Source organism: Halobiforma nitratireducens JCM 10879 (assembly GCF_000337895.1).
GTDB classification, from domain to species: domain Archaea; phylum Halobacteriota; class Halobacteria; order Halobacteriales; family Natrialbaceae; genus Natronobacterium; species Natronobacterium nitratireducens.
Genome location: NZ_AOMA01000102.1, coordinates 1 through 57,671 on the forward strand (window position 1 = coordinate 1; position 57,671 = coordinate 57,671).

50 protein-coding genes (1 of these 50 running past the window's edge) are annotated in these 57,671 nt (G+C 64.4%); 22 read left to right on the forward strand and 28 right to left on the reverse strand.

Annotated elements, in window-relative coordinates; genetic code table 11:
• From C446_RS10025 to C446_RS10040, 4 genes are all read right to left on the reverse strand, one after another.
• A partial coding sequence (locus C446_RS10025) for a hypothetical protein (RefSeq protein ID WP_006672980.1) occupies positions 1-700 on the reverse strand: 700 nt, incomplete at its 3' end.
• Complete coding sequence (locus C446_RS10030; protein WP_006672981.1) at positions 697-2,064, reverse strand: carboxypeptidase-like regulatory domain-containing protein; 1,368 nt, start codon at positions 2,062-2,064, stop codon at positions 697-699. The genes C446_RS10025 and C446_RS10030, both read right to left, overlap by 4 nt.
• Positions 2,065-2,107: 43 nt before the next feature.
• Positions 2,108-5,365, reverse strand: a complete 3,258-nt coding sequence (locus C446_RS10035) for a S8 family serine peptidase (protein ID WP_083861106.1) — start codon at positions 5,363-5,365, stop codon at positions 2,108-2,110.
• Between the two features lie 335 nt (positions 5,366-5,700).
• Positions 5,701-6,444 carry a DNA polymerase sliding clamp gene (locus C446_RS10040; RefSeq protein ID WP_006672983.1) on the reverse strand — a complete coding sequence of 248 codons (744 nt, stop codon included), beginning with the start codon at positions 6,442-6,444 and terminating at the stop codon, positions 5,701-5,703.
• A gap of 309 nt (positions 6,445-6,753) precedes the next feature.
• Here C446_RS10040 and C446_RS10045 point away from each other — a divergent pair, with 309 nt between their 5' ends.
• Both C446_RS10045 and glmS read left to right on the forward strand, forming a co-directional pair.
• Positions 6,754-7,923, forward strand: a complete 1,170-nt coding sequence (locus tag C446_RS10045; protein WP_006672984.1) for a sugar phosphate nucleotidyltransferase — start codon at positions 6,754-6,756, stop codon at positions 7,921-7,923.
• Complete coding sequence (gene glmS / locus C446_RS10050; RefSeq protein ID WP_006672985.1) at positions 7,923-9,716, forward strand: glutamine--fructose-6-phosphate transaminase (isomerizing); 1,794 nt, start codon at positions 7,923-7,925, stop codon at positions 9,714-9,716. Before C446_RS10045 ends, glmS begins: the two co-directional genes overlap by 1 nt.
• 57 nt (positions 9,717-9,773) lie before the next feature.
• On the opposite strand, the gene C446_RS10055 is transcribed toward glmS, so the two are convergent.
• The 4 genes from C446_RS10055 to C446_RS10070 form a co-directional block, all read right to left on the reverse strand.
• The gene (locus tag C446_RS10055) at positions 9,774-10,874 is read right to left on the reverse strand and encodes a hybrid sensor histidine kinase/response regulator (RefSeq protein WP_006672986.1); all 1,101 of its coding nucleotides are present in this window, start codon (positions 10,872-10,874) and stop codon (positions 9,774-9,776) included.
• Positions 10,875-10,924: 50 nt separating this feature from the next.
• Positions 10,925-11,401 (reverse strand): response regulator, encoded by a 477-nt coding sequence (locus C446_RS19545; protein ID WP_006672987.1) that lies wholly within the window; start codon positions 11,399-11,401, stop codon positions 10,925-10,927.
• On the reverse strand, positions 11,388-12,272 hold the full coding sequence (locus C446_RS19550) for a winged helix-turn-helix transcriptional regulator (protein ID WP_006672988.1): 885 nt from the start codon (positions 12,270-12,272) through the stop codon (positions 11,388-11,390). Before C446_RS19550 ends, C446_RS19545 begins: the two co-directional genes overlap by 14 nt.
• A 78-nt stretch (positions 12,273-12,350) precedes the next feature.
• A complete protein-coding gene (locus C446_RS10070; protein WP_006672989.1) occupies positions 12,351-15,743 on the reverse strand; it encodes a PAS domain-containing protein in 3,393 nt (1,130 codons plus the stop codon).
• 215 nt (positions 15,744-15,958) lie between these two features.
• Here C446_RS10070 and C446_RS10075 point away from each other — a divergent pair, with 215 nt between their 5' ends.
• Both C446_RS10075 and C446_RS20015 read left to right on the forward strand, forming a co-directional pair.
• A complete protein-coding gene (locus C446_RS10075) occupies positions 15,959-17,386 on the forward strand; it encodes a DUF2334 domain-containing protein (protein ID WP_006672990.1) in 1,428 nt (475 codons plus the stop codon).
• Entirely contained in the window at positions 17,383-19,860 is a 2,478-nt protein-coding gene (locus tag C446_RS20015) for a glycosyltransferase (protein ID WP_006672991.1), read from the forward strand. The genes C446_RS10075 and C446_RS20015 overlap by 4 nt, the downstream gene beginning before the upstream one ends.
• A 198-nt stretch (positions 19,861-20,058) precedes the next feature.
• On the opposite strand, the gene C446_RS10085 is transcribed toward C446_RS20015, so the two are convergent.
• Positions 20,059-20,310: a hypothetical protein gene (locus C446_RS10085; protein WP_006672992.1), complete on the reverse strand. Its 252-nt coding sequence runs from the start codon at positions 20,308-20,310 to the stop codon at positions 20,059-20,061.
• 399 nt (positions 20,311-20,709) lie between these two features.
• Here C446_RS10085 and C446_RS10090 point away from each other — a divergent pair, with 399 nt between their 5' ends.
• Entirely contained in the window at positions 20,710-21,486 is a 777-nt protein-coding gene (locus C446_RS10090; protein WP_006672993.1) for a 23S rRNA (uridine(2552)-2'-O)-methyltransferase, read from the forward strand.
• Here the strand turns inward: C446_RS10090 and C446_RS10095 are convergent, their stop codons facing one another.
• Positions 21,487-21,681 (reverse strand): ribbon-helix-helix domain-containing protein, encoded by a 195-nt coding sequence (locus C446_RS10095; protein ID WP_006672994.1) that lies wholly within the window; start codon positions 21,679-21,681, stop codon positions 21,487-21,489. It abuts the gene before it with no gap.
• Positions 21,682-21,839: 158 nt separating this feature from the next.
• Complete coding sequence (locus C446_RS10100) at positions 21,840-24,179, reverse strand: twin-arginine translocase subunit TatC (protein ID WP_006672995.1); 2,340 nt, start codon at positions 24,177-24,179, stop codon at positions 21,840-21,842.
• A 157-nt stretch (positions 24,180-24,336) separates the two neighbouring features.
• Between C446_RS10100 and C446_RS10105 the strand changes: the two genes are divergently transcribed.
• Positions 24,337-25,374 carry a twin-arginine translocase subunit TatC gene (locus tag C446_RS10105; RefSeq protein ID WP_006672996.1) on the forward strand — a complete coding sequence of 346 codons (1,038 nt, stop codon included), beginning with the start codon at positions 24,337-24,339 and terminating at the stop codon, positions 25,372-25,374.
• Between the two features lie 137 nt (positions 25,375-25,511).
• A complete protein-coding gene (locus tag C446_RS10110) occupies positions 25,512-25,949 on the forward strand; it encodes an SRPBCC family protein (protein WP_006672997.1) in 438 nt (145 codons plus the stop codon).
• Positions 25,950-26,037: 88 nt separating this feature from the next.
• On the opposite strand, the gene C446_RS10115 is transcribed toward C446_RS10110, so the two are convergent.
• The 3 genes from C446_RS10115 to larE form a co-directional block, all read right to left on the reverse strand.
• Positions 26,038-26,394 carry a hypothetical protein gene (locus tag C446_RS10115; RefSeq protein WP_006672998.1) on the reverse strand — a complete coding sequence of 119 codons (357 nt, stop codon included), beginning with the start codon at positions 26,392-26,394 and terminating at the stop codon, positions 26,038-26,040.
• A 121-nt stretch (positions 26,395-26,515) separates the two neighbouring features.
• Positions 26,516-26,878, reverse strand: coding sequence for a hypothetical protein (locus tag C446_RS10120; RefSeq protein ID WP_006672999.1), 363 nt, complete (start codon positions 26,876-26,878; stop codon positions 26,516-26,518).
• Between the two features lie 267 nt (positions 26,879-27,145).
• Entirely contained in the window at positions 27,146-28,033 is an 888-nt protein-coding gene (gene larE / locus C446_RS10130; protein WP_006673001.1) for an ATP-dependent sacrificial sulfur transferase LarE, read from the reverse strand.
• Between the two features lie 181 nt (positions 28,034-28,214).
• Between larE and C446_RS10135 the strand changes: the two genes are divergently transcribed.
• Together C446_RS10135 and C446_RS10140 are read left to right on the forward strand one after the other, a co-directional pair.
• Positions 28,215-28,802 (forward strand): DUF6789 family protein, encoded by a 588-nt coding sequence (locus tag C446_RS10135; RefSeq protein WP_006673002.1) that lies wholly within the window; start codon positions 28,215-28,217, stop codon positions 28,800-28,802.
• 128 nt (positions 28,803-28,930) lie between these two features.
• A complete protein-coding gene (locus C446_RS10140; protein WP_006673003.1) occupies positions 28,931-29,725 on the forward strand; it encodes a hypothetical protein in 795 nt (264 codons plus the stop codon).
• Position 29,726: 1 nt separating this feature from the next.
• Here the strand turns inward: C446_RS10140 and C446_RS19635 are convergent, their stop codons facing one another.
• The gene (locus C446_RS19635; RefSeq protein WP_204365913.1) at positions 29,727-29,894 is read right to left on the reverse strand and encodes a hypothetical protein; all 168 of its coding nucleotides are present in this window, start codon (positions 29,892-29,894) and stop codon (positions 29,727-29,729) included.
• A 163-nt stretch (positions 29,895-30,057) separates the two neighbouring features.
• Here C446_RS19635 and C446_RS10145 point away from each other — a divergent pair, with 163 nt between their 5' ends.
• A complete protein-coding gene (locus C446_RS10145) occupies positions 30,058-31,566 on the forward strand; it encodes an amidase (RefSeq protein ID WP_006673004.1) in 1,509 nt (502 codons plus the stop codon).
• A gap of 200 nt (positions 31,567-31,766) precedes the next feature.
• Here the strand turns inward: C446_RS10145 and C446_RS10150 are convergent, their stop codons facing one another.
• The 4 genes from C446_RS10150 to nirK form a co-directional block, all read right to left on the reverse strand.
• Positions 31,767-32,489, reverse strand: coding sequence for a YIP1 family protein (locus C446_RS10150; protein ID WP_006673005.1), 723 nt, complete (start codon positions 32,487-32,489; stop codon positions 31,767-31,769).
• A 132-nt stretch (positions 32,490-32,621) separates the two neighbouring features.
• On the reverse strand, positions 32,622-32,849 hold the full coding sequence (locus C446_RS10155) for a hypothetical protein (protein ID WP_006673006.1): 228 nt from the start codon (positions 32,847-32,849) through the stop codon (positions 32,622-32,624).
• A 172-nt stretch (positions 32,850-33,021) separates the two neighbouring features.
• Complete coding sequence (locus tag C446_RS10160; RefSeq protein WP_006673007.1) at positions 33,022-33,627, reverse strand: cupredoxin domain-containing protein; 606 nt, start codon at positions 33,625-33,627, stop codon at positions 33,022-33,024.
• A gap of 60 nt (positions 33,628-33,687) precedes the next feature.
• Positions 33,688-34,803: a copper-containing nitrite reductase gene (gene nirK, locus C446_RS10165; RefSeq protein ID WP_006673008.1), complete on the reverse strand. Its 1,116-nt coding sequence runs from the start codon at positions 34,801-34,803 to the stop codon at positions 33,688-33,690.
• A gap of 313 nt (positions 34,804-35,116) precedes the next feature.
• Between nirK and C446_RS10170 the strand changes: the two genes are divergently transcribed.
• Positions 35,117-37,162 carry a MutS-related protein gene (locus tag C446_RS10170; RefSeq protein WP_006673009.1) on the forward strand — a complete coding sequence of 682 codons (2,046 nt, stop codon included), beginning with the start codon at positions 35,117-35,119 and terminating at the stop codon, positions 37,160-37,162.
• Positions 37,163-37,442: 280 nt separating this feature from the next.
• Positions 37,443-38,687 carry a sensor histidine kinase gene (locus C446_RS10175; RefSeq protein WP_049920149.1) on the forward strand — a complete coding sequence of 415 codons (1,245 nt, stop codon included), beginning with the start codon at positions 37,443-37,445 and terminating at the stop codon, positions 38,685-38,687.
• A 28-nt stretch (positions 38,688-38,715) separates the two neighbouring features.
• Here C446_RS10175 and C446_RS10180 read toward each other — a convergent pair whose 3' ends face one another.
• Positions 38,716-39,027 carry an ASCH domain-containing protein gene (locus tag C446_RS10180; RefSeq protein WP_006673011.1) on the reverse strand — a complete coding sequence of 104 codons (312 nt, stop codon included), beginning with the start codon at positions 39,025-39,027 and terminating at the stop codon, positions 38,716-38,718.
• A 102-nt stretch (positions 39,028-39,129) separates the two neighbouring features.
• On the opposite strand from C446_RS10180, the gene C446_RS10185 reads away from it, so the two are divergent.
• The 3 genes from C446_RS10185 (at position 39,130) to C446_RS10190 (ending at position 42,049) form a co-directional block, all read left to right on the forward strand.
• Entirely contained in the window at positions 39,130-40,554 is a 1,425-nt protein-coding gene (locus C446_RS10185; protein WP_049920150.1) for an amidohydrolase family protein, read from the forward strand.
• A 148-nt stretch (positions 40,555-40,702) separates the two neighbouring features.
• Positions 40,703-40,870, forward strand: coding sequence for a DUF1059 domain-containing protein (locus C446_RS18030; protein WP_006673013.1), 168 nt, complete (start codon positions 40,703-40,705; stop codon positions 40,868-40,870).
• A 48-nt stretch (positions 40,871-40,918) separates the two neighbouring features.
• A complete protein-coding gene (locus C446_RS10190; RefSeq protein ID WP_006673014.1) occupies positions 40,919-42,049 on the forward strand; it encodes an ORC1-type DNA replication protein in 1,131 nt (376 codons plus the stop codon).
• A gap of 56 nt (positions 42,050-42,105) precedes the next feature.
• Here the strand turns inward: C446_RS10190 and C446_RS10195 are convergent, their stop codons facing one another.
• Both C446_RS10195 and C446_RS10200 read right to left on the reverse strand, forming a co-directional pair.
• Positions 42,106-42,345, reverse strand: a complete 240-nt coding sequence (locus C446_RS10195) for a hypothetical protein (protein ID WP_006673015.1) — start codon at positions 42,343-42,345, stop codon at positions 42,106-42,108.
• A gap of 173 nt (positions 42,346-42,518) precedes the next feature.
• Positions 42,519-42,785 (reverse strand): DUF7553 family protein, encoded by a 267-nt coding sequence (locus tag C446_RS10200; RefSeq protein WP_006673016.1) that lies wholly within the window; start codon positions 42,783-42,785, stop codon positions 42,519-42,521.
• 446 nt (positions 42,786-43,231) lie between these two features.
• Here C446_RS10200 and C446_RS10205 point away from each other — a divergent pair, with 446 nt between their 5' ends.
• The gene (locus C446_RS10205) at positions 43,232-44,197 is read left to right on the forward strand and encodes a DUF4397 domain-containing protein (RefSeq protein WP_006673017.1); all 966 of its coding nucleotides are present in this window, start codon (positions 43,232-43,234) and stop codon (positions 44,195-44,197) included.
• Between the two features lie 147 nt (positions 44,198-44,344).
• Complete coding sequence (gene uvrB, locus C446_RS10210; RefSeq protein WP_006673018.1) at positions 44,345-46,408, forward strand: excinuclease ABC subunit UvrB; 2,064 nt, start codon at positions 44,345-44,347, stop codon at positions 46,406-46,408.
• Positions 46,409-46,445: 37 nt separating this feature from the next.
• Here the strand turns inward: uvrB and C446_RS10215 are convergent, their stop codons facing one another.
• Positions 46,446-48,719 (reverse strand): PKD domain-containing protein, encoded by a 2,274-nt coding sequence (locus C446_RS10215; RefSeq protein WP_006673019.1) that lies wholly within the window; start codon positions 48,717-48,719, stop codon positions 46,446-46,448.
• A 134-nt stretch (positions 48,720-48,853) separates the two neighbouring features.
• Between C446_RS10215 and C446_RS10220 the strand changes: the two genes are divergently transcribed.
• Positions 48,854-49,735 carry a hypothetical protein gene (locus C446_RS10220; RefSeq protein WP_152419423.1) on the forward strand — a complete coding sequence of 294 codons (882 nt, stop codon included), beginning with the start codon at positions 48,854-48,856 and terminating at the stop codon, positions 49,733-49,735.
• Between the two features lie 81 nt (positions 49,736-49,816).
• Here the strand turns inward: C446_RS10220 and C446_RS10225 are convergent, their stop codons facing one another.
• From C446_RS10225 to C446_RS10235, 3 genes are all read right to left on the reverse strand, one after another.
• Positions 49,817-50,491, reverse strand: a complete 675-nt coding sequence (locus tag C446_RS10225; RefSeq protein WP_006673021.1) for a PH domain-containing protein — start codon at positions 50,489-50,491, stop codon at positions 49,817-49,819.
• Entirely contained in the window at positions 50,488-51,270 is a 783-nt protein-coding gene (locus tag C446_RS10230) for a hypothetical protein (RefSeq protein ID WP_006673022.1), read from the reverse strand. The genes C446_RS10225 and C446_RS10230 overlap by 4 nt, the downstream gene beginning before the upstream one ends.
• 118 nt (positions 51,271-51,388) lie before the next feature.
• Complete coding sequence (locus C446_RS10235; protein ID WP_006673023.1) at positions 51,389-51,871, reverse strand: GNAT family N-acetyltransferase; 483 nt, start codon at positions 51,869-51,871, stop codon at positions 51,389-51,391.
• A 352-nt stretch (positions 51,872-52,223) separates the two neighbouring features.
• On the opposite strand from C446_RS10235, the gene C446_RS18750 reads away from it, so the two are divergent.
• Positions 52,224-52,640 carry a hypothetical protein gene (locus C446_RS18750; protein WP_152419424.1) on the forward strand — a complete coding sequence of 139 codons (417 nt, stop codon included), beginning with the start codon at positions 52,224-52,226 and terminating at the stop codon, positions 52,638-52,640.
• On the opposite strand, the gene C446_RS10245 is transcribed toward C446_RS18750, so the two are convergent.
• On the reverse strand, positions 52,637-54,412 hold the full coding sequence (locus tag C446_RS10245) for an excinuclease ABC subunit C (RefSeq protein WP_006673025.1): 1,776 nt from the start codon (positions 54,410-54,412) through the stop codon (positions 52,637-52,639). The two genes, C446_RS18750 and C446_RS10245, sit on opposite strands and share 4 nt — an antisense overlap.
• 100 nt (positions 54,413-54,512) lie before the next feature.
• Here C446_RS10245 and C446_RS10250 point away from each other — a divergent pair, with 100 nt between their 5' ends.
• The 3 genes from C446_RS10250 to C446_RS10260 all read left to right on the forward strand — a co-directional run bounded on the left by C446_RS10250 (position 54,513) and on the right by C446_RS10260 (position 56,804).
• Positions 54,513-54,794: a hypothetical protein gene (locus C446_RS10250; protein ID WP_006673026.1), complete on the forward strand. Its 282-nt coding sequence runs from the start codon at positions 54,513-54,515 to the stop codon at positions 54,792-54,794.
• 88 nt (positions 54,795-54,882) lie between these two features.
• Positions 54,883-55,812 (forward strand): ATP-binding cassette domain-containing protein, encoded by a 930-nt coding sequence (locus C446_RS10255; RefSeq protein ID WP_006673027.1) that lies wholly within the window; start codon positions 54,883-54,885, stop codon positions 55,810-55,812.
• Entirely contained in the window at positions 55,809-56,804 is a 996-nt protein-coding gene (locus tag C446_RS10260; RefSeq protein WP_006673028.1) for an ABC transporter permease, read from the forward strand. The genes C446_RS10255 and C446_RS10260 overlap by 4 nt, the downstream gene beginning before the upstream one ends.
• Before the next feature lie 12 nt (positions 56,805-56,816).
• Here C446_RS10260 and C446_RS10265 read toward each other — a convergent pair whose 3' ends face one another.
• Positions 56,817-57,671, reverse strand: the 3' portion of a protein-coding gene (locus tag C446_RS10265) for a saccharopine dehydrogenase family protein (protein WP_006673029.1). Its footprint extends 411 nt past the window's final position; only the last 855 of its 1,266 coding nucleotides appear in the window; the start codon falls outside the window, past its right edge — the gene reads right to left on this strand; the stop codon is at positions 56,817-56,819.

The window sequence follows — 57,671 nt, forward strand, 5'->3', positions numbered from 1 at the left end:
GCGCAGTGTCATCTTCTTCGACAGTGACGTAGACTTCGCCGTCACTGACTTCACCGGAGAACTCGGCAGTTGCAGTCACTTCTTCGTCGTTGGCGTTAATCTCCTCGACGTTCGTGATCGTCGCGTCAGGTTCTCCAACAACCTCTTCGGTCGCACTATCGAGTTCGGATTCGTTATCCAGGGTGTCGCTCGCGTAGAGGGTGACCGTCAGGTCCTCACCAGCGGTCGCAGCCTCGTCGATGCTGATCGTCTCGGTGCCGGTCTCGGTCACTTCGGCCGATTCCTCGCCTTCGACGATGTTGTCTCCAGCCTGGTTTTCAACGACGAGGAAGCCGTCTTCAGTGTTTTCGAGTTCCGTAACGTCCGCGGTCACGTCCTCGTCACCGTCAACGGGAGTCTCGCCGAAGGTCACCGTACCATCAGGTGAGTCCTCGACGGTAATCTCAGCAGTTTCCGAGACCGTTTCCAGGCCGGAGTCAGTGGCGAACAGGATCGGCTCGCCAGGTTCGACTTCCTCGCCTTCGTCGTCGACACCGTGGAGCGTTGCCGTGTAATCGCCAGTCTCCTCGATGGCGTCGACGTCGATCTCGATGTCCGACTCGTCTCCGGTCAGCAGGTCGGAGACACCGACAAGGTTGTCTTCGTCGTCTGTGATACCGACGAAGTACTCCGCCGGTTCGAGTGCTCCGTCGAAGTTCACATCGACGAAGCCTTCTGCGGATTCGACTTCGACAGTCTCGACCTGGTCGACTCCTTCGTCACCGTCGAAGACGATGNCTCCGCCGGTTCGAGTGCTCCGTCGAAGTTCACATCGACGAAGCCTTCTGCGGATTCGACTTCGACAGTCTCGACCTGGTCGACTCCTTCGTCACCGTCGAAGACGATGTCGGCTTCAGCCATGCTGACGGCTGCGATATCTTCGGCACCGATCCAGGCGTCAGTGTTCGGACCGGCATCACCGTCTTCGTACAGTCTGACTTCGTAGATACCGCTGGAGTCAGCCGGACTGGTCAGATCGACGGTCACTTCTTCGGCCGACGTTCCGTCGAACTGCGTCGCACCAACCTGTTCTGGTTCGTCTTCGGTCACGTCGTACACAGCAACCCAGTCATCGTCGTTGACGGTCTGGATATCGTCCACGACGATCGTCTGACCATCTTCGGTAGCCTGGTCACTGAATTCGACGCTCGCTTCGTCGAGTTCGAAGTCCTCTACTTCCTCCGTGTCGGAGCCGACGTCGATCTCGCGCTCTTCGAGCGCGTAGCCGTCGGCGTTGACGACCAGGACGTAGCCCTCGTCGTCCTCGACGTTCACTTCGAGGTTTTCGATCTCGTAGTTACCGTCCGCGTCGGTAGTCGTGTTGTCGACTTCCTCGATATCGCTCCACTGGAAGTACGTGTCGAGCTGTTCGACTTCGTACAGCTCGACAGTAGCGTCCTCGATTCCGGTCTCACCGTCCGAGGTTACCTGCCCTTCGAGGTCGTTGGCTTCGCTGTAGTCCAGTTCGAAGTGCAGGGACTCCGTCTCGTCGGAGTAGACGGTGACGTTCTCTTCGTGGGCGTTCGCGTACTCTGTGCCGCCATCGACCTCGACGATGTAACCCTCGTCGACATCGACGTCGACATCAGTAGCGAACTCACCGTTTTCGTCAGTGTGTCCAGTCGTGACTTCGGTCTCATCACCGTCGGACTCGTACACCGTCACGTCGAGGCCCTCGATGGGCTCGTCGGTCGCGACAGTTTCCGTACCGAACCCGTCGGTGTCACCGCTTGCAGTTACCGCAACCTCGATGGTACCCTGCTCGGCGTAGTCGAGTGCGAAGTCCTGCTCGGTCTGTTCACCGTCAGTGATCTCGACATCGACCGAATCGTCCGTCGCGAAGTCGTCAGCAGTCACTTCGACATCGTGGGTCCCGACCGGGACGTTGTCGAAGTGGTAGTTGCCGTTTTCGTCAGTCGTTGCTTCGATACCGTCGTCGATATCGACCAGTTCGACCGTTGCGCCTTCGATCGGCTCGTCGGAGCCGAACGTCTGGGCGTCGACGGTGTCACCGCTTGCCGTCACCGTACCGGTCAGTTCGCCGTTCTCGGCGAGTTCGAAGTTGACGCTAGTGCCCTGCTCGGCGTCGACCTCGACTCCGGTCTCGTCGTCGGCAGTGTAGTAANGCCGTCACCGTACCGGTCAGTTCGCCGTTCTCGGCGAGTTCGAAGTTGACGCTAGTGCCCTGCTCGGCGTCGACCTCGACTCCGGTCTCGTCGTCGGCAGTGTAGTAATCGTGGTCGGCTTCGACCGAGTAGACGTCGTCCGCGACAACGTCTTCGATCTCGTAGGAGCCGGTTGCATCAGTTTCTACCTCGTACGGTCCTGCAGTGTCACCTTCCGCGGTGACGGTGACGTCGTCGATTCCGTCACCCGCAGTGTCGGTGATGTCTCCGTAGATCGAGCCGGTTTCGGCTGCCTCTACGTAGGCACCCGCAGTGTCACGGGCCTCTTGACCGTCGATCTGGTTGTCGGTGGTAAGCCCTTCGTCGAGCTCGGCACCGGCTTCGACGGTGATCGGCACGATGCCTGCGTCACCGATGTCGGTGCCCATCGTAGTCTCGTGCTCCTCGTCATCATCAGGTACAAGCGGCTCGCTGTCGGTGTAGTTCACCGCGTTCCGCTCGGTCGCCTTCTCGACGACGCCACCCTCGAAGTCGAGGTCGCCCTCGTTACTCACTTCGTAGGTGAACTCGAACTCCTCACCTTCGGTGATGGGCGAAGTTTCGGAGGCGTCGACGTTGGTGATCTCGACGCTCGGAATCGCCTCCGCGTGGAGGGTGATCTCCTCGCCGGAGTCACCACCGCTCGCTTCGATCGCTTCGGTTTCCTGCAGTTCGTACCCCTCCGCGTCGGCGTGGAGCTCGATGCTCTCGCCTTCGAGCGCGTACGGGATGGTGAAGCTACCGTCTTCAGCAGTCGTCGCGCTGAAGCCGGTGTCGGAGTAGACCGTCGCGCCTTCGACAGCGTCACCGGTCTCGGAGCCAGCGCCGCTCGGCCGCTCGACGGTACCCTCGATCGTGCCCACGTCGTAGCCGAGCATCTCGCTTGCCTCAGCGAACGTGGTATCCGTAGTTACCTGCGTGCCAACCGATCCGTCGTCAGCGGCGTAGACGAAGTACCCCTTGAACGGGTTCAGCTCGCCGCTGTGTCCTTCGATCGATGCCGGAGCGCCACCGATGGCACTCTCTTCAGTGACCAGTGCACCTTCCGGTCCTTCCTGCATCGAGAAGATCTGGACCGGGTCGGCGGTACTCGCCTCGAACGCGTCTTCGGGCGAGTCAGCCGCCGGGCCGCTCACGAAGTTCCAGCCGTCGTCGACCGATCCTTCGGCGGGAACGCCGGTCGCACTGCTGCCGGGTTCGCCCGTGAATTCGACGGTCGCGCTGGCGTCGCTTTCCGCAACGACGGCGTACGCATCGAGCGGATCGACTTCCTGATCGAAGTCGCTGATCAGCTCCCAGCTGTTGTCGTCGGTGTCGAACTCGTAGACGACTCCCTCGGGCGTCTCGTCGAAGACATCATCGAGCGTCTGGTCGGTTGGACCGGGGACACCGAGCGCGTAAATCTCGTCAGCCGGCATTTCGAGGTCGAACGCGGGCGTCGCGTACAGGTCGAGCGTACCGACGTCGTACTCACTGTCGGAGTGATCCACCGCGGCGGTCGTCGATTCGTAGCCGTCGGCGGTGACGGTGAGTTCGTCGATCTTCTCGTTGACCTCGAACTCGAACTCGCCGTCAACGTCGGTCAGCGTCTCACTGCCGCTCGCTTCGACGACTGCACCGGGAACACCGTTACCAGTGTGGGGGTCGACGATCTCACCCTCGACAGTGGTCGTTCCGACCTCCTCGGTCACTGCTTCGTAGGCGTTGACGATCCCGTTACCGTGACGAACGTCTTCGTCTTCGGAATCGACAGGGTTCTGTGCGGTGTCGTCGATGGTCTCGTGAATATCCTCGGCACCCAGGTCCTCTTCGGTCGAGGACTGGACGAGTGCTGCCGTACCGGCCACGTGCGGTGCGGCCATGCTGGTACCCGAGATCGATGCGAGACGTGGGTCGTCGTGGACCTGTGCGTCCTCGTAGGCACCTTCAGCAGCAGCGCTCGCGACGAGGTGACCGGGCGCGCTCACGTCGGGCGCGACGTATTCGTCGGGCCACTCTTCGGGAGCCTCTTCACCCCAGTAGGTTTCGGTGTGGATGTAATCTCCACTGGAGAAGTCGACCACGTCCTCGGTGTCATCGGTCGCACCGACAGTGATCGAACCGGGGTTGTCGCCGGGGGTCGTCGCAATGCCGTGACCGGAGTTCCCGGCGGAGCCGACGACGACCACGTCGTGGTCGTTGTACGCTGTGTAGATTTCCTCAGCGAAGTCGGCGAAGGTTCCGCTTCCGACACCGATACTGTAGTTGATCACGTCGATGTCGTTTGCGATGGCGTAGTCGACGGACGCCAGAATGCCTGCCAGGCTGCCGCCACCATCAGCGCCGAGGATTTTGACGCCGTGCAGCGTTGCGTCGGGAGCAACGCCGATGTTCGCACCGCTCGCGTCACCTCCTGCAATGGTTCCGGCGACGTGCGTGCCGTGACCATGGTCGTCGTGTGGTTCCTGCTCGCTATCGACGTAATTCACCCAGTTGTCCTCGTCGAGGTCAATGTCCGGGTGATCCGGATCGATCCCCGTGTCGGCGACGGCGACGTCGACCCCTTCACCGGTTGTGATGTCCCAGGCCTCGGGCGCGTCGATCTGATCGAGGCCGAACGTCGTGGTCGGGTCCTCACCGCCACCAACGAAGGTCTCGGCATCGACGTCGTCAGCGTCGCCCTCAGCGTTTGGCTCCGGAATCTGAATTTCGGCGTTCTCGTACAGTCCGATCACGCCGTCGACGGACGCGATCTGTTCGAGCGACACTTCGGTAGTGTCGACCTCGAGCAGAACCGCGTTCGTGGCCCAGAAGTCGTCTTCGACCGTCACGCCGTCGGTATCTTCGGCGTAGGCCTTTAGCGGAGCCTGGGTGGTTTCTGCCTCGTGCATGGTCGCTTCGACGGAGTCTTCGCTGAGTGTTTCAGCGTACAGAGACTCCGACGAATCCATGTTGACGATGACTTCGAGACGATCCTGCTCCGAGGCGTCGTCTGCAAGCTCGGATTGTATCTCTACGTCATCTGCCGTCTGTGTTGTGACTTCGTCGACATTGACCTCGTCGACGGAGTGTGCTGTTCCCCCGCTTGTTGCTGGTCCCGCGGCCATCGCCACTGGTGATGTCACCATCATCAGCGCCATGAACACCGCGAGTACAGCGACAAGACTGCGTGAGTCTGTCATTGATACAGCTCATCATGGCCCACACACTGGATGTACTTATAATTAATCTAACTAGAATATTTCGTATCGAATGATAGTAGAATAATCATATAGATCGAGTATCTAAAAAGATCATTCAAAAAACTACTGGCCGAACCGGCGCTCGAGCTGCTCTCGGGGCGAAACTAGAATTCCAACGCGCGCGTCACCACCCGCAGTACGTTCCGAGATGTTCTTATCTATTACTGATACTTCGCCTCGACTAAAATAGATGAACGGCTGAAAAGAACAGGAAGACGTAACTATCCGGTTTCGGATAGATGGCTCGAGAACGAGATGGGGGATGAGCCGAGAAGTTAGTCGCTCTGGATTCGCGGCGCGAGCATGTAGGTGACCTGGCCCTGTCCCTCGGCGAAGCCGAAGTAGATCTTGACCGGGAACTCCTCGCCGAGATGCAGCGTGACCTCGGTGTCGGCGGGGATCGCCTTGTTCATGTCCTTGAGGTAGTCGAGCGAGAACAGCGAGTGTGCGGGGCCGACCTGCAGGTCGATCAGGTCTTCCTGGGTGAGCTCGAGGTGGACGTCGTCGGTGTCGCCCTCCGCGTCGACGTAGAAGAACTCCTCGCCTTCGTCGACGCCCAGCGCGATGTGATCGGAGACCATGTCGGCGGCGGTCACCGACCGGTTGACATCTTTGCCCTCGAGGATAACTTCGGCGGGCAGGTCCAGGTCCGGGATGTCGGGTTCCTGGCGGATCGAGTCGGGGTCGATCAGCGCGAGCGTGTACTCGAGCCCGTCGATCTGGATCTGGAGTTTGCGCGTTTCCTCGTCGAGTTCGAGCTGGATGAGCTGGCCGGAGTCGGCCATGCCCGCGATGTCCTCGAGCCGGGAGAGGTCGACGCCGATCAGCCCGCCGTCGGCCTCGTAGGATTCGAACGCGGCCGCGTCGAGCGAGAGGTCGACCATCCCGACGTTAGCGGGGTCGACGGCCCGGATTTCGAGCCCGTCTTCCTCGAGGTGGATTTTACACTCGTCGACCAGCACGCTCACCGAGTCGAGCGCGCTGGTGAGCGTTTCCGCGCTCACGATGGCCTTGAACATATACGCCGTGGTACGAACGGTCGACATAAAAAGCCACCCTTTACGCGCGGGCGGGCGTCGATCGGCCCGATCGACCGGGGTAAGCGACGCTTTCGTACTCGAGACCTGCTTTGATCCCCTGAAGAGCCGAATATCGCGGTCGAACGGGACACGACGCCCGCGAGGCAGTTCTGGGTCGGACGGTCGGGGCCGGAGCCGACGGCGGAAACATGTCGTTTCTCCCCAGCGATCGCGTTCGTCGGCGCTCCCACTGCGGGAGAATCGCTGTAGGACTGCCGAAACAAAGCGTAGCGACGACGTACCGCCCCCATGAGCGTCTCGTCCGCGGTCGTGCTCGCCGCCGGGGAGGGCGTTCGACTGCGTCCGCTCACCCGAAACCGTCCGAAACCGATGCTCCCGGCAGGAACGAGACCGGTCCTCGAGCACGTTTTCGACCAGTTGATCGATGCCGGTCTCGGCTCGATCACGGTCGTCGTCGGCTATCGCGGGGATCGGATTCGATCGCACTTCGGCTCGACGTACCGTGATGCCGAGTTGACCTACGTCGAACAGCACCACCAGCTGGGGACCGCTCACGCACTTGCGGTCGCCGCTCCGGTCGTCGACGGGCCGACGGTGGTCGTCAACGGCGACCAACTCGTCGATCGACGGATCGTCGAGGCCGTCGTCGCTGGCCACGACGCGTCCCCCGTGACACTCGGTGTCCTCGAGCGACAGGCGATCGGCGAGTACGGCGGGGTACTCCTCGAGAACGGGGCCGTTTCGGAGCTCGTCGAGAACCCGACCGACGAACGGCCGTACCGACTCAATGCCGGCGTCTACGTCGTCGAACCGTCGCTCTTCGAGACGATCGAACGGCTGGAGCCCGTCGACGGGGAGCTATCGCTCGTGGACGCGATCAACGCCCTGCTTGCGGCCGGCGAGTCGGTTCGTGGCGTCCGGTCCGACGGGTACTGGCTCGACGCGACGTACCCGTGGGACCTGCTCGACGTCTCTCGATCGCTGTTCGACGCGGGGATCGTCCAGGATGCGGTTGCCGAGTCGGCGACGGTTCACGAGTCGGCGGTGGTGCTGTCGCCGACCGTCGTCGACCGAGGCTGTGAGATCGGACCCGGAGCGGTCGTCGGTCCGGACACCTGCCTCGGTGAGAACGTGACGATCGGCTCGAACGCAGTCGTCAAGCGAAGCGTGATCGACGCCGAAACCCGGATCGGTCCGAACGCGACCGTCGACGACTGCGTCACCGGCGTCGGCGTCGATGTCGGCCACGGTTCGATCGTCCCTGGCGGGCCGAGCGACGTTCGGGTCGGCGACCGGTTCTTCGAGGGCGAACCGATCGGGGCGCTGCTCGCGGACCGGGTCACCGATCGCGGCGGCGTGACCTACGTCCCGGGAACGATCGTCGGTGCCGCCGCCGAGATCGACGCTGGTGCGGTCGTCCACGGAACGATCCCTGCCGACGCCGAGGTGCGATCCTGATGTGTGGGATCATCGGCTGTGCCGACACCGACGACGTCCTCGGGATGCTCGTCGACGGCCTCTCGCGGCTCGAGTATCGGGGGTACGACTCCGCGGGCGTCGCGGTGACGAACGGGTCCCTCGCCGTCGAAAAACGCGAGGGCGACCTCTCGGCGCTCGAGGACGCGCTGGACGGGACGGGCGACGAGCTCCGGGGGACCGTCGGGATCGGACACACGCGCTGGAGCACACACGGACCGCCGACGGACGTGAACGCCCACCCGCACACGGACGAGGACGGCTCCGTCGCGGTCGTCCACAACGGCATCATCGAGAACTACCGGCCGCTGCGGGACGAGCTGTCCGGGGCGGGCTGTCGGTTCGTGAGCGAGACCGATACGGAGGTCGTCCCGCACCTGATCGAGCGCGAACGGGCGGCCGGTGCCGACCGGGAGACTGCGTTTCGGCGGGCGATCGACCGGCTCGAGGGGAGTTACGCGATCGCTGCCGTCTTCGCCGGGTGTGAGACGATCTACGCCGCACGTCACGAGTCGCCACTCGTTCTCGGGGTCGGCGAGGGGGCGAACTACCTCGCGAGCGACGTGCCCGCGTTCGTCCCGTACACGGACCGCGTGATCTACCTCGACGACGGCGAGTTCGCGTCCGTTTCCCCCGAATCGGTGACCGTCGCTGACGTGGAGGGGACGCCCCTCGACAAGCCGATCGAAACGATCGAGTGGGACCCCGAAGCCGTCGGCAAGAGCGGCTACGACCACTACATGCGAAAGGAGATCGCCGAACAGCCCCGTGCGATCCGTGACTGTCTCCGGGGTCGCGTCGAAGAGCTGGCGGCTTCCGTCTCGCTGCCCGAACTCGAGGGGCTCGAGGAACCGTCGTCGGTCCAACTCGTTGCCTGTGGCACTTCCTACCATGCCGGACTGTTCGGCGAGCGGCTGTTCCAGCGGCGGGGTATCCCGGCACAGACGTTCGTCGCCAGCGAGTACGACGCCGGCTCGGTACCCGTCGACGAGGACACGCTCGTCGTCGCTGTCACCCAGAGCGGGGAGACGGCGGATACGATGCAGGCGCTTCGCGGCGCGAACCGTGCGGGAGCGACGACGCTCGCGGTGACCAACGTCGTCGCGAGTTCGGCGGCCCGCGAGGCCGAGTACGCCTGTTACGTTCGTGCCGGACCGGAGATCAGCGTCGCCGCGACCAAGTCCTTTGCCTCTCAGCAAGTCACCCTTTCGTTGCTCGCGAGCGCTCTCGCCGGCCCGCAGTCTCACGAGTTCCTTCGCGAGCTCCGACGCCTGCCGGACTACATCCAGGCCGTCCTCGACCGCTCGAGTGTCCGCGACCTCGTCGGGGAACTCCTCGATGCGGACGCCTATTTTTTCGTCGGCCGCGGCTACAACGCTCCCGTCGCACTCGAGGGAGCGTTGAAGCTCAAAGAAATCTCGTACCGACACGCCGAGGGGTTCCCGGCGGGCGAGCTGAAACACGGTCCGCTCGCACTCGTCACGGCCGAGACCCCGGTGTTCGCGCTCGTTTCGGGGCGCGAACACACCGCCGAGACGATCGGGAACGTCAAGGAAGTCCAGGCTCGTCGAGCACCCGTCGTCGCCGTCACCGACGTGCCCGAAACCGTCGAACGCCACGCCGAGTTCGTCCTCGAGGTTCCCGAGACTCACCCTGCCGTGATGCCGATCGTCGCGAACGTCCAGCTCCAGTTGCTCGCCTACTGGCTCGCCAACGCGCTCGGCCGTCCGATCGACAAACCCAGAAACCTCGCGAAAAGCGTGACCGTCCGGTGAGACGGTCGTGGATCGTTGCTGATACGATACGGGACAGCGGGTAGGCAGTGACGCCGCTCACTCGGCCGGCTCGAGCAGAATTCGGACGATCGTACCCCGCGGCTCGTTGTCGTCGATCTCGAGGCGGCCCCCGTAGCGGTCGACGAACGTCCGGACGAGGTACAACCCGATCCCGGTTCGCTCGTCGACGCCCGACCAGCCACGGTCGACGACGCGACGGCGGTTGGCTGTCGGCAGTCCCGGTCCGCTGTCGGCGACCTGAAAGCCGACCAGTTCGTCGTTGTTCTGCCCTGTGACAACCGTGACCGTCGGTTCCGGCGTTCCGGTGTCGTCGTGTACGACCGCGTTCGTCAACACGTTTCGGACGACGACGTTGAGAAAGCGGTCCGCACGCACCCGGGTCGTTCCGTCCGCGCCGTCCAAGGCGACGTCGAGGTCCTCGTAGCGTGTCTCGAGTCGCGCAATCTCTTCCTGGAGGACCGCTTCGAGGACGACCGTATCGAGCGTTGCCGCCGGCTCCTCGAGTGCCTCGACCATCGCACCGACGGATTCGGTCAACTCGACGACGTGCTCGCCGGCCTCGACGATCCGCGAGACGATCCGCTCTTCGGTGGGGTCGTCCGGATCGAGTGCCTCGATCCAGCCGAGAATCACCGCAGCGTCGTCTCTGATCTCGTGTCGGATGAGCCAGTTCAACACGGCGAGTTCGCGGCGCTGGCGCTCGAGTTCGAGCGTCCGTCGCTTCCGTTCGATCGCGTAGTTGATCGTCCGCGTCAGGACTCGCGGGGTGACGTGGTCTTTCACGAGGAAGTCCTCCGCCCCGCGCTCGACGGCCTCGAGGCCGATCGCGCCGTCGTCGATACCCGTCAGGACGACCACGGCGGTCCCGTCGCTTTGCTCGAGGACGGACTCGAGCGTCTCCAGCCCACTCGAGTCGGGGAGGTTCAGATCGAGCAGGACGACGTCGATCGCCGACGCGTCCTCCTGGAGCTGATCGACGGTGGCTGACAGGTTCTCGACGCGGTCGACGGCGATCGACGGAAGCGACGCCGCCTCGAGTGCGTCGGCCTGAAGCTGCTGGAGCATCGTTCGGTACAGGCGTGCGTCGTCGTCTTCGTCTTCGACGAGCAGTACCGACCGCGTCTCGAGGGGGTCCATGTGCTAACGAACGCACTACAGCGACAAATTCCTCCGGGGTGGGGCGATCCTCACGCCGATTCGTCGGTCGGCTCGGTTGCGGCGACGAACCGACAGAGACCGGCCAGCCGTTGTCGAAACTCGACGAACGACAACGGTTTGACGACGTAGACGTTCGCTCCCGCGGCGTATGCCGTCCGCACGTCGTCGGGCGACGCCGAGCCGGTGACGACGGCGATCGGGAGCACGGAGCGAGGATGGGTGTCCCGGGCCCGTTCGACGACGTCGAAGCCCGATCCGTCGGGGAGGTTCACGTCGACGAGAAGCAGCGTCGGTCGGCGTCGGTCGCCGGCTTCGACCGCCTCGAGGAGCGCCAGTGCGTCGGCAGCGCGGTCGACACGCGTCAGGTCGGCGACACACCGGGTCTGAGAAACGACGGTTTCGATCATCGTCGCGTCGTCGTCGCTGTCTTCGACGTACACCACGTCCTCGACGGCGTCGTGAGTCCCTGTATCGTCCGCTCTCGTTCGAGCACTACTGTTTCTCATCCGTGGTGTGTTCGTCGTCGGCCGACTCGACGTACCGCCGCCACGGCTCCCGTTCCTCGAGTGCCGCCTTCCTGTCGGCTTCGACCCGTTCGAGCTCCGCACGCGCTCGTTCGTAGGCGTCGGTCCCGGTGACGCCCGAGCCCAGGTGCCGTTCGACGAACGTCAGTCGGTGTTTTCGTGCCTCGACGTCGCGAGCGAGTGCGGACCGCTCGTCGAGTCCGAGCAGGTCTTCGATCGCCTCGTGGAGTTTCGCTTTCGAGACGGGTTTACACAACAGCCGGTCGGCCGGCAGTGAGGCGTCCGCCGGCGAGACCTGCATCGAGGTCAGGAAGCCGATCGGCGTCGGCTGGCCGATGCTCTTGAGTGCCGCGGCGACCTCGTCGCCGGTCAACCCTGGCATACCGCGGTCGAGCATCGCGGCATCGACCGACTCGTCGAGCGCCCGAAGCGCGTCACGCCCGTTTTCGGCCGTCACAACGTCGTACTCGGTCGAGAGCCACAGCGAATACATCTCGAGGAGGCGGGGGTCGTCCTCGGCCAGCAACACCGTCGGTAGTCCCGCCCCTTCGACGTACTGTTCGTCCCACTCGATCATCCGCTCGAGAATCGCATAGAGTGCGTCACCGGCGGCGGTGAGTTCGTACTCGACTCGGCGCGGCTGCTCCTGGACGACGTCACGGGCGATTACGTCGCGCTCGAGGAGGTCCTCGAGGTTGCTCGAGAGCACTTTACTCGAGATGCCGTCCAGTTCCTGCTGGAGGGCACCGAATCCCAGTTTGCCGTCGGTCGCGAGCGCGCTGATCACCCGTGGTTTCCACTTGGTGCCCAGTACCGACCGCGCAACCGAATCCGCCGGATCAGCGTCTGTCATGCGTTCGTTTCGTTCTCGAATCGTTTACGACAGCAACGGTAATAAGTGTGCGCCCGACGACCCAGTCGTCCGACGACGTCACGGTTCCGTCCCGGGAAGCAGGAGTTCGACGGTCGTTCCGCTTCCCGGCTCCGACTCGAGAGTGATCGTTCCACCGTGGTACTCGACGATACGTTGACACAGTGCGAGTCCCATCCCGGTCCCCTCGTCGTCCCGTCGACCGAGCCGCTCAAACACGTCGAACGCCCGGCCGGCCGCGTCCGCGTCCAGCCCCACGCCGTCGTCTTCGACACGGATTCGGTGGAACCGATCCGCCGTCTCGGATCGACCGGCGACGGAGGCGGAACGGTCACTCGGTGTCGGCACGTCCGACTCGGCGGTGACGTGAACGCGAGGGGTCGGCGTGTCGTTATACTTCAACGCGTTATCGAGGAGGTTCTGGAACAACTGCACGAGCAGTCCAGTATCGCCCCGGACGGTCGGTAACGTGTCGTGGGTGATCGTCCCGTTCGTCTCTTCGATCCGGACCGCCAGGTTACGCGTCGCTTGCTCGAGGACCTCCTCGAGCGGGACGGCGTCGGTCGGTTCGCCGTGGGTCTCGACACGGGAGTAGTGTAACAGCCCGTCGATCATCGATCGCATACGCTCGGTCCCGGTGACCGCCTGCTCGAGCAACTCGAGCCCTGCTGTATCGATCGCGTCCCCTTCCTCGTACAGCTCCTGAAACAGCGTGAGGTAGTTCGCCGTCGACCGCAACGGTTCTTTGACGTCGTGGGAGGCCGCGTACGCGAACTGCTCGAGTTTCCGGTTCGAGCGTTCGAGTTCGGCTCGCGTCTCACGCAGTAGCTGTTCGCGGTTGGCTCTCTCGAGTGCTGCTTCGACGGTCGAGGCGAGCATCTCGAGGCGGGTCAGATCGCCCTCGGCGAACGACCGTTGCTCGGTCGCCCCCGCGAGCAACACCCCGTAGTCACCGAGTGGGATGACAGCCACCGCGCGAATCCGGGTCGGCCGGTCGTACACTCTCGCCGCGATCTCGGGGTCGTCGTAGACGCGCCGGTTACCGGCTTCGAAGGCCGACCAGATGGGACCGTCATCCCGTTCGAACGTCGGCGGATCGTCGACGACCGCGTCGCTCCCGGTCGTCGCGGCGAGCGGGACGAGAGTGTTCTGTCGCTCGTCGTGGGTCCAGATGCCCGCGATCGGAAACTCGAGGACATCGTCCGCACACGCAGTAGCGATCGAACCGATCGCCGCGTGAGTCCCGGCCGATACGAGTCGGCGTGCGGTCGTGTTGAGTCCCCGGAGCATCCGTTCGGCGTTCTGTCCGGCGAGTTCGTACCCGAGCCACTGGACGAGCAGTTCGACGAACGTCCGTTCCGTCGGGGTGAACTCGCGGTCCCGGGGGGTTTCGTCGACGAAGCACAGCGTCCCGTATAGATCGCCGTCGACCGTCACCCGTCCCCCGAGGAAACAGGGGAACTGGGAGTCGTCGTCTACGTCACGCACGTCACCCTCCCCACCTTCGTCGCCGTCGCCGGCGAACGCAACGACGCCCTCCTCCTCGAGCATCCGTCGTCGACACGGAGTATCCGGTGGCGGGTCTCCGGACCGGATTTCGGGATGAGAGCCGCTAACGTCGACGATCGTCCAGTCGTCGTCCGTGTGCCGGCTCACGAACCCACAGGACACCCCGAGATAGTCGCAACCGAGCGCGAGCATCCGCGAGCGTTTCTCCTCGACCGACAGCTCCGTATCCGCGGCGAGTGCCACGAGTCGCCGCAGCGATGTCTCGCTTCGTCGGACCGAGTCCTCGAGCCGGCGACGCTCGGTGATGTCGGTCGTCACGCCGGCCAGGTGGATCACCTCGCCGTCGTCGTCGAACACCGCGTGTGCCCTGCTCAACAGCCACCGCAGTCCGCGGTCGGGGTGTTCGAGTCGGAACTCGAGTTTCTGTGAGCCGTCGGCCAGTGCCGGGTCGCGGTCCTCGATTCGCCGTGTGACTCGATCGATGTCGTCGGGGTGTACGTGTTCGAGCCACGCCAACGGGTCCTCGAGGAGTTTCTCCTCGGGGACGCCGTACACCTTCGAAGCAGCGGAGTTCAGATACAGCGCCTCCGAGTAATCCGGCCGGATCAGGTAGAAGCCGTTCCGAACCGCGCCGGCGAAGCGTTCGAACCGGTTCGTGATCCGCTCGCGTTCGATCTCGTGTGTCTTTCGCTCGTGGATGTCCTGGGAGATGCCGCGTACGCTGACGAGCTCGTCGCCGTCGTAGTGGGGATCACCTCGAACCCTGGCCCACTTGTAGTCGCCGGTCGCCGTCACGAGTCGGAGTTCGAGGTCGAACGGCGTTCCGTCGGAGACGAGAGACTCGAACGCGTCGGCGACCCTCGGTCGATCGTCCGGATGGCAAAACGACAGTGCTGCCTCGGCGGTCGGTTCGTACTCGAGGGGGAGTTCGTGGATGCGGTAGACTTCCGGCTCCCACCGGAGCTTCCCGGACTCGAGGTCGAACTCCCAGGCCCCGATCGCGGCGCTTTCCTGAACGGTCTCGAGGAAGTCCTGGTTGCGCTCGAGTTCGATCTCCCGCTCGCGACGCTCGGTGATCTCGAGGTGACTGATCGAGACGTGAACCTCGCCGTCGACGGTAAATCGGTTCACACGCAGCAGGAACCACTGATCCCGCTCCGGGGAGTGACAGGGGTACTCCATCGTGAACGTCTCTCGGTCACCCGACAGCACTGCCTCGATACCGGCGACTGCGCGACGAGCGTGCTCGTCGTCGGCTATCGCCGCGGTCTCGAGGTAGTTCTCGCCGACGTGATCGTCACCGGTCCCGAACTCGCGCCAGGCTCGGTTCGTCAGAAGAATCTCCCCGTCGGCGTCGATTACGGCGACGGTGAACGGAAGCGTCTCGAATGTGTTCGCCGCGAGCCGTTGCCGCTCTCGTTCTCGTTCTCGCTCTCGCTCTCGCTTTCGTTCTGGGTTCCGTCCCATCCCCGCCGGGTCGTCCGACACGGTGGTGGCTATGCCTGCCGTCGTTCGGCCAGCCAGGGACGACGCGACCCGGTCGTTGAGTCGCTCGAGCGCGTCGATCGTCTCGCTTGCCAACGGTTCGTCCGTCACCAGCACCAGCACGCCGACGTCCGGCAGATCGAGCACACAGTACTGCGAACCATCGACGACGTCGACGATCGGCAGCGTCGCCCGGAACGACCGATCGTCGCCCGCCGGTAAGCGATCGATCGCCGCCCGAAACGCTTTCCCGCCCGACACACCGGCCGGCACCGCCGCCGATCGCCGATAGCTCAGTTCGCCGTTCGGGCCGGTCGTCCGTTCGTACACCGCGACGACAGCGCACTCGAGGTGATCGCGGTAGGCGGCGAGCAGCTCGACGGCCGGGGTCGTTCGCTGGGTTGCCGCCCCGATCGACAGGGCGAGGTCGGAGAGCGGTCGCGATGGCGTCGTACTCACTCTCCGTCCTACGTTACGACCGGGCATATTCTTATCGGGTTCTTGATAGTATTGGTGAACGTTCCCCCCGTCAGACAGTCGGACAAAACTGTCGTTCTGTCCGGTAACTGCCGATAGAAGAACCAGTGGGCGGCGATCGATACCCTTCAGGTTACCCGGTCCGGTTACCTTCAGATAACATACACGAAAGGTAGTTTCCGCGACTCCCGTACAGTATGAGTGATGTCCAAAACGGCCGCTGTGAGCAGTGTCAGTCACAGTCGGTCGTCGAGGATCGGGTCCTCGAGCACGAGTGTGGTCACATCGCCCCCAGTGAATCGTTCGAGGACGGCTGTCCGAAGTGTCGCCGGACGCCGACCGCGGAGACGGTACGGGCCGTCGGGACGACGACCCACTGTCTCGACTGTGGCCACCGATCGACTCCAGCGACCGACATCCCCGTCTCGCGCTCGGAACTCCCATCGGTCACGTTTCCGACGCTTCCGTCGGAGGACGACCACTGGAACTGGGTTCCAGAGCGGTTCTTGCCTCGCTCCGATGCGGTACGACAGCTGTTGACGTCGCTACTCGTCCTGACGGTGCTGGTCGCCGGGGTCGCCGGTGCCGTCTCCGTCACGCCGTTGCTCGACGACGAACCCGACCAGGTCGCGGTCGATCGGGAGTGGGAAGAGTACGACTCGATCGTCGTCTTCCGCAACGACGACATCCAGCCGTGGTACCTCCACGACGAACTCCGGGCGGTCAACGACGTGTTCATCGAGGCGGAGATACCGGTTACGCTCGCGATCATCCCGATGGTCGAGGGAGACGCCCCGATCACCGACGACGAACGAACCTGTGAGTACCTCCGTTCGCTCGAGGCCGACCACCCGGGGCAGTTCGAGATGGCGCTGCACGGTTACACGCACGAACCCATCACGGAGTTCTCCGGCGGAAGCGAGTTCGGTGGCTTGCCGGTCGACGAGCAACGTGAACGACTGGTGGCCGGCCAAGAGCTCCTGGCCGACTGCGTCGACTCGCCGTCCTCGACGTTCGTTCCCCCGATGAACACGTACGACGATCGGACCGTCGAGGTGCTCGCCGAGGCCAACTACACGACCGTTTCCGGCGGCTCGTGGTTTACCGCCGACTACTACGACGAGGCGTCTCCTTTCGACGACGAGAACGAATCACTCCGCCACGTCCCCGAGAATCTGGCCGTCGAGAACTGGACTGCCTACGATCGAGACGGTGCGGACGACGATGACGATGACGATGACGACGTCCCTCTCGAGGACCTCGAGACACTCACCCACTCGTTCGACGAGTCCCACGCCGACAACGACGTTCTGGTCGTGATGTTTCACTACCAGTACTTCACGAGCGACGACGACCTCGAGATGCTCGAGTCGTTGATCGAGCACATGAAATCCGAGGGCGGCGTCGCCTTCATGACGGTCGAACAGTTCGCCCTCGGTCTCGAGGAGGGAGAGATCGAAGAGACCGACGACGGCTGGCGCGTCCTCGAACCGATCGCGGCCGTCGTCGACGGCACGGTTCCGGCCGCCGTCGCCGAAGCGTCGGTTCCCGTGGCCGCGGACGGGGCATCACTGCCCGCAGCCGACGACCTCGTCGCCACGGTTCAGCGCTGGGTGGGTGGATGAGCCTCGACCGTGTTCCCCGGCGACGAACCGTGGAGGCCGTCCGCGAGCGCGGACGCGCCGTCGTTCGCGGCCTCTCCCGTGGCGGCCGAGGACTGCGAGCGGTTAACTGGCGGCCCCTCGCGTTGTTCCTCTCGGCGCTCGTCCCGTTCGGCCTGCTGATCGAGGTGATGGGGCGGGGCGTTCTCTACTCGATCGTTCTCCTCTGTGGCTTGCTCGTGGCGTATTTCGGCTGGTCGTACTACGTGATCGAACGCGCCCCCCAGTACCGCGGGTTCTTCGGCACTCGAGCATTGACCGTTTCGATCGTCGCGTACGCCGCCGTCGTCGTCCACCTCGGCTGGCTTCGCCCGTCGGCGATGGCGTTCGTCCACTTCGGAGCCGTGCTGTTGATCTTCGTCTACTACTGGTTTATCGCGTTCATCGCGCTCTTTCACGACCAGATCGGCCGATCGACGTTCGATCCGGAACCGCCGTACCCCGACGTCACGGTCCTGATCCCCGCGTACAACGAGGAGGGGTACGTCGGCCGGACGATCCAGGCCCTGCTCGACGCCGACTACCCCGAGGACGCCCTCGAGATCGTCGCTATCGACGACGGGAGCACCGACGGAACCTACGCCGAAGCCAGCGCCTACGCTGGCGTCTCCGATCGCGTCCGCGTCGTCAGCAAGGAAAACGGCGGGAAATACTCCGCGCTCAACTACGGCCTCCTGTTCGCCTCGAACGACGTGATCGTCACCGTCGACGCCGACAGTCTCGTCGCCTCCGACGCTCTGAAACACATCGTCGCGCCGTTCGGAGACGACCCGGAGACGGAGATCGGCGCGGTCGCCAGCAACGTCACGATCTGGAACCGCGACTCGCTTGTGACCCGCTGTCAGCAACTCGAGTATACGATCGGCGTGAACATCTACCGGCGTGCGCTCGATTACTTCGGCATCGTCATGGTCGTCCCCGGCTGTCTCGGTGCCTACCGCAGAGAGGTGTTAGACGAGGTGTTCGGCTACGACCCGGACACGCTCACCGAGGACTTCGACGTCACGATGAAGGTGCTTCGGGCCGGCTATCGCGTCACGGTCAGCGACGCACGCGTCTACACGGAGGCCCCGGCCACGTGGCGTGATCTGTACCGACAGCGGCTACGCTGGTACCGTGGCAACTACATGACGATCCTCAAACACTGGCAGGTCGTCACCGACGCCCGATACGACTATCTCAACCGGATCGCGCTTCCGTTCCGACTCGTCGAGATGTTCTTCATCCCGGCCGCGAGCTTCGTCATCTTCGGGTACATCGTCTGGCTCGCGGCAACTGGCTCTCTCCTCAACGTACTGGCGATCTTCGTCTTCTTTACGAGCATCGTTCTCCTGATCGCCGCGCTCGGTATCCAGATTGAGGGCGAAGACTGGCGACTGCTCGTCTACACGCCGCTGCTCGTCGTCGGCTACAAGCAGTTCCACGACGCGCTCAACCTCCGGTGTATGGTCGACGTGTTCGCCGACCGAAACCTCGACTGGACGAGCGCCACGCGGGTAGAACAGGTCCGCGGGTCCCCCCTTCCAGCGATCGGACGGGCCGTCGGCTCCGATGGGCCGTCCCCGTCGGCGTCACCCAACCCGTGGTTTGCAGGCACGGAGGGCTTTCCGACACCGACGCTATCGCGACGTATGACGACGTTCACAGTCGACGACGTGGGCAAACCCGTCGAGAGCGCAAGCGGCGACATCCTCGGTACCATCGTCGATGTCGACGACGAGACCGCCTCCGTCGAACCGGACCCCGACGTGGTCGATTCGGGCAGGGCCGTTCTCGGCTGGGAGAGTGACGATGTGATCCCGCTCGCCGCCGACGCCGTTCGAGAGATCACCGACGACGCCGTCCGACTCGAGGCGTCGTTCCCCGAGGAAACGCTGGAGCCGAGCCACGAGGCCGGGGGCGACACCGGGACGAACGAGTCCGCCGTGCCGGAGCCGGCTGTCTCCGACGACGAGGTCTCTGACGACCCGGTCGACGGAACTCGCGTCGCTTCCGACGATCGGATGGCGGAGCCGGACGACGAGACGAGAGAGCGGGACCCGATCGAGGCCGACCGCGAGGCGGTCGAGAGCGCGGCGAGTCGCGAACTCGAGGTCGACCCGTCCGAACTGACAGACGGGGACCTCGAGCCCGATATCAGGGCCGACGAGGACCTCGGGAACAGAAGCGGCGAGGAAGCGACCGACGCGGGGCCGGCCGACGGCGATACGGGGCGGTCCGATCGGGAGTCGTCCGAGACGACGCCGGGAGATGCGGGGAGTATCGACGCGGAGATGCCGGCGGCGTCGGAGCGCGGGTCGGCGGACGTTCCATCCGACGAGGACGGGCCGGCAACGGAGCAAGCACCACCGCCGTCCGAGCCCAGCGAAACCGAGGCCGAAGACTCCTCTCGGACGGACGATTCCGGCACGGACCACGACCCGAACGACGGTCGGTGAACGGCCGTCGTCCCTGTGATTCGTGGGTCGAGGATCGCGATCGTCGCTCGAGACTCGAACTCCGGACCTCGCGACTCGAACGCCCCCGTTATAGTACCAACTGCACCGATTTGCACACTGATCACCGGTCCGTCTGGCGATCAGGTGCGTACTGACAGTGGCCACTATAGTCGATCCGCACACTCTCGAGAGACGGTCTTACAGCTCCTCCCGGATCGTAAGAATCCCGTCGTTGACTCTCACGTCGGTCGCGTCGACCGGGACGTCGAACTCGAACTGTTCCCGTCCGACGACGACGATCGCCGTGTCGTCGACCACGTCGAGGGAGATGCTGCCGGCATCGCGGCCAAAGTCGACGGCGATGACGTGTTCCTCGTCGTACTCGTGGTCGCTGATCTTTACGTCCGCTCGGTCACCTGCGGCGTCCTCGAGTTCCGGTGGCGTTTCCATACGGGATCGGTTGGGGGCGCTGTCCGTAAGGGGCGTGCAGGAAACTGCCGTCCGATCGACCACACTGCTATGACGGGATCGACCACTCCGGCAACTCCTTCGGTCGGCCGTTGACTGGGTCACTTCCATTCGGTAACGGGAACTATAGTAGCCACTGCAAGTCAGTGCGCACCTGCTCGCCAGATGGATCGGCGATCAGTGTGCAAATCGTTGCAGTTGGTACTATAGCAACACCTCGAGTAGTGGGCCCCCGGCAGGGAGGGTGGTGGGGGACAGAGCCCGGCGGTGACCGACAGTATCCGATGTGCCTTTCCCGATCGGGGGTGTCTACGTTGGTATGAACGCAGCTCCATCGCTCGTTCCGACGCGAAACGGGCCACGAGGCTCGGTGAGGCACCCATGACAGGACGCGATCACTACTACAACAAGGCGAAACAGGAAGGCTACCGCAGCAGAGCGGCCTACAAGCTCAAACAGCTCGACGAACTCGAGAACGTCATCGACCGCGGTGACACCGTCGTCGACCTCGGTGCGGCCCCGGGTGGCTGGCTGCAGGTCGCCGCCGAGCGGGTCGGCCCCGATGGGACGGTCATCGGCGTCGACCTCCAGCGGATCGACGACCTGGCAGACCACGACAACGTCGAGACGATCCGTGGCGACATGACCGAAGAGCGCACACGGGAGCGAGTCGTCGACGCCGCCGACGGCACCGTCGACGCCGTCGTCTCGGACATGGCACCCAACATGTCCGGCGAGTACTCGCTCGATCAGGCACGATCGTTGCACCTCGCCCGGCAGGCGTTCGAAACCGCCCTCGAGTTGCTCGACACCGGTGGGGACTTCGTCGTCAAGGTCTTCGAGGGGCCGGACGTCGACGACTTCCGTGCCGATGTCGAGGAGGAGTTCCAGTACGTCCGGGCGACGAACCCGAACGCCTCTCGCGACGAATCCTCCGAGGTCTACTTCATCGGAAAAGGGCGGCTCACTGCCCCCGTCAGACCCGGCGACGAACTCGAGGTCGAGATCGAAGACGTCGGCAACGAGGGCGACGGGATCGCGTCGGTCGACGGCTACCGGCTGTTCGTCCCCGCAACCGAAGAGGGGGACGTGGTCACGGTCCGAGTCGACGACGTGAAGCCGAACTTCGGGTTCGCACAGCCACTCGAGCGCGAGTAGTTACTCGTCGGGCTCGTCACCCCCGTCGGTCCCGAGCCGATCGTGTCGCTCGTCGATCTCGTCGAGAATGTCGAGCGTTTTCCGGATCGACGCCCGGACCGCGTCGCTGCGGTTGACGAACTTCCCGTCGTCACCGACGTGTTCGTCCAGGTCCTCGAGCAGTTCCTCCGGGATTTCGACGCTGATCTTGGGCATGTCTCGGCTAGCGAATGGGCGACCCATATACGTTCGGTATTGGCTCACTCGAGTCCGGTTTCCGGGCCGGACGACGGTCCGACGACTGATCTTGTCAACTCGGGGCGCGACTTCGGGGGGCTGACCGGAACTGACCGGAACTGACCGGAACTGACCGCTTACCGGCCCAGAATACCAGTCTCGAGATCCGGACCGCCACCATCACCGCCGAACAGTCGGCCGCCGCCGGTCAGGACGTAGAGGACGGCGAGGCCGAGCACGTAGGTGAGCGCGATCGGAATCGCAAAGAGGAGCATAGTGAGAATGCCCTTCGGGCTCGCGATCGCGGCGATGGCGAAGATGCCGACGACGACCGGCCGCCACCCTCGCAACATCGTGCGGTAGCTGACGATGCCGCCGACGTGAAACAGCGCCATCGTGACGACGATGTTAAAGAGGAAGCCGATGCCGATGGTCGTGAAGATCACCAGCCAGAAGAAGCTGCTGATCCGGAAGGAGACGACCATTCCGTTGGTGATCGCGTCCGAGACCAGATACGAGATGACGCCCGGTGCGATCCAGAAGAACCCGAGGTACGTGCCCGCGGCGAACCCGCCGAGCAGCGAGCCACCCCAGACGATGAAGATACGGCGGTCGCCGTAGACCAGCCCGCGCTCTTTCAGCGCCGGCCAGGCATAGTACAGTATCATCGGGAGGACGGCGACGATCGCCGCGAGAACGCTCACCTTCACGTTGAAGATCAGCACCTCGACCGGGTGCAAGGCGATGACGATGTCCATCTGGTCGATCAGGTCGGGAAGCGCCATCCCGCTGGGATCGACGTCGTTGCGGACGGCGACCTCCTGTAGCACCGCTTCGGGAACGCGGTCGAGGAAGGTCGCGAGCACCCGCCGAAGGCCACCCTGGTAGAGCCAGAAGAACGACCCGCCCATGACGATCATCAGGACGGCGACGATCCGGAACATCTTCGAGGTGAGGCTGTTCAGGACGAACGCGATGTCGTAGGCGTAGCCGCCGATATCGTCTTCGGTCGTCTCGTCTTCGGTGAACGGATCGAGCATTCCGGCGGCAGTGCTCGTAAAGAGGCTCTCTTCTTCCTCTTCGCCGTCCTCGCTCGCGCTGGGATCGCTGACGCTGCCCGTGCCCGACCCGTCAGGGGAGCCGTCCTCGGACTCCTCGGCTTGTTTCTCGAGCGTGTCGAACCGGTCGAGGATCGCTTCGGCTTTCTCCCGGTCGTCGTCGTACATCGCCTGGCGGGAGTACTCGAGGGCGTCGTCCTCCGACATCGCGAGAAAGACCTGCGCCGGCACGTCCTCGATGTCCTCGGCTTCGAGCGTCTCGAAGTCGACGTCGTCCGGATCGTCGGCGTTCCGGATGTCGTCCTCACGGGGGTAGACCGGTGCCTGAAGAACCTTGATCGTGTACCCAAGCAAGACGAGGAAGCCGACCGACAGTGCGATGATCAGCCCGACCGCGGCGTCGCCGGCCAGTCCGTATTCGACGGCGATCGACTCGAGGCCGCCGATCTCGTTGCCGTCGGGCTGTAGGTAACCCGGCAGGGAGGGGTAGACGTGCTCCCGGAGGTAGTCGAACGCGCCCTGGTTGACCGCGGCGGCGGTCGCGAGGGCGACGACTGCGAGGGTCCCAACGAACTGGAGGACGAGTCGCTTGAGGTGTTCGGTTCCCGAGCCGGGTGCCTCGGCTGCGCCGCGACGGCGGATGTTCGAGACGACTTTCGCGAGCCCGAGACTGAAGACATAGAGCGCGACCATCGGCATCGCCCACATGAGCAGCGTGAACGGGTCCGGTGGGGAGAACAGCGCCCCGAAGAGGGTGACGCCGACGATGGCGTGACGCCACTTGTCTCGGAACGTCTCGTAGGGGACGATCTCCGTGTACGAGAGCGCACCCATAAACAGTGGGAGTTGTGCGGCGAGCCCGAACGAGAGGGTGAGCAACGCCATGAACTCCGTGAACTCGGTGATTCCGAAGCTCGGCTTGACGCCGGTGGCGACGGCGTTGGTCGCGAGGAAGTCGAACGCGTAGGGGAAGAAGATGGCGTAGGCGTAGACGATACCGCCGACACAGAGCACGGCCGCCGTCGCCGCGAAGCCGGCCATGTACCGTTTCGAGATCGGGACCACGCTGTCGTACCCGCGTTTGCGAAGTGGTTTTCGAGCGAAGTACAGTAGGGCCGGGATCGCGACGATGATCCCGACGAGCATCCCGATTTTCGCCTGCAAGAGAATTACCTCGAACGGCGTCCGGGTAATGAGGTCGGTCGAGCCGGCTACGTGCTGGTTCATCTCGGCCGTCGCGGTCTCTTCGAGGAAGTCCCAGACGAAGACTCGAAGCGCCCAGAACGCCCCCATAAATCCGATTACGAAGACGATAAACACCTTCTGGAGGTGATCCTGGGCGGTCGAGAACATCGCACCGAGGGTCTGCCGGCCGGAACTGATAGCCCGGGCGGTGTCCTCGTCGACGGCAGAACTCATTGGCTGTCTGTGGGTAACTTACTTCCAGTTATCAACCTTTCGAGTAGGGTATCGGTTCGTGTACCCCGTGGGCCGGCCTCGATCCCGTTTGGTTCACTTTCGTTCGATGGACGTAAGAAAAAGGCCTATAACCAGCGGCCTGTCTATGTCTCCCTAGATGTCGGAGGAGCCGGCCGACGAGGACGACGCTCGCGAATCCGAAGAGCCCGGGGCTCGTTCGACGGACGGCGACGGGCAGGACTCGAGCCCACCTGCGAATACGGCTGTCGACGCTGACGAGGACGAAGGCGAGGACGCGGACACCGACTTCGATCCTATCGTCGATCGCGATTCGGACGCCGAGTCCGACGACCACCCCGTCGAAACCGACGGCGAGGGCGTCGTCGGCGACGCACACGAACCGGGAACGGGTGATCCGTCCTACCCCGATTACCCCGATCCCGACGACGACGTCGGCGGCATCTCGACGCCGCCGGACGACGAGGAGATGCCGCTGGCCGACCACATCGAGGAGATGATCCTCCGGCTGGCGATCGTGCTCCTGTTCGGTGCGGCCGGGACGGCCGTCGGCCTCCTCTGGGCGTCCCAGGCCATCGAGCACATCTGGTTCAACATCTTCCCCTACGAGATCGAGCAGGTGCCGCCGCCGCACGTCTACCACCCACTCGAGCTGTGGCTGACCCGGATCAAGGTGTCGGCGCTACTGGGGATCATGGTAGCCCTGCCGGCGTTCGTCTACGAGTGTTACAAGTTCATGAAGCCGGGGCTGTACCCCCACGAGCGCAAGTACTATCTCGCGGCGGTCCCGACGAGCGTCGTGCTCGCGGCCGTCGGGATGCTGTTTTCCTACGTACTCGTTCTGCCGATCCTCTTCGAATACTTCACCTTCTACGCCGAGGGCAGCGCGGACATCGCCTACGCCCTTGGCGATACGTTCGACCTGATCATCACGCTGACCGGGTTCCTCGCCATCGTCTTCCAGATTCCGCTGTTTATGATGCTCGCGATCATGATGGGCGTGACGACCCGGCGGTGGCTGGCCGAAAAGCGGCTGTACTTCTGGGCCGCGTTCGCGGGTCTGGCGTTTATGTTCACCGTCGACCCGACGATGATGGCCCCGGTGCTGGTCGCGATTACGATGATCCTGCTGTTCGAGGGGACGCTGGCGATCCTGAAGTGGGTCGGGCGGGAGTAGATGTCGGCGTCCGTCCCTTCGTCTCCACTGACCGTCGGTGCGCCGAGCCGTCGTAGTCGGGACGACACCGACGGTTGGCGATCGTGACTGACCAGGTAGGTCCCGGTATTTAACATCTGGGCCTCGAGGAAACGCCTATGGTCACGGCGAGTGACGCGATCGAGATCGAGGCCGATGTCGAACGCGTGTACGACTACCTCGACGATCCGTACAATCACGCCGAGGTAACGCCGAGTCTCTCTGACGTCCGGGACGTCGAGCCACTCGAGAACGGCGGTAAACGACTCTCGTTCACCTACGAGATGGCGGGAGCCGGTATCGACGGGGAACTGGTCCAGACGATCGCGGAGCCGACCGAGCGCATGACCTTCGACATGCACGGTCCCCTCGACGGCGAGATCGACCTCGAGTTCGAGGCGATCAAGAACGGCACGCGGTTGACGTACACCGGCCGCTACGAGGTGCCGGGAAATGTACTCTCGAAAGTCGCCGATCCGTTCGTCCGCCGATACAACGAACGCGAGTTGCGGACGATGCTCGAGAACGTGAAGACGCGTCTCGAACTCGAGGACTGATCCGATCGGCCCGGAACGCTATCCGTCGGTCGGACGGGCGTGCTACTGACGGCGTCACGTTCCGTCGAGTGGAGACTGTCCCCGGAAATCAGTCGGCGGACTGTTCGTACTCGATGCGCGCGTCGTCGGACCCTATCGCGTCGATCGCCGTCCGCTTTGCCTGTCGGAGCAGGTCCGCGAAGAACCGCGGAATGTTCTGTAGTCCGGTCACGTCACTCGGTGCACGGTAACTGGCGATCAGAGACCACATCACCGCGACGCCGAGGGAGCCGACTGCGGAGAAGGTCATCCCCATCGTCGCGTAGGTCCCGGCGTAGATCGCGCCGATCGACATCGACGGGACGCTCGAACCCAGTGGGACTCGCGCCGAGGCGTTACGGATCGTCGGGGCGAGAAAGACGATCGAGAGAGTGCTTCCGGCCAGAAAGACGAGGTCTTGCCACATCATCGAATATTCTTAACTCGGTCTCGAGTAAAAGTCTCTCGGTGTCGAAAACCGTCGCGTATCCGGACGGTCACGGTGAACCGACGATCCCAACCGATTCGATATCGGGCCCGGTGAGCGGTCAGGGCGGCGGCCGCGTTCGCGCCGCGGCGTACTCGAGGGCATCCTCGAGCGACGCGGGACCGTCGTACTGTACGGAGAACAGTTCCATGAACTCGCGGGCGACCCGATCGCAGCGATCGAACGTGAGGACGGTCCGCACCCGCGTCGTTTCGGACAACTCGAGGCCGGGGTATCGCGTCGCGCGAAGCGCGTACCCTGGGTGGTCGTCGCCGTCGAGTGCGGCGGGGGCGACTTTCACCCGCAGGTCGTCGGAATCGTGCCGGTAGGTCAGGTACGCCAGTTCCCGGTCGCTCCCTGCCGGCGAGTAGGATCGTCGGGTTTCGATCCGCCACCCGTCCGGCGTGTCTACGGCAGTGTTCATCGGTGACACGTACCTGGCCAAGTAACACGTTCGTATCGAATTGCGCAATATTTCCGTTGGATGTTCGGTGGAAATCTGGGAACGGTGAATTTCAACTCCGGAATTCGAAAAACTGTGGACGATCGGTCGATCGGCGTCGTCGCAGTCGCTCCTCTCGCTCGGGAAACTCGCGACGCGTCGACGGTCGGTTCATATTGCTGTAACTATTTCCCGTCGATCGCCGATCGCCAGAACGCGATCGGCGGTAAGTGACTACAGGAAACCGTATCAGTCGTCGCTTTCGGGGTCTGGTGCGAACGCGTCTTCGACGACAGGCTCGTCGGTTCCGGGTTCGGTTTCCGTGCCGGGGCTGACGCTGCCCGTCCGGTAGCCGTGCAGATCCAGCGTCACGTGCTCGAATCCGATCTCCGAGAGCTCCGCACGGACCGTCTCGGCGAACTCGACGGTCAGTGCCCGCTCGAGTTCGTCGGGGGCGACCTCGATACGGGCGAGGCCGTCGTGGTCGCGCACGCGGAACTGTTCGAACCCCCACTGACGCAGTAACGCTTCTGCCTGTTCGACCCGGGTGAGTCGCTCTTCGGTGACCTCGAGGCCGGTCGGGATGCGAGAGGAGAGACAGGCCATCGACGGCTTGTCGGCGACCGAGAGACCGTAGTGGGCGGCGACCGCGCGCACCTCGTCTTTCGAGATGTCGTGGGCCAGCAGCGGCGAGTGAACGTCGAGTTCCTCGACGGCCTGCAGTCCGGGTCGGTGGCCCGCGCCGGGGTCGTCGGCGTTGGTTCCGTCACAGACCGTCCCGAGGCCGAGTTCGCGCGCGGTCGCTTCCATCTCGCCGAGTCGCATCGTTCGGCAGTGATAGCAGCGATCGTCGTCGTTCTCGACGAACGCGTCGCTTTCCAGTTCCGAGAAGGACACGATCTCGTGGCGGATGCCGATCTCGTCGGCGACAGTTCTTGCCTCCTCGAGTTCGGCCTCGGGCAGCGTTTCACTGCGGGCGGTGCAAGCGACCGCGTCCTCGCCCAGCGCGTCGTAAGCCATCGCGGCCACGACGCTCGAGTCGACCCCGCCGGAGAAGGCGATCAGGACCCCATCGCGACTCGCGAGGTCCGCCCGCGCGGCCTCGAGTTTCGCTTCCACCGTGGCCTCGAGTGTCATGGCCCGGCGTTCGCGCTGGACCGGCAAAAACGCGTTGCGTGGTTGCGGTCAGCGAGCAGGACGAACCGAACACCGACCAGAGTCGGTCGGACGACGGGTTCCCTTCGCGGACTCGAACGGCAGTCACCAGCCTGCCGGTCCGTTAAGTCGCCACCGGTAGTATCTCGGCGTCGAGACAACTATGTCGGACTCCCCTCTCGCTCCCGTATCCGATCGGCTTCGTCGGTTCCGTCCCGACGAGGAGACGCAGGGTCGGACCGAAGAGACCGACCAGCGGTCACGCCTCGAACACGCCGGCTATGCCACCGCCCGCGGGGTTCAGGCGGGGTTCGTCGCGACGCTGATTATGACGGCGTTTCGCCTGCCCATCTTGCGGTCGCTGCCTCCGTCGGCGAACTTTTGGTCGCAGTACGTCTCGGGGGACGATCCCGACGACCATCCCGTGATCGGGCTGCTCTTGCATTTCGGCTACGGAATACAGGCCGGCGCGGTCTTCGGTGGCCTATTCGCTCTCCAGGATGCCGAGCGGTCGATCGATCCCGAACAGCGGGGGCTCGTCTGGGGGTCGGTCTACGGGATGGCGCTGTCGGCGTTTGGCTCACAGGTCATGCTGAAAGAACTGCTCGACATTCGACTCGAGAGCGACGAACTCGCGCTGTTTCACGCCGGTCATCTCGTCTACGGTCTCGCGTTGGGTGCCTGGGTGGGGTCACGAACCGAAGGCGTCGAGGACCCCACAGACGAGTACGAGTACGGCCGCGGGAACTAACGCGGGCGGGACGAATGCTGGGTTCTAGTAGGTTCGCGTCCGTCGTTAGCAACGCTTAGCAGCAGTAATACGAACCCTCGAGATGGGTCATAACAACCGGTTTACCGTCCCGTAACTCCCGAACGGGTATGGAGATGGGTCTCGTCGCCGGCGTGATTCTCATCGGGTTCGTCCACGGCGTCTTGCCGGACCACGGATGGCCGATCGCGGCGATGTACGCGTTGAACCGGAACCGTCGGCTGTTGTACGGGTTGTTCGCGGCACTGATCCTGGGGATCGGCCACCTGATCAGCAGCGTCGTCCTCGTGTTGGCCTACTACTGGTTCGCGGCGTTCGCCGAGTTCGCCGAGGGGCCGTGGATGCGATACGTTGCGGGGGGACTGTTGATCCTGCTGGGGATTCACGAGTACCGACACGGGGGACACGAACACGTTCACGAGGGTGGAAATGGCGGGGACGCTGAACACGATGACGGGCACGAACAGCAGGACCATCACGACCACCACGACCACCACGACCATCACGACCATCACGACCACCACACCAACGACAGAACCGACGACCCCACCGTCCTCGAGCGGCTCCGTGCTATCCTCCCCGGCGGTGGCGGCCACCAGCATTTGACCGAAGAGCACGCCGAGCGAGGGCTCGCGGCGCTCGGCACGACCGCACTCTTGCTCGGGTTTGCCCACGAAGAACCGATCCAGATACTCGCGATCTGTGTCGGCACCGAGTTCTGCCTCGAGTTGATGCTCGTCTACTCGCTTGCAGTCATCGTCGCCATCGTCGTCCCCACGTTGCTTTTGATTGCCGGCTACGAGCACCACCGCGAGCGGGTCGAAGCGATCACGCCTTATCTGCCGATGATCACCGCCGTCGCGCTCGTTGGGATGGGGCTCGCTTTTATTCTAGGGCTCATTTGATTCACTCGAAGTCGGTTCTTCCCTGCCGGCTGTTCATTGCCTCTTCGCCCTCCAGCGTCCGGCACCGACGGCTCCGTCTCGAGGTCCTCGAAGTCCAGACCACTCGCTCGTCGGAGCGGATCGATTCGAGTGCCACAACCGCGTCGCCGGTGTCGTCTGTGGGGCTCATCGGGCGGCCTACCTCCGTGGACGCAAAACAGAGGAGTCCGCGTCAACCCGCTTCTCGGTCCGACACTGCGTATCGACTAGCCAGGTCGGCCGACCATCCGGGTACACTGACAATCACACCGCCGTCGAATAACCACTTCACTCGCCGCCGTGACCGTCCCACCATGCCGATCCGAGCACCGACGGAAGACGACCTCCGTGAACTCGGAGCGCAACTGTACCTCGAACTGACCGATGACGAACTCGAGTTCTTCCGGGAGATGGCCCAGCGACGGCTCGAGGCCTACGAGACCGTCCGCTCGTACAGACCGGAGCCGCGACTCGGTGGTCGAGAGCGACGCGAGCGGACGGCCGGCCGTCGCCCACCGGACGAGGACAACCCCCACAACGCCTGGGTGAGTCGGTGTTACGTCGAGGGCGACGCCGACGGTCCCCTGAGCGGGATGGACGTCGCGATCAAGGACAACGTCTGTGTCGCGGGCGTCGAACTCACCTGCGGGTCCAGCGTCGTCGAGGGGTACGTTCCGGACGTCGACGCGACGGTCGTCACGCGCCTGCTCGAGGCCGGCGCGACGATCGTCGGGAAGACGAACATGGATGACATGGCGGTGACCCGGACCGGCCACAGCACCTTCGGCGAGATTACCAATCCTCGGGACGCCGACCATCTGGCGGGGGGATCTAGCGGCGGCAGCGCCGTCGTCGTCGCGACCGGCGAGGTCGACGCCGCGATCGGCTCGGACCAGGGTGGCAGCGTCCGCATTCCGGCCGCACTCTGTGGTGTCGTCGGCCTCAAACCGACGTACGAACTCGTTCCCTACACGGGCTGTATCGGCCTCGAGCATGCGATCGATCACCCGGGACCGATGGGGCCCGACGTCGAGACCGTCGCCCGCGTACTCTCGGTGATCGCCGGCAGTAACGAACAACACCTTCGCGAGCCTTCGTCCGTCCCCGTCGAACAGTACCACGACGCTCTCTCGGGCGATGTCGCGGATTTCTCGATCGGCGTCCTCGAGGAAGGGTTCGACCAGCCGAGCGCGGACGAGGGGGTGCTCGAGCGGGTCCGTGGCGCACTCGAGGTACTCGAAGACGAGGGTGCCACCCTCGAGACGGTCTCCGAACCGATGCACCTCGACGCGGACGACATTCACACCGTCTGTACGGCCGAGGGACTGCTCGACGCGCTGATCGGCGAAGGGTTAGGCCACGGCTGGAAGGCGTGGTACAACACCTCGTGGATCGACGCGTTCGGGAAGTTCCGGCGGACCCAGGCCGACGACTTTCCGGCGCAGTTGAAACTCAGCCTGCTCGTTGGAGCCTACGCCAACGAGGTCTACCACTCCCGGTACTACGCCGCCGGGATGAACCTCTCCGTGGAACTCACCAAGCGGTACGACGACCTGCTCGAGACTCACGACCTGCTCGCGATGCCGACGACGTTACGAACCGCGCCCGAACACGACCCCGACCGTGACCAGTACGAGCGTGCCCGACGGACGCTCGTTCCGGCCAACACCGCCCCGTTCAACCGGAGCGGACACCCCGCAGTCAGCGTTCCCGCGGGGGAGGCCGACGGGCTCCCCGTCGGGCTCATGCTCGTCGGCTCCCGGTTCGACGACGCGACGGTTCTCGAGGCGGCGGCCGCGCTCGAGGCGACTCGAGAGGACTGAGACGGATTGCTGTAATTATGGTGGGATTCAGAAATAATTGCTCACTTCTGGTACAGAGGTCCGATCAATCGCTGATCGGCGACCGCCGACCGCCGACCGCCGACCGTCGACCGCCGACCGCCGACCGCCGACCGCCGACGCCGTTCAGGCGATCGGCCGCCATCGACTACAGGAACCCGTATGACGGCCGCTCTCGGGGCCTACAGCGAGAGAAGAAGGAAGATACCCAGGGGAACGCCGGCCGCGACGGCAGCGGCTCGACGGGAGAGTTCGGCGTCTTCTTCCAGACCCCCGGTCAGCAACCACCACTGCCAGGCGGCCGTACCGACCGCCGCGAGCGCAAGGACGGGATCGATCGACGCGGCCGCCGACCCGATGACATCGGGCGCACGCTCGGAGTCCGAGATCGTCACGTCCTCGAGAGCGTACCGAAACGCTACGATGACGACGGCCAACCGAACGAATTCGGGAATCACTGCCCAGCCGGCGAGCGAGAGAGTGCCCCGGAACGACGGGGTTCCCGCGGCGATCCGGCCGGCCGTCAACAGGACGATCCCGCCGACGACCCACAGTGCGAACGGCGTCACGACGACGTACGGGAGGAAATCGAGTATCGCATCCTGGACGAGCGAGCTGGCCTCGACGGTTTCGGGCTCGTCGCAACCGGACGCGACCGGCGACTCGCTGTCACCGTGTTGCTCACAGACCCACTCGGGCGGCCGATCTGGGTTGTCGACCGTCACCGCCGCGTCGAACGCAGCCTCGAGCATCGAGCCGAGTACCAACACTGACGCTGCGAGTGTGGCGGCGTACACGACCACGACGCCGGCTGCGACCGGTAGCGTCGTCGCTGGCGGGTACTCGTCGAAAAAGACCGACGGACGACGGAGAAACGTTTGGAGGGATCGTAGACCGGACGGCATACCGGAACAGTTCACGTTTCGAACGTATTAGGTCCGGTGAAAAAGGAGAGACGATCGAACTGTTCAAACGTGGGCTGTACGGCTTTGGCGGGGTAGAGTGCCAGTCGTGATCGACGACTGACCGCTGGAAGACTACGTCGGCGACGCGCCCGGACGCGAGGTGCCACCTCGGAGCAGTTTGACGACGCCCTGTGCGGCGAGGCCGACGACGGTCCACTTCCAGGTGAGGACGGCGACGGCGAGCAACGCCAGTCCGCGAGTCCGTTTCCCGTGGGCGAACGCGCGTTTTGCCTCGGCAAGCACCGTGACGACGGTCACTGTTCGGGTCGCCTTCGATCCGAGAAGTTTCGTGAGTGGCATCTTCGTCCCGACCTTGCCGAGGCGACGGGATAACGACGCTCCCGGAGCGCGCAAGGACGAGACTGCGTTTCACGGGGTCGGGTGGGAGCTCGGGGTGGACTCGTCTCCTCGACTCTCATCCTGACTCCCACCCCGACTTTCCCTCGTCTCCCCCTTGACTTTCCCTCGACTCTCACTCCGACTCGAGCACTGTACGTGTCCGCTCGTCGTACTCGTTCATCACCGTCCCGGCCCGTCCCGGCAGGCTGTCGGCGTCGTGTGCTATCGCGGGTTCGTCCTCTATGTCGGGCCAGCCGACCACGACGCGGCCGACCGCGCCCAGCGACTCGTGGGTGCCACAGAGCGCCCGCGTATCGGCGTAGTCGTAGATTCCGGCTTCCTGGAAGGTGTGTTCGAACTCGCGGCCTTCACGGAGCAGGTCGCTCTCCCAGGGCTCGACGTCGTCGGGCATCCGGAGCGGCCCGTACGTCTCCGGGTGGTACGCCGTCACGTCGTGGCGGTGGCCCTCGACGACCCACCGGACGGCCCCGCCGGGCTCGACGTGGACCAGCCCCGGCTCGAACGCCGGCGAGGGCAGCCAGACGACGTCGACTTCGACCAGCGGATCGGGATCGCCCAGTTCCCCGTCGCCGGGCGTGAGTTCTTCCGCTGTGGCGTTTCCATCCCCGCTCCCGTCCGCTGAGCCGTCGCCCTCGAGACAGCCAGCGAGCCCCGCGAGGGTGGCGACGGCGCTACTCCCGGCCAGTTGCAGGACGCGTCTGCGGCGGACTCGAGTCATGGTGCGTGTGTGGGTGTGTAGCGTGTGGTGGATAGCGGCTGGTGGGAAGCCGCCTGGACGTTACGTGTCCGGATCGGGGTCGAAGATGTCGGGGTCTTCTTCCCCTTCGACGGCGATCTGGGCGTGCAGTCCCTTGTGGACCAGCCGGCTCAGCGCGTGGTCGACGAGGCTGATCGGGCCGGGGACCTTCATCTCCATCTCGCCGATGGCGGTGACGCCCGCGGGAAGGGCGCTCCCTTCGACGTGTCTTGCTGGGTCCGAGATGACGTCGCCGTCACGGTACCAGTTGGTCCAGACGTTGCCGATCGGGTGTGGACCACTGACCAGGTTCGGGCCGCCGTTACACCAGTAGACGCGGACGGTCTCCCCGACTTCCGCGTGCAGCGGACCGGGACCGTCGCCGTCCTCGGTGAACCGTCCCATCTCGCCGTTGAACAGGACGTACGTCGGGTCCTCGCTGGCTGCGGCATCGAAGTCGAAGTGGTGGTGGCCCTCTTCGCCGGTCTCACCGTTGAGGTAGAGTTCGTGCTGGCCGAGGTAGAACTCGCGATCGACCTCGGGCAGACCGTCCTCGGGTTCGACGAGGATGGTACCGAACATCCCCAGGCTGATGTGCTGGTCGTGGTTGCCGGGCGCACAGTGGTAGATGTGCGCGCCGGGGTACTTCGCGGTGAACTCGATGGTCTCCGATCCTTCTCCGGGAGCGATCGTGGTGTCGACTGCGCCACCACCCGGCCCGTAGACCGCGTGGAAGTCGATGTTGTGGATGTCCCGGTTGTACTCGTCGGGCACGTCGAAGGTCAGCCGCACCGTATCGCCTACACGAACCCGGTAGAACGGCCCGGGGACCTGTCCCTCGAAGGTCATAAACCGGGTCGTCACACCGGGTTCGATCTCCGCGACGTGTTCCTCGGTCTGGATGTGCCACTCGTGGGTTCGGGGCTCGTTCCAGTCGACCGGATCGGGGATGTCCGTCGGGTCGGCCGCGATCGTATCGACGTCGGGCGTTTCGGCCGGCGGCAGTCCGTCGTCACCGTCGCCGTCGCCGTTCGAGTTGTTGCTTCCACCGTTCGAGTCCTCGGCTGCATCCCCCTCGAGACAACCTGCGAGAGCCAGTGCGCCCGTTGCACCGACCGTCTGCAGGAACCGTCGGCGGGGTCGATCGATCGGATTCATTGTTACAGATGCAGGTTGGTACAGGAGTCTAGTGTATAATGCAGATGCCTCTTTATCAGTGAGAACCTATCTGCACGTGTTCAAGGCCGTTCCGTTCCGCTGAGAACGACGTTGCGTTCTCGGTGACGTATTCGGTGTAACTTAAATAATTTATATCAAGGGACGCTCTCGAACGCTGTACCGTTCCACACTCTTGATACGTCCGTCACCTGGTCACTCTCGCCGGAATGGCCCACCTGGCTGACGTGGTCCGGAGGACGCGGGCGGGAACTTTTTCTCGCTGCGGTTTGATACGACCGTCGAGAACAGAACTATGGACCTCGAGTCGATCCCGGGTGTCGGTGAGAAGACCGCCCGTGCGCTCTCGGAACTGGACGAGCCCGAGCGCGCGCTCCGAGCGGGCGACGTGGCGACGATCGCGACCGCACCCGGGATCAGCCAGGGACGGGCCGCCAGGATCGCACGCGGTGCGATCCGCGCCGAACACGACGATCCCGGCGGCTTCCTCGCGACGGATCGCGCGCGTGAGATTTACCGAGAACTCCTCGAGCTCCTCAAGGCGCGAACTGTCACCGACTACGCCGCCCAGCGGGTCGAAACGTTCTACCCGAGCACGCGGCGCTCACGAATCGAGGAGGTCCAGTCGTTCGCGACCACTGCCCTCGAACGTGACCCCACCGACGACGCGATCGAGGCGCTGTCCGGCGTCGAACCCCTTTCACAGCCTGGCGACGTGCGTGTCCGGGAACGGTGTCTGGCGACGACCGACGCCGAACGGTACGCGGAGGCCCGCGAGGCGATCCCCGAACTCTCGGTCGAGGTCGTCGAGGACGCACAGGGACTCGCCGAGCTTGCACGGGGGTACTCGACGGTGATCGCTCTGGACGAGTCGTTCGCGGGCGTGACCGTCGAGGGTGACGTCCAGGTACGGCCCGACGCCCTCGAGAACCCCGCCGAGATCGTTCCGGAGCGGCCGCTCGCTTTTTTCGCGCGCAATCGTGAACGCATCCGGGCCGCCGTCGCGGTCCATCGGGTTGCCGACCTGGGGACTGACGGGGAGTACGACGAGGCGGACCTCGAGGCACTCGAGGACGGCCTCGCCAGACTCGAGGAGGACGGCACGGTCGCGGGCGATGCGGAACTCGATCGGCTGACGACGGCGGTCGACGACCTCGACGCGGCCGCGAGCGCGGCCGAAAGCGTCGCGAACGATCAGCTCCGGGAGGCGATCCGCGAGGAAGACGTCACGATCGAAGGCTCGGACCTGCTCTCGCTCGTCGAGCGCGGTGCTGGCGTCGACTCGCTGCTCTCGCGGGAGTTGGCTGACGAGTACGCCGCGGCCGTCGGGGCCGCCCGCGAGCACCTGATCGACGCTCTCGACCTCGATCAGGGCGAGGCCGAAATCGCCCGCCGCGCGTTCGCCGACGAGCCGACGTTCCCGGTCGAACGAGACGAGGACGCGATCTCGCGACTGCGCGAGGAACTCACCGCGGCCAAGGAGCGACGCGCCGGCAGACTCAAACGCGAACTCGCTGCCGATCTGGCCGACCAGCGCGAGACGGCTCGCCGACTCGTCCGCGACGCCCTCGAGTTGGACGTCGAACTCGCCGTCGCCAGGTTCGCCACGGACTTCGACTGTACGGTGCCGTCGTTCGTCTGGGACGGTTCGAGAGAAACCGGCTTTGCCATCGAGGGCGGTCAGTCGCCGCTGCTGGACGAACCGCTCGAGGCGGTCGATCCCGTCGACTACGAGGTTTCGGACGTTGCCTTGCTCTCGGGGGTCAACAGCGGTGGCAAGACCTCCACGCTGGATCTGGTCGCCAGCGTGGTCGTGCTCGCACACATGGGGCTGCCCGTGCCCGCCGACGACGCCCGTCTACGGCGGTTCGACGACCTCCACTATCACGCCAAGACCCAGGGGACGTTAGACGCCGGCGCGTTCGAGTCGACTGTCCGGCAGTTCGCCGACCTCGCACAGGGCGGCGAGGGTTCGCTCGTGCTGGTCGACGAACTCGAGAGCATCACCGAACCTGGCGCGAGCGCGAAGATCATCGCCGGCATCCTCGAAGCGCTGTCGGAAAACGACGCGACGGCCGTTTTCGTCTCCCACCTCGCGGGCGAAATCCGCGAGATGGCCGACTACGACGTGACGGTCGACGGTATCGAAGCCGTCGGCCTCGTCGACGGCGAACTCGAGGTCAACCGTTCGCCGGTCAAGAACCACCTCGCGCGATCGACCCCGGAACTGATCGTCGAGAAACTGGCGACCGAGGCTGCCGACGACGGAACGGCGGCAAACGGTGGTCGGGAAGCCGACGACCCCGAATTCTACGATCGGCTGCTCGAGAAGTTCGACTGATCGGCTGTCTGGATCATTGCCGACGGTTTTCGTCCGTTTCCCCGTCTTCCTCCGTCTTCCTCCGTCTTCCTCCGTCTTCCTCCGTCTTCCTCCGTCTTCCCCGTCTTCCCCGTCTTCCCCGTCTTCCCCGTCTTCGTCCGTCTTCGTCCGCCTTCCTCCGCCTTCCTCCGAGAGGGCAACTTCTCTCCATGTGACGGGTGTAGTTGTCACGATAGGTGGTATCGGGTGTGAATTACCGTAAATCGAACAATTAATGTGATGGTCGTCTAACAACAGTACGATGGTAGGTACCGTAGGTGGTGGGTGTGTGGAGGAGCCGATACGGGCCCTCCACGAGGTGGCGTTCGACCTGCAGTCGGCCGAGTCGGAAGACGAGGTCTGCCGACGGACGGTCGACGCCGCCGAACACGTCCTCAGTTTCGATACCTGTATCGTGGCTCTCGTCGAAGGCGAGACGCTGCGGGTCCGTGCCCGATCGTCGGGCCTCCCCGAGGACGGCGTCGTACCGACGAGACACGTCGACGAAGGCGTTTCGGGACTGACGTACCGGACCGGCAAACCGCACCGGTTCGACGATCTCTCGCGTGTCGACGAGGCGAAACCGGAAGGCGAGTACGAGTCCGGCCTGAGCGTCCCGATCGGTGACTACGGCGTCTTTCAGGCTGCGTCCGATCGTCGCGGCTCGTTCTCCGAAACTGACCTCGAACTCGCCGAGTTGCTCGCCGAACACGCGGCGACTGCCCTGGACCGGATCGACTGTGAGCGCGAACTCGAGCGCTTCGTGAGCGTCGTCTCCCACGATCTCCGGAGTCCGCTGACGGTCGCCTGTGGCCGACTGGAGCTCGCTCGAGCGGCGGTGTCGCCGGACGGCGACGCGACAGCTCACCTGACGGAGATCGGAGCGTCCCTCGAGCGGATGGACTCGCTCCTCGAGAAGTTGCTGACGCTCGCTCGCCGAGGACAACTCGTCGAGCGTGGGGCGATCGAACCCGTCTCGCTTCACCGAACCGTCGCGGACGCCTGGACGACGGTCGAGACGGAGCCGGCGACGCTCGTCCTCTCGGTCGACGAGTCGGCGACGCTCGAAGCGGATCGCGGGCGGTTGCGCCAACTGCTCGAGAACCTGTTTCGGAACAGCATAGAACACAGCGTCGCGAGCGACCGTTGCAAGTCCGGGCCCATCGTCGACGACGAACGCGATTCCGCGAGCGATCGTCGTGGCGTTCGCTGTGACGGCGCAACCGGCGACGCTTCGAGCGCCGTGACCATCACCGTCGGCACCCTCCCGGACGGGTTCTACGTCGAGGACGACGGGCCCGGCATCCCGACTGACGTCGGGGACGAGGTGTTCAGTCGCGGCTACACGACCAGCGACGACGGGACCGGGTTCGGTCTCTATATCGTCCGCCGAATCGCCCGCGGTCACGACTGGTCGGTTTCGGTAACGACGGGAGACGACGGCGGCGCGCGGTTCGAGATCACGGGCGTCGGACTCGATTCGTGTCCGGGACCCGAGTCGGCGTGACGGCACTGTCCACCGGCGGCCGCTCGTGCTACGACATCGGTTCGAACCGATGCAGGAATGCGGTGTTGTCGTCGTCCCACTCCGTGCCGTGGGTCCGCTCGATCCGCCGTTTGTAGGACTCGAGATCGGGTGAGCCCTCCGCGCGGGCGTCCTCGTCGGTGAGATCACCGAGCCGACGTTCGGTCACCTCGGTGACCTCGAACGTCGTGCCATCGATCTCGAAGGTGTCTCCTTCCTCCGCGTGGGGGTCCCCACGGTGGAGCTGGGTGATCTCACCCTCGAGTGCGCTGGTACGGAGTCGTTCGGCAGGGAGCAAGTCGCTCGCGTCGATAGTTCCCATGCCGGATTCGACGGCGCGATGGTTGGTAACTCTGACGGATGAGTTAACAACCCTCTCCCGGGCTCGAGGTGACTTTACGTGGCTCTCGTCCGATCGGTCGGTATGGACCTCGCGATCACCGACACGCTCGCGCTGACGATGGCCGACGACCGGCTGGGAATCCTCGAGGAGGCGACGATCGCGGTCGAGGACGGCGAGATCACCTTCGTCGGCCCGGCCGACGAGTTCGAAGGCGACGCCGACCGAACGATCGACGGGGCAGGCCGGGTGACGATGCCCGGGCTGGTGAACGTCCACGCCCACAGCGACCTGACGCTGCTGCGTGGCGGAGCCCAGGACGTGCCCGAAATCGAGTGGATGAACCGCGCGCTCGGTCCGCTCTCGGAGACGATGACCCACGAGGACCGGGTCGCGGGTGCACGGCTGGGGGTCCTCGAGGCGCTGCGCTCGGGAGTGACGACCCTCGGCGAGTACACGGCCGACGCCCGCCGGATCGTCGATGCGGCCCACGATCCGCTGGGAGCGCGCGTGGTCGCGGCGGAGACGATCAACGCCGTCGACGATGCGGCGGCCGATCTCGGCCCGGACGACCCCTATCCGCTAGACGCCGAACAGGGACGGCGCGGCCTCGAGCGCAACGAGGCCCTGTTCGACGCCTACGCCGACCACGAGCGGGTCTCCTGTCTCTACGGCCCGCAAGCGCTCGATATGGTGTCGCCGGACCTGCTCGCGGAGATCCGCGACCGTGCGGAGGACCACGATCGTGGCATCCACATGCACGTCGCACAGGGCCAGCGCGAACAGCGCCAGATCGAGGCCCGCTACGGCGACGGCGAAACGACCGTGAGCGTCCTCGAGGACCTCGGACTGGTGTCTGACCGGTTGCTCGCGGCCCACCTCCACGGCGCAACGTGCGAGGAGCGCCGTCGGCTCGCTCACGCGGGCGTTCGGATGGCCGCCAACCCGAGTTCGATCGCCGCCATCGACGGGATCACGCCCCCCATCGTCGAATACCGCGAGCACGGTGGCGTCGCCGGCGTCGGCACCGACCAGGCACCGGGACGGGGCGGGCACGACTTCCTCCGAGAACTCCGGACGACGGCGCTGCTCGCGAAGACGAAGCGTACCGATCCGACCGCCTTTCCCGCGTGGGCGGCGCTTCGCGTCGGAACAATCGAGGGTGCTCGCACGCTCGGTATCGCCGACCGCGTCGGTTCGCTCGAGCAGGGCAAACGCGCGGATCTCGTCGTCTGTGACCTCGATCACCCGTCGGTCGCGCCGACGGTCTCGGAACCGCTGCATACCGCGGTGCCGAACCTCGTCTACGGTGGGTCCGGTGCCGTCGTCGAGACAGTGGTCGTCGACGGCGCAGTCGTCGTCGAGTCGGGAACGCTGCAGACGGCCGACGAAAACGAGGTTCTCGAGACGGCCGACGAACGCGCCGCTGCGGTCTTCGACCGGGCCGGCGAGGACTGGCGGGAGGCCGACTCCGTGCTGGTCGATCGCGTCGCGGACGGCTGGCTCTGAGACGGATTGCTGTACCGGTTTCCCGGTGCAACCGCTTCTGGTCACGGCTGCTCCGGAACTCACAGTAAGCCGTCCGATCGGCCGCCCGCCGCGTTTCGCCGTCGTCTGCAAGGCGTACGTCTTCCGGCGACCGCCGTCTTTGGTCGGTATGGCCTACCAGTTCGAGTGTTCGGAGAACGGTTGTGCGTTCCTGGTCCGCTCGAGCAGCGACGCTGAGGTCGAACGACTCGTTCGTGCCCACGTCCGAACGGTCCACGACGGACGGATCGCACAGGTCGATCTCGAGCACGAGACGGAACGGATCGAACGTGTCTGACCTGTTTCCTGCGAACAACTAAGTAGCTCCGACAGCGTGGTGAAAGTGATGGCAGACGACCCCGAGGAGGGGATGTTGTCGTGGGACGAATCCGTCTTTAGAGACGAGCACGTCTTCGAAATCGACTACGTCCCCGAGACGTTCAAACACCGCGAGGGGCAGATGGAGAGTCTCACCTACGCCCTGCGGCCGGCGGTCCGGGGGTCGCGACCCCTGAACGTGACGGTCCGGGGCCCACCCGGGACCGGAAAGACGACGGCGATCCAGAAACTGTTCGACGAGGTCGGCGCACAGACGAGCGACGTGCGTACCATCCGCGTCAACTGCCAGGTCAACTCGACGCGGTACTCGGTGTTCTCCCGACTGTTCGAAGGGACCTTCGAGTACGAACCGCCGTCGTCGGGTATCTCCTTCAAGAAGCTGTTCGGCCAGATCGCCGAGAAACTCGTCGAGGAGGACGACGTACTGGTCGTCGCCCTGGACGACGTTAACTATCTCTTCTACGAGAACGAAGCCTCCGACGCGCTATATTCGCTGTTGCGCGCCCACGAGGAGTACCCTGGTGCGAAGATCGGCGTTATCGTCGTCTCCTCGGACCCCGCTCTCGACGTCCTCGAGGAACTCGATTCGCGAGTCCAGAGCGTCTTCCGTCCCGAGGATGTCTACTTCCCGGTGTACGACCAGCCCGAAATCGTCGACATCCTCGCCGAACGGGTCGACCGGGGGTTCCACGATGGGGTCATCTCCCGGGACACGCTCGAGTACGTCGCCGACCTCACGGCCGACAGCGGCGATCTGCGGGTCGGGATCGACCTCCTGCGACGCGCGGGGTTGAACGCCGAGATGCGAGCCAGCCGCACCGTCGAGCGCCAGGACGTCGAAGACGCCTACGAGACCTCGAAGTACGTCAATCTCTCCCGTAGCCTCTCCGGGCTGACGGACAACGAACGGACGCTCCTCGAGGTGATCGCCCACAACGACGGCGATCAGGCCGGCGACGTCTACGACGAGTTCCACGAACGGACCGACCTGGGATACACCCGCTATTCGGAGATCGTCAACAAACTCGATCAGCTCGACCTGATCGAGACCGAGTACGCCGATGTCGACGGCCGTGGCCGCTCGCGATCGTTGTCGCTGACCTACGAGAAAGATGCCGTCCTCGAGCGACTCGAGTGAGCACTCGAGTGCGATTGACGCTGCTCCCCGGTCGGGCGATCCGCTCGTGGAGCAATCTACTCGGTCGTCTCCCTTTCAGGACACGGCCGCCAGTACACCTTTCTGGACCCGATCTGCTTCGATTCTAGCTCACCGAGAAACACCAGGTCCTCGAGTTTGTTCCGCGCAGTATTTCGATGGCAAGCGAAGTGGTCGGCGATCTCGGGAGCGTCGAACGGCTCGCATCGGTCCGTGTTCTCCGCGTAGAACTCGAGGATGTCGTCCGTCGTAATTCGAGGTTTCGGACCGCCAGACATCACCCTGGTGAAATCTCCACACGACGAAGCTTTGCTCCATTTCTGACTTCCTTGTCGGTGTTCGCTACGTTGGTGAACATTACTTGCTGTACACGCCACCGGTACGTCGATGACTCGGAATCGTAAATAAAGTTGCCGCAGCCAGAAAACCCAGCACGGGAGTGAAACGAAACTCAGGCTTGGTCGATTCCTTCCCGATACGATTCGGCGGCCTCGAGTGCGCTCTCGAGTCGGTTCTCGGTGTCGCCGTCGACCTGCTCGGTGAGCTGTCGAAGGTCGTTGAGGTGTTGGTCGACGACGGTGTGGTCGGGCTTGTGGTCGCCGATGACGTAGTCGTCGAACGCCTCGGCTGTTTCGCGGATCGGCTCGCGTGCGTCGTCGTCGGCCGTTTTCACCGCCTGCTCGAGGTTATCGCGAGCGTGCTCGAGGTGGTTGGACATGAGGTGACGGGGCTATCACGACCGGACGCATAATCGTTGGCTGTGCACGGTCCGGGTTCGTGTCCGTGTCTGTGTTCGGGTTCGTGTCCATGTCTGTGTTCGGGTTCGTGTCCATGTCTGTGTTCGGGTTCGTGTCCGTGTCTGTGTTCATGTTCGTATCCGTGTCCGTGTCCGTCGTCCGATCTCGACCCCACAAAGAGCACCGTCGAACCGCTGGAAGCGTCCGCCTACGGGAGTGTATGCCTCACTTACTCACATCACGTGGGAATTACGGGCGGGGCCACCGCCTACGTCGCCGCTGGTGAGGCCGACGCAACGTCGTACTGACTCGTTCGTGGGGGCTTCATCACGCTGTTTCGGGGCCACACCGCCCGGGAAACGCCGGAACAACCACCGTTACTGACTATTGGCTTTTTGCGAGCCCGGTCCTCCTACTCTCACGTATCATGCCTGTATCACGACGCACGGCGATCAAGACGATCGGGTTCACCGGTGGACTCACAGTCGCCAGCGGCACCGCGTTCGCAATGGGGGAGCACGAAGACGACGACTACCGACCGGAGGAGCCGGCCGACGCAGCCTACGTTCGCGTCGCGCACTTCTCACCGGACGCGCCGAACGTAGACGTCTACGTCGACGACGAGCCAGTACTCGAGGACGTCGCCTACGGTGCGATTTCGCCGTACCTCGAGCTGGAACCCGGGACGTACACGGTTGCGATCACCGCCGCGGGGGACCCGGATGCGGTCGTGTTCGAGGACGACGTGACCGTCGAGGCGGGCTTCTACACGGTTGCGGCGATCGGCGAACTCGAGGCCGAGACGTTCCGGCCGGAGATTCTCGTCGACGCCGATCCACTGCCGGAAGACGGGCCCGACGCGGCGTACGTCCGTGTCGCACACTTCTCGCCGGACGCGCCGGCGGTGGACGTCTGGGCCGACGATGCGCCGCTTGTCGAAAACGTCTCGTTCGAAGACGTTTCGGGGTATCTCGCAGTCCCAGCCGGGACCTACACCCTCGCGATCCGTCCCGCGGGCGATCCCGAGACCGATGTCGCGACGTTCGATGTCGACCTCGAGGCGGGGGCGGTTTACACCGGGTACGCGATCGGCTACCTCGAGCCGCCGCGGGACGTGACCGATCGGGACTTCACCGTCGAACTGGCGGTCGACGGGCCGCCGACGGTCGACGAGGACGTCCCTGCCGAGGAGTCGAAAGAAAAAGCGGACGACGGGACGGAGTACGACACGAAAGACGACGAAAAGATGGACGACGGGTCGAAGTACGACGACGAGAAGGCGGACCACGAACCTGCCGAGAAGAAGAAGAACGGGTACCACGAAGAAGGCGACGAGAAGGCTGCCTACGAACACGACGGGAAAGACGATCGGAAGGCAGACGACGCTTGCTAGACTGATCGACTGCCCCGACCCCGCCTTCGAGGGTTGGATCGCAATTTTCCGTTCGTCGTCTCTCCGCTGTCGTCACACCGACGGGACTGCCACGTTCGCTCCAGCCCATGCGAGCGGGTAAAGTGCGTCGAGTCCCTGTTCCCGACAATGAGCGACTCCGATTCTCGAGGGCCACTCCAGCCGGACAGACCCGACGTCGACCGACCGTTCGAGGTCGACGCTCCCTTCGACCCAGCGGGCGACCAGCCCGAGGCGATCGAGCAGTTGGCCGACGGCTTCCGGCAGGGGATGGACAAACAGACGCTGCTGGGCGTGACCGGGTCCGGGAAGACAAACACCGTCTCGTGGGTGATCGAAGAGATTCAGAAGCCGACACTGGTGATCGCCCACAACAAGACGCTTGCGGCCCAACTGTACGAGGAGTTCCGGACCCTCTTTCCCGACAATGCCGTCGAGTATTTCGTCTCCTACTACGACTACTACCAGCCCGAAGCGTACGTCGAACAGACCGACACCTACATCGACAAGGACGCGTCGATCAACGACGAGATCGACCGCCTGCGCCACTCCGCGACCCGATCGCTGCTGACGCGCGAGGACGTGATCGTCGTCGCCTCCGTGTCGGCTATCTACGGCCTCGGTGACCCACGCAACTACGTCGACATGTCAATGCGACTCGAGGTCGGCGAGAATGTCGGTCGCGACGAGTTGCTGGCGCGGTTGGTCGATCTGAACTACGAGCGCAACGACGTCGACTTCACGCAGGGGACGTTCCGCGTACGCGGCGATACGATCGAGATATACCCGATGTACGGCCGCTATGCGGTGCGTGTCGAACTCTGGGGCGACGAGATCGATCGCATGGTGAAGGTCGATCCCCTCGAGGGGAAAACACAGGGCGACCAGCAGGCCGTCCTCATCCACCCGGCGGAGCACTATTCGATCCCCGAACAAAAACTCGAGCGTGCGATGGAGGAGATTCGCGAGGACCTGGACAGGCGCATCTCCTATTTCGAGCGTCAGGGCGATATGATCGCGGCCCAGCGTATCGAGGAGCGGACGACGTTCGACCTCGAGATGATGCAGGAGACCGGCTACTGTTCGGGGATCGAGAACTACTCGGTCTATCTCTCCGATCGCGACTCGGGGGACGCCCCCTACACCCTGCTCGACTACTTCCCCGAGGACTTCCTGACGGTCGTCGACGAGTCCCACCAGACGCTGCCCCAGATCCGGGGCCAGTACGAGGGTGACAAGTCCCGGAAGGATTCGCTGGTCGAGAACGGGTTCCGGCTGCCGACCAGTTACGACAACCGCCCGCTTACGTTCGACGAGTTCGAGGAGAAGACGAACCAGACTCTCTACGTGAGCGCGACGCCGGGCGATTACGAGCGCGAGGACAGCGATCAGGTCGTCGAGCAGATCGTCCGCCCGACCCATCTGGTCGACCCGGAAATCGAGGTCGCCGACGCTACCGGCCAGATCGACGATCTGATGGATCGCATCGACGAGCGTATCGAGCGCGACGAGCGTACTCTCGTGACGACGCTCACCAAACGCATGGCCGAGGACCTCACCGAGTACTTGGAAGAGGCCGGCGTCGACGTCGAGTACATGCACGACGAGACCGACACGCTCGAGCGCCACGAGATCATCCGCTCGCTCCGATTGGGGGAGATCGACGTGCTCGTGGGGATCAACCTCCTCCGGGAGGGCCTGGACATTCCCGAGGTGTCGCTCGTGGGGATTCTCGACGCCGACCAGGAGGGGTTCCTTCGCTCCGAGACGACGCTGATCCAGACGATGGGGCGTGCGGCCCGCAACGTCAACGGGAAGGTCGTCCTCTACGCCGACGACCACTCGTCGGCGATGGAGTCGGCCATCGAGGAGACGCGCCGTCGCCGGCGGATTCAGCGGGAGTACAACGAGGAACACGGCTACGAGCCGACGACGATCGAGAAGGCGATCGGTGAGACGAACCTGCCCGGCAGCAAGACCGATACGACCGAGGTTTCGGGCCGCTCGCTCGAGGACGAGGACGAAGCCGCCCGCTACATCGACGACCTCGAGGAGCGGATGCAGGAGGCCGCGAACAACCTCGAGTTCGAGTTGGCGGCGGATATCCGGGACCGCATTCGGGAGGTCCGCGAGGAGTTCGACCTCGAGAGCGAGGAAGACGAGGGGATCGCGCCGCCTACCGAGGAGTTCTGACGATCCTTGGGGGCCGTTCACCAGTCACTGTGGCTCCTCACTCCCGTCCCGGTAGCAACCACTCCGCACCGCTTTCTCTCGGCCGGGTGTAGACCACGTACCCGAGGAGACCGAAGCCGCCGAGGATCGTCGTGGTCGCCGTTCCGAGCAGGACGGTCCCCAGCCGATCACTCGACATCGAAGCGCCGCTGACCTCGGCACCCACTGCAGGTGTTGGCAGCAAGTCGAGTTGCTGTGGTCCGTCGGCGGTTCCGTTTTCACCGTCTCCGTTCGCCGTCGCGTTCGAACTCGAGTTCGCCACGACTGTATAGGAGTGAGACGCCCGGTCGTCGCCCGTCGAAATCGACAGCGTGTCGTTGCCGGGTCGGTCCGGGGCGGTGTACTCGAGCGTGACGGTGTCCGTTTCACCGTCGCCGAGTTCGACGGTCCGCTGCTCCAGGAGTGCCGTTTCGTTTGCGACGGAAATCTCGGAGACGTCGGGTTCTTCGCCGACGTTCGTTGCCGTGACGGTGATCGAAACGGTCTCGCCGGTTTCGACCGACGAGGGAGCCGATACGTCCTCGATTTCGACGTACGACGCGCCGAACTCCACCCAGGACGGAACCGTATCGACTTCGACCGTCGTGTTCGCCGATACGGTGTAGTCCGACTCGTCTCGAACCGAGAGATCGATCGTATAGTTACCGACCGAGTCGACCGCGAACGCCACCGACGATCCGGCTGGCCGTTTCGAGTCGACTACACTTCCGTTTTCGTCGTATAGTTGCCAATCGTACCTCTCGACGCCGATCTCCCCCGATTTGGTATCGTACGATGCAGTGGCGGTAAACGACTCGTAGGCGTTGGTCCGTTCCGGCGCGTTCAGCTGTAGTTCCGGCAGGTTCACTGGAACCGAGGTCTCGGGATCGTCGGACTTGCCGTTGACACCGGTCACCGTCGCGGCGATGTCGACCGTCTCGTTGTCGATCTTCGGGCCGGTCACCACGATGTCGATCGATCGGTTCTGGGTCTCGGTCGTTCGCTCGCCACCGACGGTCCAGGAAATCGTCTGGGCCGTTCCCCGGTTCTCCTCGAGCGTGACGGTCACGTTCTCACCGACCGGAACTGGTTCTTGTTCGACGGCGAGCGATGCGTTGATCCGTTCTTGTAACTCGATCCGTTTCTGGGTGTCCCGATTGACGGTCATCGATTCGCTCACCGACTCCTCGATGAACCCGTCCGGTGTCTCGATTTCGATGTCGATGTCGCCGACGACTCCGATTGGCGTTTCCTCTTCGGCAGGAGCGTACCCCTCTTCGCCGGTCGAAACCACGGTACTGGCCGACACACCGTCGTGCTCGTGCGTGTAGGTCACCGTTGCGTTTTCGACCGGGAGGTCGGATTCCGAACCGACGACGACTATTTCCAGGTCGTTCGGTTCCGGGAGCGTGACCGTCCCGATATCTGCACTGCCGTCGTCGACAGTGATCGTCTCGATCGCGTAGAGATCGACGCGGCCGTCTGGGTCGAAGTCGCTTTCGCCCGACAGCAGGTCGTCGTTTCGGTAGATGAGACCGTAGGTCCCTGGTTCCTCGATGGGAAGGGTAAACGACCCATCGTCGGCCGTTTCCGCCGTCGTTATCGCTTCGTCCCCGTCGTAGAGTGCCACTTTGTCGGACGCGCTGGCGTCGCCGTCGTGGTGGACGACCGAACCGGTAACCGTCGGCTTCTCGACATCGACGACTGTGCTGGTAGCCGCGCGTTTCTCGTCAGTTTCGACTTCGAGAAACACATCCTTGTCGCCGGGGTCGTCGAACGTATACTCGAGGGTCGGTACTGACGTGTTCTCTAGATACGTGCCGTCTTCCTCGTGGATCGTCCAGTTGTAGCTCTCGATCTCGTCTTCGGGTTCGGAGTCCGAGGCATCGAGCGTAACGGTCGTTCCGACGCCGATCGAATCCGGAGCGTCGACGACTGCGGTTGGTTCTACTGCTGTCTCGTTCTCGTCGTCTTCGTCGTCTCCATTGTCTCCGTCGTCCCCATCGTCCTCGTCACTTTCGTCGTCATCGTCGTTTCCGTCCTCACCATCGTCCCCGCCGTCCCCGTCGTCCTCCTCGTCTCCATCGTTTCCGTTGTTCCCGTCGTTGTCTTCGTTTGCGTCGACACCACCGGTAGTCAACTGTCCCGATTCCGTTCGTTGCTCGTCGTCACCCGTCACTGCAGCGGGCTCCGCTCCTGCGATTGCCGGTACGGCGGTGACCGCTACGAGGAGAGCGAGCAGACCGACGACGAGGGCCCACTTCGCCGCCAGTCCTGTGAGCGGACCAGACATTCAGCACACAGTACACTTCGACGATGAAGAAAACTTTCGCTGTCGTATCGCTTCTGCGGACCACTCATGTTACCACTGCACATTACCACTTCGAAAGTCAGCGAATATATGTGTTGGCGAGTTACCATTGGTGTATGGAAAATCGAGACGCCTGGAACAGACGGCGTTTCGTCGTTGCCGCCCCGTTGCTTACGATCGGTGTGAGTGGCTGCATGCGCTTCGCCGCGGACGAGTCCGCTACCCAGCCGGAATCCGATCCATCGATCGAGACGGTCACGGCTCCCTCCAGTGTCCGCCTCGAGACAGACGCCGAAATCGGCGTCGACGTCGCCAACGACGCCTCCGTGAGACGAGACGTGACGGTTACGGTCGATCTCGAGAACCACGCCGAATACAGCGAGCAGGCCACTCTCGAGCCCGAATCCGAGACGACTGTCGACGTCTCCGTCCCGGCGGCCGAAACGGGACGCCATCGACTCAGCGTCGACGTCAGGGAGGCTGGTGAGGACGACGACGTGCTCGACGAGTGGGACGAGACGCTTACGGTCACTGGTCGATTGCTGACCCTCGAATGGGGGGAAACGTTCGTCCCGGCCGAACACGCCGGGGTCTCGGAGGACACTCGGGACCTCGCGTTCGCCTGCTTCGAACTCCGGTTACGGGAGGGAGACGAAGTCTTCGCGACGTACGCGGTCGACTCGGAGCCCGACGTCGAGTTTCTCGCAGGGGCCTATCCGAGTCAGTTGCTCGAGGACGATCGGCTCGAGGAGTTCGACGGAGAGCGGGGCCGGTGGCTCGGCACCGACGAACAGCGGACCGAACTGGTTCTGATCGACCACGAGGCGGTCGATCGGGCCGACACCCTCGAACTGCACGGCTACTCGTTACTCGAGGCGGAAACGACCGTCGAGGCACGGACGGATGGGGAAACCACCGACACGGCCGGGGTCCCGACGCGAGGGGACGGTGAGTCGGTGATCGAAATCGACCTCGAGTCGTCCGTCGACGGCTCGTGACGGGCTCTAGCGAACCGCCGTGTCGCCGTCCGCGACGAAGGTCGGATCGGACACGGACCACGGCTCGTTCTCGAGTCGCTGTTACTCCTCTCGCTCGGCCAGCAGCGTCCGTACCTCGCGTTCGACGATCTCGGGGTCTTTGAGGTGCTCGAACGCCAGGAATCCCAGGCTCCGGTTGGTGCCGGCGGTCAACAGTCGAATCGTTCCGACGTCGAGCCAGGCCTGGTACCGGCTCTGGGTGAATTCGTGTCCTCTGAGCTTGCTGATCGGAATCTTCCGGACCGTTCGCTTGTACGCGAGGTTGTATCGCCGGACGAGCGCGTCCTCTCGAATCTCGTAGGTGGTCCGGGCCAGGACGACGAGCCGTATCCCGTACCTGATAACTGTCACCGTGACGAGGACGGCGACTGCGTACAGCACGATTTCGGCGAGTACGGGATCACCGAACAGTTCGGGTTGGAGGAGGGGAACCGCCAGTGCGGCCGAGCCGACGACGAGGACGCTCGCCAACATGACGACCACTGGCCGCAGCATCGGCGTCGTCTCGTATCGCAGGTCGCCCGAGACGGGAGGTCGCCGGTCCGACGGGTCGTCGCCGAACGCGACGGTGACCGGTTTCTCGTTCGTCTCGTCTTCGGCCTGCTCGTCGCGTTCATCGTCGTTGGCGGTGGTACTTTCCCCGCCGCTACCGGAAGCGGAGCCGGAGCCCTCGGAGTCCTCGGAGTCGATCTCCGGAACTGCCTCCCGTTCGGTCATAGCGCCCCCATCGTCAGGTAGATCGTTCCGAGAACGTACAGCGCCGGCGAGAGGAGAACGAACCCCGTCGCGACCAGTGCCTCGAACCGCGTCGCGTCGTGGACGGTGCGTGCCCCGACGTACAGGACGTACAGGAAGTAGACCGCCGAGAGCAACAGCACCGTGAGGACGGCTTGCTCGAGGGTCGTCATGGCGGCCAGTTCCGGACGGCTCGCCTCGACGGGTGGGACGAGATCAGCGCCGACCAGGTCGATGAAAAACTGGATGAACGACGTCTGGAGCCAGAGGAGAAACTCCTCGGCGACGGCCAGCCCGGACTCGGTCGAGAGATAGACGACGGTCGAAAACATCACCGCCAGATAGATTCCGCTCGAGTAACTCACCGCGTGCAGTGACCGGATCGCCCCCTTCGAACTCCGGGTGAGGATCAGCCCGACGTGAAACGTACCGAACGTGAGGATCGTCGCGAGTAGCAGGAACGCACTGTTCGTGACCAGCGCACTCGAGAACTGCCAGACCGTGTGGGGATCGACGCCGAGCGGGGACAGGACGCTGGTGACGACGTGTGGCGTCGCTGCACCGTCACGGATGCCGAACCCGGCGAGAGTCAACGGGAGCGCGTACAACAGCAGGTTCACGAAGTAAAACCCCAGGAGCCGGACCGCGCTCGTGAGGGCATCCAGCGTGTTTGCGGCTTCCTGATCGGGGTCGAGGTTCACGAACGAGGAGGGACGGAACACGACGTTTACCGGCCAGCGAACTATCTGCTTTCCTGTCATTATCCCCTGGTTCAAAGTCATCGGTAATATGCTTTCTCATCAACTATTCCCGCACGGACCGGGGTTGGGCCGTCACCGAATCGCCGCTACACAGGCTGTTTCCACTCGAGCGATTTCGCTACAGTTCCAACGTATAGACCACTTCGTCTCGTTTTTCGCCGCCGATTTCGACGTCCCCTTCGCCGGTCTTCTCGAACCCGAGCCCCTCGTAGAACGCGCGGCCACCCTCGTTCGAGGCGAAGTCGATCGCTCGCATTCGGTTCATGTTGAAGTCCTCGAGGTCGTCGCGGAGCCGTTCGTGCAACGCCGTGCCGACGCCGTCGCGCTGGTGGTCGGGATGGACGTACATCCGGAGCACGTCGCCTTCGTCCCCGTGGACGACGCCGTGAGTGAAGCCGACGATCCCGTCGTCAGTTTCGGCGACGAGCAGCGCCGTTCCGGCCGCCGAGAGGGCCCGCTCGAGTACGTCCTCGCCGTACCAGTCGTCGATCGTCTCGTCGACGGTGTCGTCGTCGAGTTCCTCGTAGGTGTCGTGCCAGGTGTCGCGGGCGACTTCCCGGATCGCCTCGCGATCGTCGACGGTAGCGGGTCGAATCTCCATAGTCGTTCTACGGTAGCAACGACCAAAATTGTACGCGCAACTCGAGTTGCTCCGTTACGATCCCGTCCGTTCTGACTCGAACTCGCGGTCCCGAAAGGAGATACGCGATCACGCTGGCTGCTTGCAGTTCGAACTGGTCCGCGTCGACGGGTCCGCCGGTGCCGAGCGACGACTCGAGTTCGTGGCCTCACTCGCAGAGGCACGACTGGGTGTATTCTTTTCCTCTTTCTCTTCTTCTTCCACTTTTCCTCTCCGTCCCGGCGCGGAACCTGGGACGGATACCCGCGAAACGAGAACGATACCGAACACGTGCCGCAGTATCGTTTTGGGCCGGTACTGCGGAACGTCGATCGTGAACAGGCGAACGGTCCTCGGTGCGGTCGCCGTGTCGATCGGCGTCGCCGGTTGTCTCGGCGACGACGGAGGCGAGGCGTCCGAATCGCCGGACGAAAACGAAAACGAGGACGAAAACGAGTGCTCCCCGACGGGGATGCTCGAGGTGTACATCGCCGGGACCGTCCCGGACGAGCACGAGGTCCGCGACGCCGACGACGACGCATTCGCGAACTCGTGTGTCCTCTCGCGTGCGCTCCGGAACGCGTCGCGAAACGCGACGGACGAAACCGATCCGGACACCCGGCTGTTTCACACCTCAGGGGAGTATCTCCTCGCACACCCGGCCATCGACGACGAGCTCGGTGTCGGCGACACGTACATTGCCTACGAGGATCGGACGTATCTGGTCCGGTACGACGTTAGCGAGTGCTAGAGTCGCGACTTGATCGTCTCTGCGGTCTTCCGGCCGACGCCGGGGACGCTCCGCAGGTCTTCGAGGCTCGCCGCGCGGACGTTCTCGACGCTGCCGAACCGTCCGAGTAGTCGCTTGCGCGTCTCCGGGCCGACGCCAGGGACCTCGTCGAGTACCGTCGTCACGTCGTCGCGGATCGTCTGGTGGTACTGTACGGCAAAGCGGTGTGCTTCGTCGCGGACCCGCTGGAGCAGGTGCAGGTGGGGTGCGTCGCTGGGCCACGTGTAGTCCCGATCCGGCGTCACGACGCGTTCTTCCGCTTTCGCCAGGGCGATGGCGGGGACGTCCCATCCGACTTCCGCGAGCGCGGCGCGGGCGGCCTCGAGTTGTCCCTCGCCGCCGTCGATCAACAGCAGGTCCGGGTCCGGCCGGTCGTCACGCCCCTCGACGGCTCGCCGGGCGCGCCACTCGAGCAACGCCGTCATGTTCGCGTAGTCGTCGTTCTCGTCGGCGAGTTTCTTCCGTCGGTAGTCGGCTTTCTCGGCGCTGCCGTCGACGAAAGTGACGTCGCTGCCGACCGCCGACTTCCCCTGGGCGTGGCTCACGTCGAAGCCCTCGATGCGCTCGACCCGTCGGACCTCGAGGTCAAGCGCGTCGGCCAGCATCGCACACTCGTCACGGCCGCCGACGTTTCGCCGGGCGTTCTTCAGCGCGAGATCGACGAGTTTGGCCTCCCGACCAGCGCCGGGAACGCGCACCGAGACGCCTTCGGCTTCGAGCCAGGCCGTGACTTCCCCGTCGCCGTGGCGTTCGGGGAGCAACAGGGCGTCGGGCAGTTCGCGCTCGGCGTAGTACTGGACGACAAACGCCGAGAGGACGGCGGGCACGCCGCCCGCTCGGGCGTCGATGTCCGACGGCACGTCGGTTCCGCCGGCGGCCGGTGCCTCGAGCGTGTGTCGTTCTCGGTCGACGAGTTTGCCGTCCTCCGCCCGCAGCCGAGCGACGGTCGCATCTTCGCCTTCGATGGCGACACCGAGCACGTCGACGGCCCGTTCGTCGCCGACGGACTGGACGGCTTCCCCGCCCTCGCCGTGGAACGCCTCGACGGTCTCGAGGCGATCCCGTCGGTTGGCCGCGCGCTCGAAGTGCTGTTCCTGGGCCGCGGCCTCCATCTCCCGGCGCAGCGGGTCCGCGAGGACGCCGGTCTCGCCCTCGAGGAATCGTTCGACAGCGGTCACGTCGTCGCCGTAGCTCTCATGGCCGATCTCGTCGGTACAGGGTGCTGTACAGAGCCCCATCTCGTAGTCGAGACACGGTCGGTCGCGGTTCCGGTACTTGTGGTCGGAACAACCCCGGACGCCGTAGGTCTCTCTGAGTGCTTTGACGACAGTCTCGACCTGGCTCTTGTTCGTGTAGGGGCCGAAGACGGTCGCCGATTCGTCCGGATCGCGCGTGATCTCGATCCGTGGTGCGGCGTGGTCCGTCACCTGGACCATCGGATACGATTTGTCGTCTTTGAGCCGGACGTTGTACCGGGGCTGGTGGCGTTTGATCAGGTTCGCCTCGAGCAACAGGGCCTGGGTCTCGGTGTCGGTGACGGCGATCTCGATCTCGTCGGCCCGGTCGACCATTCGCCGAATTCGCGCGCTGCGAGGGTCGGCGTAGGACCGAACGCGGTCCCGGAGGTCGACGGCCTTCCCGACGTACAGCGTCGTCCCGTCGGCTCGAAACTGGTAGACGCCGGGCTCGTGAGGGAGTGAGCCGGCGCGTTCGCGAACCGCCTCGGCGTTCATCGGCGGCCCTAGGGAACCGGAGGGTTTCAGGTTGACTCATCGCGGCCGTCGCGCAAACGGACGCGGTACTTTCTCGGTGCTCGATCCCCCATCGACGAGCATGACCGCCTCGAGCGAGACGGACGAGACGGTGCGGTGTTGGTTGGTCGAACGCGACTACGACGACAAGGGTCTGGTAACCCTCGCCTACGCGACGAGCGACGGCGACCGCGTCTACCGCCGCGAGCTCGCAGCAGGCGCGGCGACCCGGTCCAGGGTAACTGCGGCGAAAGACGTCGATCCGGCACAGCTCGAGCCCGTCGAGGATGCCGACACTCGGGACCGATACGCGACGGAGGTCGACCGTACTGCCGATCAGTACGAGCCCGACGAGCCGATCTGACCCCACGTCCCATCTTTCTCTGTGGGTGGGAGTGCAGTTTCCGACGGGAGTGACAACCCTTATCGGCGGACGCCGTGACCACCCGGACATGCCCGCCATCGAAGTCGACGGTCTGACCAAGTGGTTCGGTGGGACGCTCGCGCTCTCGGAACTCTCCTTCGAGGTGCGAGACGGCGAAGTGTTCGGCTTTCTCGGCCCGAACGGTGCCGGTAAGTCGACGACGATCAACGTCCTTCTCGATTTCGTCCGTCCGACTGCTGGCAGCGCCGCCGTCCTGGGGTTCGACGCCCAAGAACACAGCCGCGAGATCCGGGCCCGGACCGGCGTGCTCCCCGAAGGCTATCGCGTCTACGAGCGACTCACCGGCCGCAAACATCTCGAGTTTGCGATCGAGTCGAAAGGCGTCGACGACGACCCCCAGGCGCTGCTCGAGCGGGTCGGTATTGCCGACGCGGCCGACCGGAAAGCCGGCGGCTACTCGAAAGGGATGGCCCAGCGACTCATGCTCGCGATGGCGCTCGTGGGCGACCCCGACCTGCTAATACTCGACGAGCCCTCCACCGGACTCGATCCCAACGGTGCCCGCGAGATGCGCGAGATCGTCCGCGCGGAGAACGAGCGGGGCGCGACCGTCTTCTTCTCGAGTCACAGCATGGAGCAAGTCGAGGCGGTCTGTGACCGCGTCGGCATCCTCCGGGCGGGCGAGATGGTCGCCGTCGACTCCGTCGAAGGACTACGTGACTCCCTCGAAGACGGCACGACGCTTCGCGTGACCGTCGATCGGATCGACGACGACGCGCTCGCGGCGGTCCGGGCCCTCGAGGCCGTCTCGAGTGTGAAAATCGGCGGAAGCGACGCGGAGCCGACGCTGGTCGTCGGCGTCGACGGCTCGAAAACCGCGGTGCTGGGCGCACTCGAGGACCACGGTATCGAGGTCCGGGACTTCTCGACCCAGGAGGCGTCCCTCGAGGACGTGTTCCAGTCGTACACGACGGGCTCGGAGGTGGAGGCACGATGAGTGCCGATACCACCCCGGGTGACGGCTCCGATCCCACCGCCACGTCCGCGCGTGCTGCCCCAAGTGGGGATATCGGCACCGTCAGCTTCCAGAGCGTCCGCGCCGTCGCGAAGAAGGACTTCCAGGACTCGATTCGGTCGTGGCTCTTTCTCTTTCTGAGCGTCTTTTTCTTCTCGATTCTCGTTTTCCCAACGGTGCTGCTGTGGTATCTGGGTGGCGATGCTCCGACCGCCGAAGCGACGACGGCCGGGCTCGTCGGCACCGTTCACGAGGTCACCCGGCTGGTCATTCCGGTGATCGCGCTGGTGTTGGGCTGGAAGGCCATCGCGGGTGAACGCGAGACTGGCAGTCTCAAAGTGCTGCTCTCGCTGCCACACTCCCGGACCGACGTGTTACTCGGCAAGTTCGTCGGCCGCTCGGCCGTCCTGTCGCTCTCGCTGTTCGTCGGCTTCTTCCTGGCCGCCTTCGTCGTCGCCATCCTGTTCGGTGGCTTCGATCTGGCCGACTACGTCGGCCTGTTCGCGGTGTCGGTGCTCTACGGACTAGCTTACACCAGCATCGCCATCGGACTGTCGTCGCTAACCCGATCGACGACGATCGCCGGCGCGCTCGCGTTCGGCGTCTTCGTGCTGTTCTACGTCGTCTGGGAGACCATGCTCGTCGCCGTCGACACCCTGGTCCAGCTTGATTACCTGCCCGGCGTCGAGTACACCGTCACCGGGCCCGGCGGGGACCAGATCGCGCTCGAGCGCCCCCACGACATCGCGTTTCTGTTTCACAGTTTCGACCCGGGCGTCGCCTATCGGAGCGTCCTCTCGTTCGTGACCTCGGTCGCCGAACAGGACCCGGGCGTCGTCCAGTCGATGGAAGAGGCCTTCGGCGGGAGCGTTCCTCTTTTCCTCCAGGACTGGTTCGCGATCGTCGTCTTGCTGTTCTGGATCGTCGTCCCGCTCGCGGTAGCGATCTACTGGTTCCAGTGGGTCGACCTGTAAGTCGGCGAATCGCTACGCCGCCCCATCCCACTCGCCAACGTCCACGACCAGTCCCGCCTGCCGAAGCCTGTCGGCAAGTGGATCACCGATCGCCGACGCCGGCGTGAGAACGCCGCCCTCGAGCGGCGAGTCGATCTCCTCGCGGACGAGACACATCGCGGCCTCGCCGAGCATCTTCGCGGTCGCGCCGTAGCCGGGATCACGGTCGGCGCTGATTCGACTTTCCACCACGAAGGGACCGTCAGGGGCAGTACCGCGGCCGAGTACGCGAATCGTAAAGTATCCGTTCTCGATCTCTTCTCTCGTCGGCCCCTCACCCGGGTCGGGGAACGCGACCCGGCGGAGCGCTTCCCGCGTCGGGCCGAACGTCAGTGCCGCAGTCGCCACCCCGAGGCCGGCCGTGACGGCGCTTGCACCCGCCATGCCAACCGGACCCGATCCCACGGGTACGACCTCCGTACACTCGAACTCGCGACCCCACGGATACCCGAGTAAGGCGTTGCTCCGCCGGATCACTCGTTCGTTTACGGCCGCCATCGGTGACGGAGCCGTCCACTCGCCTCGTAGCGGATCGTTTCGCGGGAACGACTGTGCTCCCGGATCGACGCCGTCGCGCTCGCCCGGCGGTGCCAGCGAGTATGGGTTCCGGAGGGTCTTCCGGGCGACCGGATCGGTGGCCGCGGCCCGGAACATCTCGAGGGCGCTCGAGGCCGTGCCGCCGCTTACCCCGCCGCGACCGTCCTCGAGGTAGATTCGAACCAGATCGCAGGGGCTCCCGAACTCGTCGATGGCGTACGACTGGACGAGCTTCGTCCCGAGGTCGGCGGGAATCGAGTCGAAACCGCAACTGTGGACGATCCGCGCGCC

Bases quoted from the DNA above. Each gene is read 5' to 3' on its own strand.
- C446_RS10180 (WP_006673011.1), bottom strand. From the start codon at position 39,027: ATGGGAACTATCGACGCGAGCGACTTGCTCCCTGCCGAACGACTCCGT.
- C446_RS10115 (WP_006672998.1), bottom strand. From the start codon at position 26,394: ATGTGGCAAGACCTCGTCTTTCTGGCCGGAAGCACTCTCTCGATCGTC.
- C446_RS10175 (WP_049920149.1), top strand. From the start codon at position 37,443: ATGGTAGGTACCGTAGGTGGTGGGTGTGTGGAGGAGCCGATACGGGCC.
- C446_RS10100 (WP_006672995.1), bottom strand. From the start codon at position 24,179: ATGAGTTCTGCCGTCGACGAGGACACCGCCCGGGCTATCAGTTCCGGC.
- C446_RS19545 (WP_006672987.1), bottom strand. From the start codon at position 11,401: ATGAGAAACAGTAGTGCTCGAACGAGAGCGGACGATACAGGGACTCAC.
- C446_RS10185 (WP_049920150.1), top strand. From the start codon at position 39,130: ATGGACCTCGCGATCACCGACACGCTCGCGCTGACGATGGCCGACGAC.
- C446_RS10075 (WP_006672990.1), top strand. From the start codon at position 15,959: ATGAGTGATGTCCAAAACGGCCGCTGTGAGCAGTGTCAGTCACAGTCG.
- C446_RS10200 (WP_006673016.1), bottom strand. From the start codon at position 42,785: ATGTCCAACCACCTCGAGCACGCTCGCGATAACCTCGAGCAGGCGGTG.
- C446_RS10045 (WP_006672984.1), top strand. From the start codon at position 6,754: ATGAGCGTCTCGTCCGCGGTCGTGCTCGCCGCCGGGGAGGGCGTTCGA.
- C446_RS10260 (WP_006673028.1), top strand. From the start codon at position 55,809: ATGAGTGCCGATACCACCCCGGGTGACGGCTCCGATCCCACCGCCACG.
- larE (WP_006673001.1), bottom strand. From the start codon at position 28,033: ATGACACTCGAGGCCACGGTGGAAGCGAAACTCGAGGCCGCGCGGGCG.
- C446_RS10105 (WP_006672996.1), top strand. From the start codon at position 24,337: ATGTCGGAGGAGCCGGCCGACGAGGACGACGCTCGCGAATCCGAAGAG.
- C446_RS10255 (WP_006673027.1), top strand. From the start codon at position 54,883: ATGCCCGCCATCGAAGTCGACGGTCTGACCAAGTGGTTCGGTGGGACG.
- C446_RS10220 (WP_152419423.1), top strand. From the start codon at position 48,854: ATGGAAAATCGAGACGCCTGGAACAGACGGCGTTTCGTCGTTGCCGCC.
- C446_RS10090 (WP_006672993.1), top strand. From the start codon at position 20,710: ATGACAGGACGCGATCACTACTACAACAAGGCGAAACAGGAAGGCTAC.
- C446_RS10135 (WP_006673002.1), top strand. From the start codon at position 28,215: ATGTCGGACTCCCCTCTCGCTCCCGTATCCGATCGGCTTCGTCGGTTC.
- C446_RS10235 (WP_006673023.1), bottom strand. From the start codon at position 51,871: ATGGAGATTCGACCCGCTACCGTCGACGATCGCGAGGCGATCCGGGAA.
- C446_RS19635 (WP_204365913.1), bottom strand. From the start codon at position 29,894: ATGAGCCCCACAGACGACACCGGCGACGCGGTTGTGGCACTCGAATCG.
- C446_RS10055 (WP_006672986.1), bottom strand. From the start codon at position 10,874: ATGGACCCCCTCGAGACGCGGTCGGTACTGCTCGTCGAAGACGAAGAC.
- C446_RS18030 (WP_006673013.1), top strand. From the start codon at position 40,703: ATGGCCTACCAGTTCGAGTGTTCGGAGAACGGTTGTGCGTTCCTGGTC.
- glmS (WP_006672985.1), top strand. From the start codon at position 7,923: ATGTGTGGGATCATCGGCTGTGCCGACACCGACGACGTCCTCGGGATG.
- C446_RS10040 (WP_006672983.1), bottom strand. From the start codon at position 6,444: ATGTTCAAGGCCATCGTGAGCGCGGAAACGCTCACCAGCGCGCTCGAC.
- C446_RS10195 (WP_006673015.1), bottom strand. From the start codon at position 42,345: ATGTCTGGCGGTCCGAAACCTCGAATTACGACGGACGACATCCTCGAG.
- C446_RS10085 (WP_006672992.1), bottom strand. From the start codon at position 20,310: ATGGAAACGCCACCGGAACTCGAGGACGCCGCAGGTGACCGAGCGGAC.
- C446_RS10225 (WP_006673021.1), bottom strand. From the start codon at position 50,491: ATGACCGAACGGGAGGCAGTTCCGGAGATCGACTCCGAGGACTCCGAG.
- nirK (WP_006673008.1), bottom strand. From the start codon at position 34,803: ATGAATCCGATCGATCGACCCCGCCGACGGTTCCTGCAGACGGTCGGT.
- C446_RS10250 (WP_006673026.1), top strand. From the start codon at position 54,513: ATGACCGCCTCGAGCGAGACGGACGAGACGGTGCGGTGTTGGTTGGTC.
- C446_RS10120 (WP_006672999.1), bottom strand. From the start codon at position 26,878: ATGAACACTGCCGTAGACACGCCGGACGGGTGGCGGATCGAAACCCGA.
- C446_RS10095 (WP_006672994.1), bottom strand. From the start codon at position 21,681: ATGCCCAAGATCAGCGTCGAAATCCCGGAGGAACTGCTCGAGGACCTG.
- C446_RS10145 (WP_006673004.1), top strand. From the start codon at position 30,058: ATGCCGATCCGAGCACCGACGGAAGACGACCTCCGTGAACTCGGAGCG.
- C446_RS10230 (WP_006673022.1), bottom strand. From the start codon at position 51,270: ATGACAGGAAAGCAGATAGTTCGCTGGCCGGTAAACGTCGTGTTCCGT.
- C446_RS19550 (WP_006672988.1), bottom strand. From the start codon at position 12,272: ATGACAGACGCTGATCCGGCGGATTCGGTTGCGCGGTCGGTACTGGGC.
- uvrB (WP_006673018.1), top strand. From the start codon at position 44,345: ATGAGCGACTCCGATTCTCGAGGGCCACTCCAGCCGGACAGACCCGAC.
- C446_RS20015 (WP_006672991.1), top strand. From the start codon at position 17,383: ATGAGCCTCGACCGTGTTCCCCGGCGACGAACCGTGGAGGCCGTCCGC.
- C446_RS10215 (WP_006673019.1), bottom strand. From the start codon at position 48,719: ATGTCTGGTCCGCTCACAGGACTGGCGGCGAAGTGGGCCCTCGTCGTC.
- C446_RS10140 (WP_006673003.1), top strand. From the start codon at position 28,931: ATGGAGATGGGTCTCGTCGCCGGCGTGATTCTCATCGGGTTCGTCCAC.
- C446_RS10160 (WP_006673007.1), bottom strand. From the start codon at position 33,627: ATGACTCGAGTCCGCCGCAGACGCGTCCTGCAACTGGCCGGGAGTAGC.
- C446_RS10245 (WP_006673025.1), bottom strand. From the start codon at position 54,412: ATGAACGCCGAGGCGGTTCGCGAACGCGCCGGCTCACTCCCTCACGAG.
- C446_RS10190 (WP_006673014.1), top strand. From the start codon at position 40,919: ATGGCAGACGACCCCGAGGAGGGGATGTTGTCGTGGGACGAATCCGTC.
- C446_RS10155 (WP_006673006.1), bottom strand. From the start codon at position 32,849: ATGCCACTCACGAAACTTCTCGGATCGAAGGCGACCCGAACAGTGACC.
- C446_RS10110 (WP_006672997.1), top strand. From the start codon at position 25,512: ATGGTCACGGCGAGTGACGCGATCGAGATCGAGGCCGATGTCGAACGC.
- C446_RS10170 (WP_006673009.1), top strand. From the start codon at position 35,117: ATGGACCTCGAGTCGATCCCGGGTGTCGGTGAGAAGACCGCCCGTGCG.
- C446_RS10150 (WP_006673005.1), bottom strand. From the start codon at position 32,489: ATGCCGTCCGGTCTACGATCCCTCCAAACGTTTCTCCGTCGTCCGTCG.
- C446_RS10205 (WP_006673017.1), top strand. From the start codon at position 43,232: ATGCCTGTATCACGACGCACGGCGATCAAGACGATCGGGTTCACCGGT.